The 57,259-nt window shown below is 68.1% G+C and carries 47 protein-coding genes and 1 pseudogene (1 of these 48 cut by a window edge); 19 read left to right on the top strand and 29 right to left on the bottom strand.

Annotation, left to right across the window (positions count from 1 at the left end; all coding sequences use genetic code 11):
• A protein-coding gene (gene trpE / locus BN2503_RS08270) for an anthranilate synthase component I (protein WP_054256179.1) crosses the window boundary here: on the bottom strand, positions 1-569 show its 5' portion. The gene continues 931 nt to the left of window position 1, outside the view; only the first 569 of its 1,500 coding nucleotides appear in the window; the start codon lies at positions 567-569; its stop codon lies off the left edge, out of view.
• A gap of 356 nt (positions 570-925) precedes the next feature.
• On the opposite strand from trpE, the gene BN2503_RS08265 reads away from it, so the two are divergent.
• The 4 genes from BN2503_RS08265 to BN2503_RS08250 all read left to right on the top strand — a co-directional run bounded on the left by BN2503_RS08265 (position 926) and on the right by BN2503_RS08250 (position 8,105).
• Positions 926-1,513, top strand: a complete 588-nt coding sequence (locus BN2503_RS08265; protein ID WP_054256178.1) for a chalcone isomerase family protein — start codon at positions 926-928, stop codon at positions 1,511-1,513.
• 42 nt (positions 1,514-1,555) lie between these two features.
• Positions 1,556-3,193, top strand: a complete 1,638-nt coding sequence (locus BN2503_RS08260; protein WP_054256177.1) for a methyl-accepting chemotaxis protein — start codon at positions 1,556-1,558, stop codon at positions 3,191-3,193.
• Between the two features lie 177 nt (positions 3,194-3,370).
• The gene (locus BN2503_RS08255) at positions 3,371-5,086 is read left to right on the top strand and encodes a methyl-accepting chemotaxis protein (protein ID WP_158447346.1); all 1,716 of its coding nucleotides are present in this window, start codon (positions 3,371-3,373) and stop codon (positions 5,084-5,086) included.
• A 166-nt stretch (positions 5,087-5,252) separates the two neighbouring features.
• Complete coding sequence (locus BN2503_RS08250; protein ID WP_082366530.1) at positions 5,253-8,105, top strand: EAL domain-containing protein; 2,853 nt, start codon at positions 5,253-5,255, stop codon at positions 8,103-8,105.
• A 63-nt stretch (positions 8,106-8,168) separates the two neighbouring features.
• On the opposite strand, the gene BN2503_RS08245 is transcribed toward BN2503_RS08250, so the two are convergent.
• Positions 8,169-8,888: a phosphoglycolate phosphatase gene (locus tag BN2503_RS08245; RefSeq protein ID WP_054256175.1), complete on the bottom strand. Its 720-nt coding sequence runs from the start codon at positions 8,886-8,888 to the stop codon at positions 8,169-8,171.
• Between the two features lie 139 nt (positions 8,889-9,027).
• Here BN2503_RS08245 and BN2503_RS08240 point away from each other — a divergent pair, with 139 nt between their 5' ends.
• On the top strand, positions 9,028-9,405 hold the full coding sequence (locus BN2503_RS08240) for a hypothetical protein (protein WP_054256174.1): 378 nt from the start codon (positions 9,028-9,030) through the stop codon (positions 9,403-9,405).
• Between the two features lie 29 nt (positions 9,406-9,434).
• Here the strand turns inward: BN2503_RS08240 and rpe are convergent, their stop codons facing one another.
• Positions 9,435-10,115 (bottom strand): ribulose-phosphate 3-epimerase, encoded by a 681-nt coding sequence (rpe, locus tag BN2503_RS08235; protein WP_054256173.1) that lies wholly within the window; start codon positions 10,113-10,115, stop codon positions 9,435-9,437.
• A 30-nt stretch (positions 10,116-10,145) separates the two neighbouring features.
• On the opposite strand from rpe, the gene apaG reads away from it, so the two are divergent.
• The 6 genes from apaG (at position 10,146) to BN2503_RS08205 (ending at position 16,518) form a co-directional block, all read left to right on the top strand.
• Entirely contained in the window at positions 10,146-10,556 is a 411-nt protein-coding gene (gene apaG, locus BN2503_RS08230; RefSeq protein WP_054256172.1) for a Co2+/Mg2+ efflux protein ApaG, read from the top strand.
• Entirely contained in the window at positions 10,556-12,538 is a 1,983-nt protein-coding gene (locus BN2503_RS08225) for a site-specific recombinase (protein ID WP_054256171.1), read from the top strand. The genes apaG and BN2503_RS08225 overlap by 1 nt, the downstream gene beginning before the upstream one ends.
• 69 nt (positions 12,539-12,607) lie before the next feature.
• The gene (locus BN2503_RS08220; RefSeq protein ID WP_054256170.1) at positions 12,608-13,861 is read left to right on the top strand and encodes a cation:proton antiporter; all 1,254 of its coding nucleotides are present in this window, start codon (positions 12,608-12,610) and stop codon (positions 13,859-13,861) included.
• The gene (locus tag BN2503_RS08215; RefSeq protein ID WP_054256169.1) at positions 13,858-14,985 is read left to right on the top strand and encodes a YbdK family carboxylate-amine ligase; all 1,128 of its coding nucleotides are present in this window, start codon (positions 13,858-13,860) and stop codon (positions 14,983-14,985) included. The genes BN2503_RS08220 and BN2503_RS08215 overlap by 4 nt, the downstream gene beginning before the upstream one ends.
• Before the next feature lie 5 nt (positions 14,986-14,990).
• Entirely contained in the window at positions 14,991-15,974 is a 984-nt protein-coding gene (gene thiL, locus BN2503_RS08210) for a thiamine-phosphate kinase (RefSeq protein ID WP_054256168.1), read from the top strand.
• A 4-nt stretch (positions 15,975-15,978) separates the two neighbouring features.
• The gene (locus BN2503_RS08205; RefSeq protein WP_459348722.1) at positions 15,979-16,518 is read left to right on the top strand and encodes a low molecular weight protein-tyrosine-phosphatase; all 540 of its coding nucleotides are present in this window, start codon (positions 15,979-15,981) and stop codon (positions 16,516-16,518) included.
• Positions 16,519-16,537: 19 nt separating this feature from the next.
• On the opposite strand, the gene BN2503_RS08200 is transcribed toward BN2503_RS08205, so the two are convergent.
• Positions 16,538-17,944: an esterase-like activity of phytase family protein gene (locus tag BN2503_RS08200; protein WP_054256167.1), complete on the bottom strand. Its 1,407-nt coding sequence runs from the start codon at positions 17,942-17,944 to the stop codon at positions 16,538-16,540.
• A gap of 195 nt (positions 17,945-18,139) precedes the next feature.
• Here BN2503_RS08200 and BN2503_RS08195 point away from each other — a divergent pair, with 195 nt between their 5' ends.
• The 3 genes from BN2503_RS08195 to BN2503_RS08185 are packed head-to-tail and all read left to right on the top strand — an operon-like array spanning position 18,140 to position 20,788.
• Entirely contained in the window at positions 18,140-19,741 is a 1,602-nt protein-coding gene (locus BN2503_RS08195) for a DUF4139 domain-containing protein (RefSeq protein WP_139235401.1), read from the top strand.
• Positions 19,742-19,745: 4 nt separating this feature from the next.
• On the top strand, positions 19,746-20,270 hold the full coding sequence (locus BN2503_RS08190; protein WP_054256165.1) for a phosphatidylglycerophosphatase A family protein: 525 nt from the start codon (positions 19,746-19,748) through the stop codon (positions 20,268-20,270).
• On the top strand, positions 20,267-20,788 hold the full coding sequence (locus BN2503_RS08185; RefSeq protein WP_054256164.1) for a CinA family protein: 522 nt from the start codon (positions 20,267-20,269) through the stop codon (positions 20,786-20,788). Before BN2503_RS08190 ends, BN2503_RS08185 begins: the two co-directional genes overlap by 4 nt.
• Before the next feature lie 10 nt (positions 20,789-20,798).
• Here BN2503_RS08185 and BN2503_RS08180 read toward each other — a convergent pair whose 3' ends face one another.
• The 7 genes from BN2503_RS08180 to BN2503_RS08150 all read right to left on the bottom strand — a co-directional run bounded on the left by BN2503_RS08180 (position 20,799) and on the right by BN2503_RS08150 (position 29,634).
• Positions 20,799-22,472, bottom strand: a complete 1,674-nt coding sequence (locus BN2503_RS08180; RefSeq protein WP_054256163.1) for a methyl-accepting chemotaxis protein — start codon at positions 22,470-22,472, stop codon at positions 20,799-20,801.
• Entirely contained in the window at positions 22,469-24,730 is a 2,262-nt protein-coding gene (locus tag BN2503_RS08175; RefSeq protein ID WP_082366529.1) for a putative bifunctional diguanylate cyclase/phosphodiesterase, read from the bottom strand. The genes BN2503_RS08180 and BN2503_RS08175 overlap by 4 nt, the downstream gene beginning before the upstream one ends.
• 200 nt (positions 24,731-24,930) lie before the next feature.
• Complete coding sequence (locus BN2503_RS08170; protein WP_054256162.1) at positions 24,931-25,542, bottom strand: ANTAR domain-containing response regulator; 612 nt, start codon at positions 25,540-25,542, stop codon at positions 24,931-24,933.
• Positions 25,529-26,926: a sensor histidine kinase gene (locus BN2503_RS08165; protein ID WP_054256161.1), complete on the bottom strand. Its 1,398-nt coding sequence runs from the start codon at positions 26,924-26,926 to the stop codon at positions 25,529-25,531. The genes BN2503_RS08170 and BN2503_RS08165 overlap by 14 nt, the downstream gene beginning before the upstream one ends.
• Positions 26,927-27,090: 164 nt before the next feature.
• Entirely contained in the window at positions 27,091-27,900 is an 810-nt protein-coding gene (locus tag BN2503_RS08160) for a YecA/YgfB family protein (protein WP_054256160.1), read from the bottom strand.
• The gene (locus BN2503_RS08155) at positions 27,897-28,376 is read right to left on the bottom strand and encodes a putative toxin-antitoxin system toxin component, PIN family (RefSeq protein WP_054256159.1); all 480 of its coding nucleotides are present in this window, start codon (positions 28,374-28,376) and stop codon (positions 27,897-27,899) included. The genes BN2503_RS08160 and BN2503_RS08155 overlap by 4 nt, the downstream gene beginning before the upstream one ends.
• Positions 28,366-29,634, bottom strand: coding sequence for a THUMP domain-containing class I SAM-dependent RNA methyltransferase (locus BN2503_RS08150; RefSeq protein WP_054256158.1), 1,269 nt, complete (start codon positions 29,632-29,634; stop codon positions 28,366-28,368). Before BN2503_RS08150 ends, BN2503_RS08155 begins: the two co-directional genes overlap by 11 nt.
• Before the next feature lie 118 nt (positions 29,635-29,752).
• On the opposite strand from BN2503_RS08150, the pseudogene BN2503_RS21295 reads away from it, so the two are divergent.
• Positions 29,753-31,574 (top strand): annotated as a pseudogene (locus BN2503_RS21295) (methyl-accepting chemotaxis protein).
• Between the two features lie 67 nt (positions 31,575-31,641).
• Here BN2503_RS21295 and BN2503_RS08140 read toward each other — a convergent pair.
• The 9 genes from BN2503_RS08140 to argS form a co-directional block, all read right to left on the bottom strand.
• Entirely contained in the window at positions 31,642-32,070 is a 429-nt protein-coding gene (locus tag BN2503_RS08140) for an acyl-CoA thioesterase (protein WP_054256157.1), read from the bottom strand.
• 2 nt (positions 32,071-32,072) lie between these two features.
• The gene (locus BN2503_RS08135; protein WP_054256156.1) at positions 32,073-33,605 is read right to left on the bottom strand and encodes an RNA polymerase factor sigma-54; all 1,533 of its coding nucleotides are present in this window, start codon (positions 33,603-33,605) and stop codon (positions 32,073-32,075) included.
• Positions 33,606-34,373 (bottom strand): LPS export ABC transporter ATP-binding protein, encoded by a 768-nt coding sequence (gene lptB, locus BN2503_RS08130; protein ID WP_054256155.1) that lies wholly within the window; start codon positions 34,371-34,373, stop codon positions 33,606-33,608.
• Positions 34,374-35,006 carry a lipopolysaccharide transport periplasmic protein LptA gene (gene lptA, locus BN2503_RS08125; RefSeq protein ID WP_054256154.1) on the bottom strand — a complete coding sequence of 211 codons (633 nt, stop codon included), beginning with the start codon at positions 35,004-35,006 and terminating at the stop codon, positions 34,374-34,376. It abuts the gene before it with no gap.
• A gap of 88 nt (positions 35,007-35,094) precedes the next feature.
• A complete protein-coding gene (locus tag BN2503_RS08120; RefSeq protein ID WP_199445247.1) occupies positions 35,095-36,771 on the bottom strand; it encodes a cation acetate symporter in 1,677 nt (558 codons plus the stop codon).
• A 5-nt stretch (positions 36,772-36,776) separates the two neighbouring features.
• Positions 36,777-37,094: a DUF485 domain-containing protein gene (locus BN2503_RS08115; RefSeq protein WP_054256152.1), complete on the bottom strand. Its 318-nt coding sequence runs from the start codon at positions 37,092-37,094 to the stop codon at positions 36,777-36,779.
• A gap of 180 nt (positions 37,095-37,274) precedes the next feature.
• The gene (locus BN2503_RS08110; RefSeq protein WP_054256151.1) at positions 37,275-37,913 is read right to left on the bottom strand and encodes a thiol:disulfide interchange protein DsbA/DsbL; all 639 of its coding nucleotides are present in this window, start codon (positions 37,911-37,913) and stop codon (positions 37,275-37,277) included.
• Between the two features lie 88 nt (positions 37,914-38,001).
• Complete coding sequence (locus tag BN2503_RS08105) at positions 38,002-38,664, bottom strand: SPOR domain-containing protein (RefSeq protein WP_054256150.1); 663 nt, start codon at positions 38,662-38,664, stop codon at positions 38,002-38,004.
• Positions 38,665-38,676: 12 nt separating this feature from the next.
• A complete protein-coding gene (gene argS / locus BN2503_RS08100; RefSeq protein ID WP_054256149.1) occupies positions 38,677-40,383 on the bottom strand; it encodes an arginine--tRNA ligase in 1,707 nt (568 codons plus the stop codon).
• 134 nt (positions 40,384-40,517) lie between these two features.
• Between argS and BN2503_RS08095 the strand changes: the two genes are divergently transcribed.
• Complete coding sequence (locus BN2503_RS08095) at positions 40,518-41,021, top strand: hypothetical protein (RefSeq protein ID WP_054256148.1); 504 nt, start codon at positions 40,518-40,520, stop codon at positions 41,019-41,021.
• A 151-nt stretch (positions 41,022-41,172) separates the two neighbouring features.
• Complete coding sequence (locus tag BN2503_RS08090; RefSeq protein WP_054256147.1) at positions 41,173-41,478, top strand: PsiF family protein; 306 nt, start codon at positions 41,173-41,175, stop codon at positions 41,476-41,478.
• Between the two features lie 47 nt (positions 41,479-41,525).
• Here the strand turns inward: BN2503_RS08090 and BN2503_RS08085 are convergent, their stop codons facing one another.
• Positions 41,526-41,981 carry a DUF2214 family protein gene (locus BN2503_RS08085; protein WP_054256146.1) on the bottom strand — a complete coding sequence of 152 codons (456 nt, stop codon included), beginning with the start codon at positions 41,979-41,981 and terminating at the stop codon, positions 41,526-41,528.
• A 270-nt stretch (positions 41,982-42,251) separates the two neighbouring features.
• Positions 42,252-43,613: a dicarboxylate/amino acid:cation symporter gene (locus tag BN2503_RS08080; protein ID WP_054256145.1), complete on the bottom strand. Its 1,362-nt coding sequence runs from the start codon at positions 43,611-43,613 to the stop codon at positions 42,252-42,254.
• A 158-nt stretch (positions 43,614-43,771) separates the two neighbouring features.
• Here BN2503_RS08080 and BN2503_RS08075 point away from each other — a divergent pair, with 158 nt between their 5' ends.
• Complete coding sequence (locus BN2503_RS08075) at positions 43,772-46,435, top strand: hybrid sensor histidine kinase/response regulator (RefSeq protein WP_054256144.1); 2,664 nt, start codon at positions 43,772-43,774, stop codon at positions 46,433-46,435.
• Between the two features lie 813 nt (positions 46,436-47,248).
• Here BN2503_RS08075 and dld read toward each other — a convergent pair.
• From dld to BN2503_RS08040, 7 genes are all read right to left on the bottom strand, one after another.
• A complete protein-coding gene (gene dld / locus BN2503_RS08070; RefSeq protein WP_054256143.1) occupies positions 47,249-49,003 on the bottom strand; it encodes a D-lactate dehydrogenase in 1,755 nt (584 codons plus the stop codon).
• Positions 49,000-50,139, bottom strand: a complete 1,140-nt coding sequence (gene lldD / locus BN2503_RS08065) for an FMN-dependent L-lactate dehydrogenase LldD (RefSeq protein ID WP_054256142.1) — start codon at positions 50,137-50,139, stop codon at positions 49,000-49,002. Before lldD ends, dld begins: the two co-directional genes overlap by 4 nt.
• Before the next feature lie 10 nt (positions 50,140-50,149).
• Complete coding sequence (gene lldR, locus BN2503_RS08060; protein ID WP_054256141.1) at positions 50,150-50,944, bottom strand: transcriptional regulator LldR; 795 nt, start codon at positions 50,942-50,944, stop codon at positions 50,150-50,152.
• Positions 50,945-50,968: 24 nt separating this feature from the next.
• A complete protein-coding gene (gene lldP / locus BN2503_RS08055; RefSeq protein ID WP_054256192.1) occupies positions 50,969-52,648 on the bottom strand; it encodes an L-lactate permease in 1,680 nt (559 codons plus the stop codon).
• A 478-nt stretch (positions 52,649-53,126) separates the two neighbouring features.
• Positions 53,127-54,539, bottom strand: a complete 1,413-nt coding sequence (locus BN2503_RS08050; protein ID WP_054256191.1) for an aminotransferase-like domain-containing protein — start codon at positions 54,537-54,539, stop codon at positions 53,127-53,129.
• A gap of 29 nt (positions 54,540-54,568) precedes the next feature.
• A complete protein-coding gene (locus tag BN2503_RS08045; RefSeq protein ID WP_054256140.1) occupies positions 54,569-55,330 on the bottom strand; it encodes a class II glutamine amidotransferase in 762 nt (253 codons plus the stop codon).
• Between the two features lie 16 nt (positions 55,331-55,346).
• Complete coding sequence (locus tag BN2503_RS08040) at positions 55,347-56,804, bottom strand: MFS transporter (protein ID WP_054256139.1); 1,458 nt, start codon at positions 56,802-56,804, stop codon at positions 55,347-55,349.
• Between the two features lie 268 nt (positions 56,805-57,072).
• Between BN2503_RS08040 and BN2503_RS19320 the strand changes: the two genes are divergently transcribed.
• Positions 57,073-57,259 (top strand): IS110 family transposase (locus tag BN2503_RS19320; RefSeq protein ID WP_148639739.1); only part of this gene is annotated, 187 nt, incomplete at its 3' end.

Raw genomic sequence — 57,259 nt, 5'->3', positions numbered from 1 at the left:
GCATAGGCCTCAGGCTCGGCTGGATTGGCGTAGACGATGAGGTACAGCTTGCCCGACAGGTTGTCGATGACGGCCAGCTCCTCGCATTGCAGCAGCAGGATGTCGGGGCAGCCCAGCGCATCCGGCGGGCAGGTGGCTTCCAGCTTCTTTTCGATGTAGCGCACCGCGTCGTAGCCGAAGTAGCCCGCCAGGCCGCCGCAAAAGCGCGGCAGGCCGGGGCGCAGTGCCACCTTGAAGCGCTTTTGGTAGGCGGCGATGAAGTCCAGCGGATTGCCGCTGGCCGTTTCCACCACCACACCGTCGGTGACGACCTCCGTCTTGGCGTCCGCGCCAAAGCCGCTGGCGCGCAGCAGCGTGCGCGCCGGCAGGCCGATGAAGCTGTAGCGACCGAAGCGCTCGCCACCCACCACGGATTCGAGCAGGAAGCTGTGCTTGCCGCCGCCCTGCGAATGGGCCAGCTTCAGATACAGGGACAGGGGTGTTTCAAGATCCGCGAAGGCCTCGGCCATCAGCGGAATGCGGTTATAGCCTTGGGCCGCCAGGCTCTTGAATTCGAGTTCGGTGATCACGACAGGGGGGCTCCCAACGGGGGCGGCGCGCGTGAGGAGGAGGGAGGGTGGCGCCGCAGTTCATGAGGTCGGCCCGCACAGGGGGCCACGGGTGCACGCTGGGAAGCGCCCAGGTGCCGTCAGGCGTTCAGGCAAGCAGGCTTGCGCCAGGGCCAGGCTCCCCGGTCTGCACAACCTGTAACGAACGCATGGTGGATGAACATGGGCGAAAGTGTAGCAAAGCCGCCCCACCCCTGAGGGCAGCGGGCGCGCCGTCACGCCAAAGCGACACCGACTGCTCGAAAACCCTGTTGCGGCTTGCGCCCGACGCAGCAACAATTAGAAACGCACGATCGTTCTATTTTAAGGAGTCGGGTATGAAATTCCTTCGGCATTGCATCGTCATCGCGGGGGCCGCGTTGCTGGCCAGTGGCAGTGCCGTGGCGCAGACCACCGTGGCCGACGTGAAGTACGAGGAGGCGGCAAGCGTGCAGGGCAAGCCCCTGCTGCTCAATGGCGCCGGCATCCGCTACAAGGCGGTGTTCAAGGTCTACACGGCAGGTCTGTACCTGGAGAAGAAGGCGCAGACGCCGCAGGACATCCAGGCCCTCAAGGGCCCCAAGCGCATGCGCATCGTGATGCTGCGCGAGATCGACTCGGCGGAACTGGGCAAGCTGTTCTCGCGCGGCATGGAAGACAACATGGACCGGGCCGCGTTCTCCAAGCTCGTGCCTGGCGTCGTGCGCATGAGCCAAATCTTCTCCGAGCACAAGAAGCTGCTGCCAGGGGAGGAATTCATGCTCGACTGGATTCCCGGCACCGGCACCGTACTCACCGTCAAGGGCCAGGTGCAGGGCGAACCGTTCAAGGAGCCCGAGTTTTTCAACGCCCTGATGGGCATCTGGTTGGGCCCGCAGCCCGCCGACTGGAAGCTCAAGGACGCCTTGCTCGGCAAGGCCTCCTGAGCGCGTTTACTGCATTCTTTACGGCCTCAGGCCCCGCAAGCAATGAAACTCGGCAACCTCAAAGTAGGCCTGCGCCTGGGCGTGGCGTTTGGCAGCATCCTGTGCATCACGGTCGCCATCGTGCTGTATGCGCAGTCACGTATCAGCGCGCTGCACCAGTCCGCCCAGCGGCTCGCCACCGTCGAGATGGAGCAGCAGGCCCTGGTGGAAGAGTGGGCCACCAGCATCCAGCTCAACTGGGTCCGCACCGAGGCGGCGCTCAAAGCCATCGACCGCGGCTACGTCGATCAACTCGAAGCCGCCATGGCCGCCACCGACAAAGCGGCGGCGCAGACACAGCAGCGCATCAAAGCACTGCTTGCCCAGGCGCCCCAGGCCCAGGCACTGCTTGACGCGATTGCCAAGTCTGGCCAGGCCTACCAGGAGCAGCGCGACACGGTCCGGCACGCCTCCAGCGGCGGCGAGCCCGACATTGCCGGCATGGTCGATCGCGACCTGCGCCCGCGTGCCGACGCCTACCTGCAGGCGCTGGACAAACTGCGCGCGCACATGGGCACGCAGGTACAGGCGGCGCAGGCCGACAACGCCGCGCTGGCCAGCCAGAGCCTGTGGCTGCTGGGCCTGGCCACGCTGGCGGCACTGGCCCTGGGCACGCTGGTGGCGTGGCAGACCACGCGCTCCATCACGCTGCCGCTACGCCAGGGCATCCAGGCGGCAGAGAACATCGCCCGGGGTGACCTGAGCATGCGCATTGCCGTTGCCCAGCAGCGCGACGAGGCGGGCCAGCTGCTGCAGGCCCTGGCACACATGCAGGCGCGCTTGGCCGACACCGTGGCCCACGTGCGCCAGAACGCCGAGGGCGTGGCGACCGCCAGCAGCGAGATCGCCCATGGCAACCACGACCTGTCGGCACGCACCGAGAGCCAGGCCAGCGCCCTGCAGCAAACCGCCGCCTCGATGGAGCAGCTCGGCTCCACCGTGCGCCAGAACGCCGACAACGCTCAGCAGGCCAACCAGCTCGCGCGCAATGCCTCCAACGTGGCGACGCAGGGTGGCGAGGTGGTGGCCCAGGTGGTGGAGACGATGCGCGGCATCCACGACGCCAGCCGCCGCATCGCCGACATCATCGGCGTGATCGACGGCATTGCCTTCCAGACCAACATCCTGGCCTTGAACGCCGCCGTCGAGGCTGCGCGGGCCGGGGAGCAGGGCCGCGGCTTCGCCGTCGTGGCCGGCGAGGTGCGCAACCTGGCGCAGCGCAGCGCTGATGCGGCAAAAGAAATCAAGGGCCTGATCGGTGCCAGCGTGGAGCGCGTGGAACAGGGCTCGCAGCTCGTGGACAAGGCTGGCGGCACGATGGAGGAAGTGGTGACCGCGATCCGCCGCGTCACCGACATCATGGGCGAGATCAGCGCCGCCAGCAAAGAACAGGCGAGCGGCGTGGCCCAGGTGGGCGAAGCCATCACGCAAATGGACCAGACCACCCAGCAGAACGCGGCCCTGGTGGAGCAAAGCGCCGCCGCCGCCGCCAGCCTGCAGACCCAGGCGGGGGAACTGGTACGCGCCGTCGCTGTGTTCACGCTGGAAGCGCAGTCCACGGGCGGCATGCAGGTCCGTGGCAGCGCGTCCACACCCGCCGTGCTGCCGCCGACACACCACCTGCAGCTGTCATCCGCCTGAAACACTGCCCTGGGCAAAAAAGGGCCTTGGGCAGTTCCTCATGGTGCATTCCAGGGGAAGTGGTCTATATTCGTCTCCAATTGTTTCAAAGAACAAAGGAGACATACCAAGCAATGGCTTTACCAACTCAGCGTGACGCGCCGCTTGGCCGCGCTGGTCACGCTGACCCTGCTGTCCATGCTGGCGCTGCTGGCCAGCATGATGGTCTCGGAACGCAGTCTCCTGCTCGATGAACGTGCCGCCAACGTCCGCCAGGTGGTGGAGACAGCGCACGGCATCGCCGTGCACTACCACGCCCTGGCAGCCAAGGGCCAGATGAGCGATGCCGAGGCGCAGCAGCGTGCCATGGAGACCCTGCGACCGCTGCGCTACAGCGGCAACGAATACTTCTGGGTCAACGACATGGTGCCGCGCATGCTCATGCACCCGATCCGTCCCGAGCTGCAGGGGCAGGATTTGAGCAACAACAAGGACCCCTCGGGCAAGCTGCTGTTCGTCGAGTTCGTGAACATCGTCAAGCGACAGGGCGAAGGCTTCATCACCTACCTGTGGCCCAAGCCCGGCAGCGACAAACCGGTGGAGAAGGTCTCCTACGTCAAGGGTTTCGCGCCCTGGGGCTGGGTCATCGGCTCGGGCGTGTACACCGATACGGTGCAAAGCACGTTCCTGAAGCGGCTGGCGCAGGCTGGCGGCATCACCGCCCTGCTGGCGCTGCTGCTGCTGGCCGTGAGCTGGATCATTGCGCACAGCATCTTCCGCCAGCTCGGCGCCGAGCCCGCGCAGCTCAACGCCATCACGCACAGCATCGCCAACGGCGACCTCACCGTCGAGATTCCGCCGACGCGCGACAACAACAGCGTGACGCACGGCATCCGCGCCATGCGCGACAGCATTGCGCACATCGTGCACGACGTACGCCAGGGTGCCGAAAGCGTAGCCACCGCCAGCAGCGAAATTGCCCAGGGCAACCACGACCTGTCGGGGCGTACCGAGAGCCAGGCCAGCGCGCTGGAGCAGACCGCAGCCTCCATGGAGCAGCTTGGCTCCACCGTGCGCCAGAACGCCGATAGCGCCCAGCAGGCCAACCAGCTCGCCCTCAGCGCCACGCAGGTGGCCGAGCAGGCAGGGGGCGTGGTCGGGCAGGTGGTGCACACCATGCGCGACATCGACGCCAGCAGCCACAAGATCGCCGACATCATTGGCGTGATTGACGGCATCGCCTTCCAGACCAACATCCTGGCACTGAATGCCGCCGTGGAAGCCGCGCGGGCTGGCGAGCAGGGCCGGGGCTTCGCCGTGGTGGCCGGCGAGGTGCGCCAGCTCGCGGGCCGCAGCGCCGAGGCGGCGAAGGAGATCAAGACCCTCATCTCTGACAGCGTGGCACGCGTCGAGCAGGGCAGCGCCCTGGCCGACAAGGCCGGTACGACCATGACCGAGGTGGTCAGCGCCATCCGCCGCGTGACCGACATCATGGGCGAGATCAGCGCCGCCAGCCGCGAGCAAAGCGCAGGCGTGGCCCAGGTGGGCGAGGCCATCACGCAGATGGACCAGGCCACGCAGCAAAACGCCGCACTGGTCGAGGAAATGGCCGCCGCCGCCAGCGGTCTCAACACGCAGGCCCTGCAGCTGGTGAACACCGTGGCCACGTTCCGCACCGGCGCGCAGGGTGCCGCCGCACCCGCACCGCACGCCGCGTCTGCCGTTTCATCCGCCGCCATGTCCACCGCGCGACCGCCGGTGCGGCCCGCACCCCGCCCTGCTGCACCAGCACCGGCCGTGCGCACCCACGCCAAACCACCTGCAGCGCCCAAGGCCGCCCTGGCACCGCCACCCGCCCGGCCCGCCCCGCCCGCCCCGCCCGCCGCCACGAGCGATGAATGGGAGAGCTTCTAAAAAGTGAGCTGCCAGCGCTTGCTACGCTTGGTTTTCAGATACATATTGATCTGAATACAAGGCCTAGCAAGCGCTAGCAGCTATGATTTTTGCAATCATTGACCGTGCAACCCGACGCTAGCGCCACGCCGCTCGTTTAGCTTGCCCGAGCGCGCCCGCCCCCACCATGAGCCTTTCCTCCCTACACCATTTGCTGCCCTGGCCGCGCACGCTCCGGCGCAAGGCGCTATGGGCGGCGCTCCTGGTGGCCCTGCTGGCCGTGGGCAACGTCGTCACCATCCAGGTGCTGCTGCGCCGCTCCGACAACCTGGCGGCCACCGTCAACATGGCGGGGAAGATGCGCATGCTGAGCCAGCGCATCGGACTGGAGGCCCTGGCCGCGCGCGAGCACCCCGAGGGCCAGTGGCCCGCTGCCGAGGAACACTACGCCGCGTTCGAGGCCACCTACGCCACGTTGCGCGACGGCGGCAGCGCCCACGGCATGCAGGTCCAGCCGCTCGACGCGCAACTGCGCCCCATGCTGCAAACCCTGCACGCCAGCTGGCAGCGCTACCGCCAGGCCATCGACGCGCTGCGCCAGGCCCCGCTGGCGGCGGGCGGCGCCCAGATCGAGCAGGCCGTCGCCACGGGCAACGCGCTGCTTGAACAAACCGAATCGCTGCTCGACCAGCTCGTACGCTTCGCCGAAACCACGCACCAGCGCGCGCTGTACAGCAGCATGGCGCTGTTCGCGCTCGACGTGCTGCTGCTCGCGCTGGGCTACGCGCTGCTGGCGCGGCGCGTGCTACGGCCCATCCACATCCTCACGCGCCAATGCCGTGAGATGGCCCAGGGCAACTACGGCACGCGTGTACCGTTCTCCAGCAGCGACGAGCTGGGCGAGCTGGCACGGGCGCTGGACAACTCGGCCGCGCACATCCACCAGCTGCTGCACGACGTGGCCCAGGAGCGCACCGCGCTGGCGCAGATGCAGGCCATGTTCAACGGCCTGGCCGAGAACGAGGTGGCGGGCATCTACATGCTCGACGAGAAACTGGACATCCTCTACGCCAACGAACAGCTGGCACGCATGACCGGCTACCCACGCGAGACGCTGGCCGGCGGCTTCGCGCTGGCGCGCCTGTTCCCGCCCGAGGCCTATGTGGAGGTGCGCCGGCGCGTGCTGGAGCGTCTGCACGGCCTGGTGCACAGCGCGCGCTACGAGCGCACCTTGCTGCGCGCCGACGGCACGACGTTCGAGGTCGAGATCTTCGGCTCCGTCATGACGTTCCAGGGCCGCCCGGCCATCATCGGCATGATGATGGACATCACCGAGCGCAAGCGCGCCGAGGCCTCGGCGCGCCGTGCGGCGCTGGTCTACCAGCACACCACCGAGGCCATGGTGGTGACCGACGCCCAGGGCGTGGTGCAGGATCTGAACCCGGCGTTCACCGCCGTCACCGGCTACGCAGCGCACGAAATCATTGGTCGGCGCCTGAACGTTCTCAGCTCGGGCCGCCAGGACCGCGCCTTCTACCAGGCCCTGTGGACCAGCCTGCGCGAGAGTGGGACGTGGAGCGGCGATATCTGCAACCGGCGCAAGAACGGCGAGGAGTACATCGAGCGGCTGACCATCAACACCTCGTACAACGAGGACGGCAGCGTGAACTGCCACATCGGCCTGTTTTCCGATGTGACAGAGCAGCGCCGGGCCGAGGCCTCGATCTGGCACCAGGCGCACTACGACCACCTAACCCAGCTGCCCAACCGGCAGATGTTCCAGCAGAACCTGCTGCACAGCATGGAGCGGGCACGCCAGAGCGGCAAGCCGTTCGCACTGGTGTTCCTGGACCTGGATTTCTTCAAGGAAGTGAACGACACCTTCGGCCACGATGAGGGCGACGAGCTGCTGCGCCAGGTGGCACGCCGCCTGCAGTCCTGCGTGCGCAGCACCGACTTGGTGGCGCGCCTGGGCGGCGATGAGTTCACGCTCATCCTGCAGGATCTGAGCCATGCGGTGGACGCGCACCCCATCTGCCGCAAGGTGCTGCACGCCGTGGCCCAACCCTACGAACTGGGCAGCAACACCGTGCACATCTCGGTCAGCGCCGGGCTGACCTTCTACCCGCGCGACGGCCACGACGGCGTGGACCTGCTCAAGCACGCCGACCTGGCGATGTATGCAGCCAAGGAAAAGGGGCGCAACCAGTTTTGCGAGTTCACGCCGCCCATGGAGCAGGAAGCGCAGAACCGACGCCTGCTGCTGCGCGACCTGCAGCAGGGGCTGGACGGGCAGGAATTCGAGCTGCACTACCAGCCCATCGTGGAAATCGCCAGCGGCCGCATCGTCAAGGCCGAAGCACTCATCCGCTGGAACCAGCCGCTGCGCGGCGTGGTCAGCCCGGGCGAATTCATCGCGCTGGCCGAGGAGTCGGGCCTGATCGTGCCGCTGGGCGACTGGGTGTTCCAGCAGGCCGCGCAGCAGGTGGCGCAGTGGCGCACCATGCTCGCGCCCGCCTTCGAGCTGAGCGTCAACGTCTCGCCCGTGCAACTGCACGCGAGCGAGCAAAGCGTGCAGGACTGGATTGCACGCCTGGACGCACTGCAGCTGCCCGGCTCCGCCCTGGTCGTCGAGATCACCGAACGCGTGTTGCTAGAGGCGGGCAAGGAAGCCGACGCCAAGCTGCAGGCACTGCAAAAAGCCAACATCCAGCTGGCGCTGGACGACTTCGGCACCGGCTACTCCTCGCTTTCCTACCTCAAGCGCTTCGACATCGACTACATCAAGATCGACCGCAGCTTCGTCAGCCACCTCACGCGCGGCTCGGACGACACCGTGCTGTGCCAGGCCATCATCGTCATGGCGCACCAGCTCGGCATCCACGTCGTGGCCGAGGGCGTGGAGACGCAGGAGCAGCACGAAATCCTGCACGAAGCGGGCTGCGACTACGGACAGGGCTACTGGTATTGCCGGCCCGTGCCCGCCAGCGAATTCACCGAAAGGCTGCGCGAGAGCCTGGCGGGGCAGAAGAACGTGTAACCCCGTAGAGCCTGTCCACGATCTTTGACGCCTTTGCGGTGCAACGCCCCCCTGCAAAGGCCGTCAACAGGCGCAAGGCAGCAGCTCGGTCAGCGCGTCAACGAAGCCGTCGGCATCCACCTGCCGCACCGGCTCGCCGTGGTTGTAGCCATAGCCCACCAGCACCACCGGGCAGCCCGCGGCACGCGCGGCCTGTGCATCGTTGCGCGAGTCGCCCACCATGAGCGTGCGCGCGGGCGCCGTGCCCAAGGCCTCGCAGGTTTTGAGCAGCGGCAACGGATCGGGCTTCTTGCGCGCAAAGGCATCACCGCCAAAAACATGCTGGAAAAAGCCGTCCAGCCCCTTGGCGCGCAGCAGCTGCTCGGCAAAGGCCTGGGGCTTGTTGGTCAGGCAGGCCAGCTGCAGGCCCGCCGCACGCAGCGCCTGCAGCCCCTCGCGCGCACCGGGATAAACCTGCGCATGGTGGCCGTTGATGGCCTGGTAATGGTGCTGGTAGCGCGCCCACGCCTGGGGGTAGAGTGCTTCCACTTTCGTAGCTGCTGGCGCTTGCTGGTCCTGGCCTAGAACGTGATTCAGCACCGAACGCAGCAAGTGCTCTGAGCCCTTGCCCACCATGGTCTCGACCTGCGCCGCACCGATGGCGGGCAGGCCCAGGTCGGCCAGCATGCGGCCCAGCGCCTCGGTGAAATCGCCCAGGGTATCGACCAGGGTGCCGTCGAGGTCGATCATCGCCGCGTCCACACCCGCCACCAGGGCGCCCGCTGCGTTGCTGCCATCCGTCATTTCGCTCACCTTTCGCAATGCCCGCGCCCGGGATCGGCATGCCCGGACTGAGGCGGTAAAAAATAGTGGCATCGGCCCCATTCCGCGCGGGCCGGCCTATGCTTGTAGCGTCTTTCCGTCACTTCAAGGAGTTCATGCCATGACCTTGTCACGCCTCCCGGCGCTCATGGGCGCCGCCATGCTGCTGTGCAGCAGCGCAGCCTTCGCTGCCAACCAGGCCCCGAGCGCATTGCAGCAGGAGCGCGCCGCGTGCGCCCGCCTGCCCGAGGAAAGCCGCAGCGCCTGCGAGCGCGAAGCTGGCGCAGCCGCCCAGGCGGCACGCAGCGGCGACCTGAGCAGCATGGACGCCAGCACCTACGAGCGCAACGCACTGGCGCGCTGCGATGCGTTCAAGACCCCGCAGGACAAGGCGGAATGCCAGGCCCGCATGGGCAGCCGCGCCACGGTGGGCGGCTCCGTCGAAGGGGGCGGGCTGCTGCGCGAACTCACGACCACCACCACCAGAACCGTGCCGTAAACGGTGGTGCGCCGCCGCCCAGATGGCGGTCAGGCCAGTTGCGCGCGCATGGCGTCGATCACCGCCTTGTAGTCGGGCTTGCCGAAAATGGCGCTGCCCGCCACGAACGTGTCTGCGCCGGCGTCGGCCACGCGGCGGATGTTGTCCACCTTGATGCCGCCGTCCACCTCCAGGCGGATGTCCTTGCCCGAGGCGTCGATGCGCTTGCGCGCAGCCTCGATTTTGCGCAGCGTGCTGTCGATAAAGCTCTGCCCGCCAAAGCCGGGGTTGACGCTCATCAGCAGGATCAGGTCGATGTCCTCGATCACCCAGTCCAGCACGTCCAGCGGCGCGGCCGGGTTGAACGTCAGCCCAGCCTTGCAGCCCTGCGCCCTGATGGCCTGAATGCTGCGGTGCACGTGCAGCGAGGCGTCAGGATGGAAACTGATCAGGTCCGCCCCCGCCTCGGCGAAGGCCGCTGCCAGCGCATCCACCGGCTGCACCATCAGGTGCACGTCGATGGGCGCAGGGCGGCCGTCGGGCAATACGGCATGGGGCTTGAGTGCCTGGCAAACCATGGGGCCGAAGGTCAGGTTGGGCACGTAGTGGTTGTCCATCACGTCGAAATGAATCCAGTCGGCGCCGGCGGCTACGACGTTTTTCACTTCTTCGCCCAGGCGGGCGAAATCGGCTGAGAGGATCGAAGGGGCGATGCGGAAGGTGCGGCTCATGCTTCAGATTGTCGCAGTTACCATTGGGCGATGTCGAAATACGACTTTCAGATCACGGTACAAACCCAGTACCTGCCTAGCGAATCCCTGCCACACGCGGGGGTGTACAGCTTCGCCTACACCATCACCATCACGAACCGGGGACAGACCGGTGCGCAGTTGATCGCGCGCTACTGGACCATCCGCGACGCCAACGGCCAGACCGAGGAAGTCAAGGGCCTGGGCGTGGTGGGAGAGCAGCCCCTGCTGCAGCCCGGCGAATCGTTCCGCTACACCAGCGGCTGCCGCCTGCGCGCTGCCAGCGGCACCATGCACGGGCGCTACCTTTGCGTGGCCGAGGACGGCACCGCGTTCGACAGCGCCATTCCCATGTTCATGCTGGAATCCACCGAAGACCACGGTCCGCCGGGCCACACCCTACAGAACCGGACGCTGCACTGATGTTTCAAAGCCCCCGCCTCGACCTGCCCCAGCTGCTCGACCTGCTGCAGCCTGACGCCCCGATGGCCGAGCGGCACCTGTGGCTGATCCATCTGTGCGAGTGGATTCGCGGCGACGCCCGCTCCACCGAAGCGGCCATGGGCCGTGTGCGCCTGCTGCTGGACACGCTGGATGCCGACGCCGATGCGCGCCAGCGCCTGCAGGCCTGGTGGGCGCAGCTGGTGGACGCCGTGGACATTACGGCGCTGCTGGCCGACTTCGGTTTCGCGCCGCGCACGGCGTTCTTCAGCGAGTTTTCGGCGCGCCTGCGCACCAAGCTGCTGCCGCGCAGCCCGGAGACCATCGACGCCTCCGAGCTGTTCGAGCTGGCCCTGCCCAGCAGCTTTGATGCGCAGTGGCTGGCGCAACTCGACGAGGCCACGTTGCAGCGCCTGGTGGCCCTGCTCACCGGCGGTAGCGAGCGCAGCCACACCAGCTGGCAGCGCGTGCTGCTTGACGCACTGAGCTACTGCGCCGGCCAGATGCTGGCGACCGGTTTCGCACCCGAGCTGCGCCTGCGCATGAGCCGGGAAGCGCGCGAGGCCCAACCCTTCCACGCCCTGCTGCGCGAAGTGGAGAGCCTGCGCGTGGAAATACTGCACCCGCTGCGCACCACCGACCGGCTCGACGCCGCCGTGCAGGGCTTGCGCGACCGGCTCGACGCCTGCCGCGCGGCCGTGGGCTCGGTCTATACGCATTTCGACGACAACGGCATCTCGGTCGGCCTGGTGTTCCGCATGCGCCAGATGCGCGCACGTATTCTGCGCATGCGCGTGCTGCTGGATTGCCTGCTCTCGCCCCAACCCGCCGCTGACGCGGCACGCCTGTTTGCACAACTGGTGCAGGTGGGGCGCGACCGGCACAACCTGGGCGCACTGATCGCCTCGAATTCCTCCCTCGTCGCCGCCAAGGTGGCCGAGCGCAGCGCCGAGACCGGCGAGCACTACATCACCCACGACCGCACCGAGTACCTGGCCATGGTGCGCAAGGCTGCGGGTGGCGGGCTGGTGCTGGCCTTTACCACGCTGGCCAAGTTCGGCCTGTACGCGCTGGCGCTGTCGGCCTTCTGGAGCGGCTTCTGGGCGGGCATGAACTACGCCGTGAGCTTCGTGCTGATCCAACTGCTGCACTTCACCGTGGCCACCAAGCAGCCGGCCATGACCGCACCAGCCATGGCGGCCAAGCTCAAGGACCTGGACAGCGGCAACGCCGTGGAAGACTTCGTCACCGAGGTCACCGACTTGGTACGCACCCAGGTGGCCGCCGTGCTGGGCAACGTGCTGCTGGTATTCCCGGCAGCCATGGCGCTGTCGCTGGCGATTGCCTACGCCACCGGCGCACCCGTGTTCGACCACGACAAGGCGCTGCACGTGCTGGAGACGCAGCACCTGCTCGGCCCCTCGATGCTGTTCGCCGCCTTCACTGGCGTGCTGCTGTTCGCCAGCAGCATCGTCGCGGGCTGGACGGAGAACTGGTTCGTGCTGCACCGGCTCGACTCGGCACTGCGCTACAACCCGCGCATCACGCGCTGGCTGGGGCGTGCACGTGCCGCGCGCTGGGCCCACTTCGCGCGCGAGAACATCTCGGGCCTGACGGCCAACATCTCGCTGGGCTTCATGCTGGGACTCGTGCCGGTGTTCGCGGCCTTCTTCGGCCTGGGGCTGGACGTACGCCATGTCACCCTCTCCACCGGCCAGGTCGGCGTGGCAGCCAGTATCCTCGGGCCCCAGGTGCTGCACCTGCCGCTGTTCTGGTGGGCCATGGCCTGCCTGCCGCTGCTGGGCGCGCTGAACGTGTCGGTAAGCTTCTACCTGGCGTTCCGCCTGGCGCTGCGCGCGCAGAACGTGAGCGTGAAGGACCGCGCACGCATCTACGCCGCCATCCGCGCACGCCTGCGCAGTGCGCCACTGAGCTTTTTCCTGCCCGCCCGGCAGACGGCCTGACCGGCCGGCCCTGCCGCCCTCCACCACGGCCCGCCCCTGCGGCGGACCGCCTGATGAGAAGGAGAACCCATGAACGAACTGCTCGGTTTCTGGGCCCAATGGCTGCGCCCCTCGGCGGGGCTGCCTACCGTGCAATGGTCGCTGCTGCTGGCAGTGGCCGCCATCGCTGGCCACCTGCTGCAGCGCCACACGGGCCTGCCCAAGGTGGTCGGCTACTCCATCGTCGGCACCCTGGCCGGGCTGGCCGGATTCAGCGGCGCCGTCTGGCCGCTGCAGGGCATCGGCCTGTTCCTGCTGGAATTCAGCGTAGCCATTGTGCTGTTCGAAACCGGCGGACGTATTTCGCTGCGCTGGTTCCGCCACAACCCCATGGTGCTGGTGCAAAGCCTGGCCGAATCGGCACTGGCCTACTTCGCCGTGTACCAGGTGCTGCTGTGGCTCGACACGCCCACCGCCGTGGCCGGTGCGCTGGCGCTGGTGGCCATGGCCGCCTCGCCCACCGTGCTGACGCGCGTGGTGGCCGATACGCGCGCCGCCGGCCCGGTGACGGAACGCGCCATCGTGCTCACCACGCTCTCCACGCTGTACGTCCTGACGCTGGGCAGCGCACGCGCCGAGCTGATGAACCGGCCCGCGCAAAGCCTGCTGGAGACCATCTCCCCGGTCATGGTGGTGCTGGGCATCTCCATTCTCAGCGCGGCCCTGCTGGCACTGCTGATGCGCTGGGCGCTGCGCTTCATGAGCCCGGCCAGCGAGAACACCACCATCGTGCTGCTGGCGCTGATCGCGGCCGCCTCGGCCATGGCCTCGCACCTGGGCGGCTCAGCGCCGCTGGCAGCGCTGCTGGGCGGCATGCTGCTCAAACACTGGTACCCGCGCCCCTGGGCCTGGCCGCGCCAGCTCGGGCCGGTGTCGTCGCTGCTGAACATGCTGCTGTTCGTGCTCGTTTCCACGGTGGCGGCACAGGCCGACTGGAGCGCGCCCGTGACCGGCGTGGTGCTGGCCCTGATCGCCGTGCGCCTGCTGGCCAAGGCCGTGGGCGTGGGCCTGGGCAACGTGGGCAGCGGCGCGAGCTGGCGCCAGGCGCTGTGGCTGGGCTGCGCGATGACGCCGATGTCGGCCATCGCGCTGCTGATCGCCTCGCAGTTCGTCGTGGCCTCACCCGCCACGGGCTACCTGATCGCGCGTGTGGCGCTGCCCGCCATCTTGCTGATGGAGATCGCTGGCGCCGTGCTGGCCACGGTGGCCATCTACCGCGCCGGGGAAAGCTCCCGGCCCTGGGCGCCGCTGGCGGCCCGCGCAGGCAAAGGAGACACACCATGAGCCTTGAAGCCTTCCACCAATCGGAACCCCTGACGCTGGGCGTGGAGCTGGAGCTGCAGCTGCTCAATACGCACGACTACGACCTGGCGCCCTACGCCGCAGACATGCTGCGGCTGATGCACAAGATCCCCCTGCCCGGCAGCGTGGTGCCGGAGATGACGAACAGCATGATCGAAGTCTCCACCGGCATCTGCCACTCCAGCAGCGAGGTGCTGGGGCAGCTCACGCTGATTCGCGACGCGCTGGTCAAGTGCGCCGACAAGCTGAACATCGCCATCGCCGGCGGCGGCACGCACCCGTTCCAGATGTGGCACGAGCGCCGCATCTACGACAAGCCGCGCTTCCAGGAGCTGTCGCAGCTGTACGGCTACCTCTCCAAGCAGTTCACCATCTTCGGCCAGCACGTGCACATCGGCTGTCCCAGCGCGGACGCCGCGCTGGTCATGCTGCACCGCATGAGCCGCTACATCCCGCACTGCATCGCGCTGTCGGCGTCCAGCCCCTACGTGCAGGGGCAGGACACGCAGTTCGACTCGGCGCGCCTGAACTCGGTGTTTGCCTTCCCGCTCTCGGGCCGCGCGCCCTGCGTACTCACCTGGGACGAATTCGGCCAGTACTTCGACAAGATGACACGCACCGGCGTCGTCAAGAGCATGAAGGACTTTTACTGGGACATCCGCCCCAAACCCGAATTCGGCACCATCGAAATCCGCGTCTTCGACACCCCCTTGAGCGTCGAGCGCGCCGCCGCCCTGGCGGGCTTCGTGCAATCGCTCGCTGCCTGGTTCCTGGCCGAGCAGCCCTTCGTGCCCGCCGAGGACGACTATCTCGTCTACACCTACAACCGCTTCCAGGCCTGCCGCTTCGGGCTGGACGCGGTCTACGTCGACCCGGCAACGGGCGAACACATGCCGCTGCGCGACCACCTGCTGCACACGCTCGACCGCATCGCCCCGCATGGCGAGCACCACGGCGCCGCTGGCGCGCTGCACCTGCTGCGCGGCGAGATCGAGGCCAACTGCAACGACGCGCGCTGGCTGCGCGAGCGCCAGCGCGAAGAGCAGCTGCTGGCCGAGGTCAGCCGCCAGGCGGCGCTGCGCTTTCGCGGGCAGGCAACACCGTGAGCGATATGGGCGAATTCGACCTCATTGCACGCTACTTCACGCGCCCCGTGCGCAGCGGCGGCGCCGTGGCGCTCGGTGTGGGCGACGACTGCGCACTGCTGGCGCCGCGCCCGGGCATGCACCTGGCCGTCTCCAGCGACATGCTGGTCGAGGGGCGCCACTTCTTCGCGGACGTGGATCCGCGCACCCTCGGCCACAAAGCCCTGGCCGTGAATCTTTCCGACCTCGCCGCCTGCGGCGCGCGGCCGCTGGCCTTCACGCTGGCGCTGGCATTGCCGCAGGCCGATGCGTCCTGGCTGCAGGCCTTCGCCGACGGACTGTTCGCCCTGGCCGACGCGCACGACTGCGTGCTCATCGGCGGCGACACCACGCGCGGCCCCCTCAACCTGTGCATCACCGTCTTCGGCGAAGTCCCGGCAGGCCAGGCACTGCTGCGCAGCGGCGCGCAGGTGGGCGACGACATCTGGGTCAGCGGCACGCTGGGCGACGCACGGCTGGCACTGGAGGCGCTAAGGGGCCGCATCCAGCTGCCCGCCAGTGCGCTGGCGCGCGCACGCCAGCGGCTGGAGCAGCCCACGCCACGCGTGCAACTCGGCCAGCGGCTGCGTGGCATCGCCAGCAGCGCGCTCGACGTGAGCGACGGGCTGCTCGGCGACCTGGGCCACATCCTCGCCGCCAGCGGCGCGGGGGCCGAGATCGAACTCGCAAAAACTACCGAATTGATAGCTGCTAGCGCTTTATTCACGGGCCCTGAAGCCATTTTTGACATGGAACTCATGCACCAGTGCACCCTGGCTGGCGGCGACGATTACGAGCTCGCTTTCACGGCCGCCCCCGCCCAGCGCGAAGCGGTGCAGAGCGCCGCACGCCAGGCTGACGTCGCCGTCACGCGCATCGGCCGCATCACCGCCACGCCGGGGCTGCGCCTGCTCGATGCGCAGGGCCAGCCCCAACCCGCGGCCTACGCCTCCTTTGACCATTTCGCCTGACCCCATGCCTGCCAAGCCCCCACTGCTGCCCGCACGCCCCCAGGCACCAGGCAGCCCCAGCATGCGCGTGCTCATGGTCTGCATGGGCAACATCTGCCGCAGCCCCACGGCCCATGGCGTGCTGGAAAAGCTGGTGGCGGACGCCGGCTGGGCCGATTACATCGCGGTGGACTCTGCCGGCACACATGGCTACCACGTCGGCGAACCACCCGACGAACGCGCGCAGCAGCATGCAGCGCGGCGCGGCTACGACCTGTCGGCGCAGCGCGCCCGGGAGCTGCGGCGCGATGACTTCACAGATTTCGACCTGGTGCTGGTGATGGACGCCGCGAACGAGCGCGCGGCCCGTGCCCTGTGCCCCAGCGACCGCACCAGCCGGCTGCGCCGCCTGACCGATTTCTGCCGCACCCACAGCGCCAGCGAAGTGCCCGACCCGTACTACGGCGGCGCGCAAGGCTTCGAGGATGTGCTCGACCTGGTCGAAGATGCCTGCCACGGGCTGCTGGCGGCCCTGCAGGCGCAGGGCAACGGCGCGCTCCCGTGAAGGGCGCCGCCCGGCCCGCTCAGAACAGTGGCGCGATCGGCTTCACCACATAGAGCATGTTGCTCTCGACCTTGCCGTCGTACAGGTATTTCTGCTTGACGCCACCAACACCGTCCGGGGCGATCATGAAGTCAGCATCGTTGATGATGCCCAGGCGGTTGGCGTCGATCACCCACAGGCCTTCCATCTTGTCGTGCGGGTACTTCTGCGCAGCGATGCCGTCATAGGCCAGCGTTTTGGTCACCGGCTGGATGCCCAAAGCGGCCAGTTGGCTCCAGCCCGCCGCGAAGTTGTTGGCCGTGCCCGCGTCCTTGATGACCAGCTCCAGCGTCTTGCCATTGACCAGGAGGCCATTGGCAGCGCTCACCGTCAGCTCCGCTTTGCCGGTGCGCAGGGAGGCATTGGAGCGATCGACGTTCGTCGCGTTGCTCAGATCAATCTTGTAGACATTCTTGCGGATCGTGCCGGTATCGATGCCGTAGAACTTGGTATCACGCTCGATCACCAGAAAGCTGGTGGTACTCAGGGCCACGATTTCCGAATTGGCCAGGCCCGCCGCGTCCTGTTTGTAAAGATACTGTGCCACGGCGCCGCTCTCGATATTGACCGTGACGATGCGCGTGAGGTTGATGCTGCCCACCTCCTTGGTGGGGTTGTACAGGTTCGATTGCATGATGCCCACCAGCGTCTTGCCGTCGGGCGTGATGGTTAGCCCCTCCATGCCCCGATTGGGCCAGCGCGTGGACAGCTCCGCAGGCAACACGCGGCCCGCCTTGTTGCGGGGGTCTGCGGCGAACGGGTTGATACGCTCGATTTCCTTGCCTGTGGCGTCAAAGTGCACGATGTGCGGACCGTATTCATCGCTGACCCAGAACGTCCCGTCCTTCAACGCCACCAGCCCCTCCGAATCGAGTCCGCTTTCATCGAACCCCTTGATGCCATCGCCATCCGGGTCCAGCGAGACGACGCTGCCATCGAGGTTGTAAGGTGTTTCGCCCGTGCTGCCAAAGCTCTTGTTGGGCAAGCCGGTGATCGGGCGGCCCTTGGGGTCCTTGAGCAAAATGGTGTCCACCAGTTCAGCCTTGCCCTCGCTGGTCAGCCGGAACAGGCCAATGCGCGGCGTGTAGCTGGGCGTGAGGAAAATGATGCCGGAAGGCGTTCTGCCGGCTTCGGTGGCCGCGTTCGGCCCACGGTCGCTCAAGCCATAGAAATAGCCCTCGCGGGTCGGGTGCGGTGCCATGGAGGAGCCGTAGCTACCATTGCGAATTTCCGTTTTCTCGGCGTTGTCCACCTTGCTCATCAACTCATAAGGCAGGGCCGTGCCTGTCGCACCAGGCAACTGAAAGCCATCGCCAGAGCCGCCGCAAGCGGTCAGACCCAAACTCAGGGCAAGCAGCGTAGAAACAAAGGGGATGGCAGATTTCATGGTGATTGGATGAATAGCTAAAGTAAGACGCCAACAAGGCTATGAAAAATTTGTGACATACCCATGACCCGCCGTCATACGCCCCATCCTCCGCGCGATCCGCGATAAAACCCGCGGTGCAACCAACCAAAGCGGCTCAGCGCACCCATCCACCCGCTCCCAAAGGCTCCCTTGAAACACACAACCCTTGCTGCTTTGAAGCTCCCGTTCGGCGCACTCGCCTGCGCGGGCCTGCTATCCACGCCCTGCGGGGCTGGCGCACAGAACGCACCGTCGCGCATTGCCAGCGTCAAGGTTTACCCTGGCAGCGCCACGGTGGAGCGCGTGGCGCGCGTCCTTGCAGGCAGCCGCAGCTATACCTTCCAGTGCCTGCCGCAGGGGCTCGACGCCGCCAGCCTGCAGGTCAGCGCCGACGCGGCCGTGCGCATCGGCGAAAGCAGCGTGCAGGTGCAGGACCGCGACATTGCCGGCGGCGCGGGCGGCTGCGCCAGCCCGCTTGACGAGCGCTGGCGCCAAGCCCAGGACGAGGTGGCCAACGCCCGCGCCGAGGTGCAGGCGCTGGAGCTGGCGCAGAGCTACCTGAAGGCCACGGCCAGCGGCGCGCCCGAAGGCAAGGCGCCAGCACCCGCGCTCATCGCCAGCACCACCGACGCCCTGCGGCGTGGCGCGCAAGACAACCTGCAGCGCCAGCACCAGGCGCAGCGCCGCCTGGAGGCAGCGGAACTTGCGCTCAAGGCGGTAGGCGCCGAGCGCGACCGTCTGGCCGGCCCACGCGCGCGTGTGAGCACCGTGACGGTGACGCTGGCCACCGAGCGCGACGCCGATCTGCGCCTGTCCTACCAGGTGCGCGGCCCGGGCTGGGCGCCGAGCTACCGCGCCACGCTCGACAGCGCCACGGCCACGGTGCGCCTGGAGCGCCTGGCCCTGGTGGCGCAGGCCACGGGTGAAGACTGGAGCGGCGTGGCGCTGACCCTCTCCACCGGCCAGCCCACGCGCGCCACGGCGGGCGGCCTGCCGCGCCCCTGGCGGCTGGACGTTGCGCCGCCGCCCCCGCCCGCCGCCCCGGCACCGGCCTATGCTGCCGCCGCTGCGGCCCCGGCCGCCCTCGCGCGCAGCCAGCCCCTGGCCGAAGCAGCGCCGGAGCCGCTGCCCAGCTTTGACGTGGGCGTGCTCGACACCGCCTACGCCACCGAGTTCAGCGTGCCGCAGCGCATCACCGTGCCCTCGGGCGGGCCGCGCGTCACGCTGGCGCTGGGGCAACAGGACGTGCGCGCACAACTGCTCACGCGCGCTGTGCCGGCCGTGGAAGAAGCCGCCTACCTGGTGGCGCAGTTCGCCGTCCCGGCTGGCGTGTGGCCTGCCGCCGCCGTGGCGCTGTACCGCGACGGCGCCTTCGTGGGCAACGGCCGGCTGGACGGCGCCGAGCTGGCGCGCACCGGCCTGTCCTTTGGCCGCGATGAACGCGTGCTGGTACGCGCCGAAGCGCCGCGCGAGCACAGCGCCAGCGCCGGCCTGACGGGCGCCACCACCGAGCGCCAGATCCAGCGCGCCTACACGGTGGAGAACCGCCACGACAAAGCCATCGCGCTGCAGGTGCTGGACGCAGCGCCTCTCTCGCAGAACGAGCAGATCAGCGTGCAGTCGCGCTACGATCCGCCGCCTGCCGACAGCGCCTGGAACCAGCAGCCCGGCACCATCGCCTGGAGCCAGCCCCTGGCCGCAGGCGCCACCGCGCGCTTCGGCGCGAGCCACACCATCCGCTACGCCAAGGACCTGCGCCTGCAAGAGCGGCGCTGACTGCATGACCGCCTCCGCCCCCTTCCCCCGCCCCGCGCGCGCCACACGCGCCTTCCTGCTGGCCCACCCGGCCCACCTCATCGCCCTGGGCTTTGGCAGCGGCCTCTCGCCCCAGGCCCCCGGCACGGTGGGCACGCTGTGGGCCTGGCTGGCGTACCTTCTGCTACAGCACCTGCTGCTGCCTGCGGGCATCGGCGTGGTGATCGCCGTGTCCATCCCGCTGGGCTGGTGGGCCTGCACGCTGACGGCGCGCCACCTGGGCGTGGCCGACCCGGGCTGCGTGGTCTGGGATGAAATCGTCGCCTTCTGGATCGTGCTGTGGCTGGCCATGCCCATGGGGTTCTGGGGGCAGGCGGCGGCGTTTGCGCTGTTTCGCTTCTTCGACGCCGCCAAGCCCGGGCCGGTGGGCTGGGCCGACGCGTACTTCAAAGGCATGGGCTGGCGCGGCGGCTGGGGCATCCTGTTCGACGACTTCGTCGCCGCGTTCTGTACGCTGTTCGTGCTTGCGGTGTGGAGGTTCTACGCATGACGCTCTCATTTCAGGAGCTGGTAGCGCTTGACGAGCAAGGGCTAGAGGCCGTTTTGACCCAAATTTCAGAAAGCCTGCTGGCGCGCGGCTGGATGCTCGCCACAGCCGAGAGCTGCACCGGCGGGCTGATCGCGGGCGCCTGCACGGCGCTGGCGGGCTCGAGCCAGTGGTTCGAGCGCGGCTTTGTCAGCTACTCCAACGCCGCCAAGAGCGAACTGCTGGGCGTGCCCGCCGCACTGATCGCGGCGCACGGCGCGGTCAGCGAGCCAGTGGCGCGCGCCATGGCCGAGGGCGCCGTGGCCCGCTCGCACGCCCAAGTGGCACTGGCCGTCACGGGCGTGGCCGGCCCTTCGGGCGGCACCCCCGCCAAGCCCGTGGGCACGGTCTGGTTCGGCTGGCGCGTGGGCGCGCAGACGTTCAGCGAATGCCGCCACTTCGACGGCGGCCGCGCCGCCGTGCGCGCGCAGACGGTGCAGCACGCGCTGCAGCGGCTGCACGGCCTGCTGGCCGCCGCGTAGTTCCCCGGGCTCAAGCCGCTTTCAACGCCCGCCGCGCGGCGGGCTGGGGCAGGCGCGGCGGCTGCGGCGGCCGTGGCCCGGGGCCTGCCGCCGCCTGGGGCCGGGGCTGCGGCTCCAGCGCGGCCATGGGGGTGGCGGGCATGTCGGCCAGGCGGAACACGCCAATCGCCGTCACCTGGGCCTGGGCTTGCTGGCGCAGGCCCTCGGCAGCGTGGGCGATCTCCTCAACCAGCGCAGCATTGCGCTGCGTGCCCTGGTCCATGTGCTGCACGGCGGCGCCAATTTGCGCCATGCCTGCGCTCTGCTCGGCGCTGGCGCTGCTGATTTCCTGCATCAGCGGCGCGGCGCGGCGGATGGCGTCCACCGCGTCGGCGATGGTGCGGCCCACGCTGTCCACCTGGGCCGCGCCCTCGGTGGCGCGCGCCACGCTGGTGTCGATGAGCTGGCGGATCTCCTTGGCTGAATCGGCCGCGCGCTGCGCCAGACTGCGCACCTCGGTCGCCACCACGGCAAAGCCGCGGCCCTGCGTGCCCGCACGCGCAGCCTCGACGGCAGCATTCAGCGCGAGGATATTGGTCTGAAAGGCGATGCCGTCAATCAGCCCGATGATGTCCGCCATGCGCGCTGACTGCGCCTGGATCTCGCCCATGGTGCGCACCACGCGCGCCATGGTCTCGCCGCCCTGGGTGGCGGCGTCGCTGGCGCGCAGCACGATCTGCTGGGCCTCGCGCGCGTTGGCGGCACTGTGCTCCATGGTGGCCCCCAGTTGCTCCAGCGCGGCCGCCTGCTGCTCCAGCGCACTGGCCTGCTCGGTGGTGCGTTGGGCCAGGTCCTGGTTGCCAGCCGCGATCTGCACGGCGGCGTTGGCCACGCTCTCGCTGCCACCGCGGATGCCGTGCACCACCATGGCCAGCTGCTCGCGCATGGCAGCCAGCGCCTGCAGCACCTGCGCAGCTTCGTCGCGCCCGTGCACCTCGATAGGCCGCGCCAGGTCTCCGCCGGCCACGCGCTGCGCCGCCTGAACGGCCTGCCCCAGCGACGCCCCGATGCCGCGCACCAGCGCCACGCCGAACAGCAACGCGAACAGCAGCCCGCTAGCGATGGCCCCGATGGCGAAGGCACGCAAGGCACCATAGCGCGTCTGTGCCGCCGCGTGCGCCTGCCCCGCTGCGGTGTGCTGGAATTCCACCAGTGCGGCAATGTCCTCGCCTACCGGTTGGTACAGAGGGCGCACGGCCTCCAGCACCAGGGTGCGCAGCCGCTCCAGGTCCTGCGCGCGCAGTGCTGCCACGGAGGGCACCAGCCCCTCCTGCACGAAACGCTGGCGGTGCTTGGCGAAACGCTCGGCCAGCGCGCGCTCCTGCGCGTCCATGGTGCTGCGCTGGTAGGCGGTCCAAATGCCGGTGATGGCGGCAATATTGGCCTCTACCTCGTCGGCGCTGGCGCGCATCTGCTCGGGCACCGGTGTTACCAGGGCCACGGCCAGCGCCAGCCGGTTGCGCAGCAGCAGCCCCTGGATCTGGCCGATTTGTTGCGTGGCCGTGAGGCGCTCCTCGTACAACACGCGCAGTGCCGCATTGGCCTGGGCGGTGCCCCACAGGCCCATGAGCCCCATGACCAAAACCAGCAAAGACAAGGCGCCGGCCATCAGGGCCACGCGGGTGGAAATCTTGAAGCGGTTCATGCCGTCTTCTCCTGCTTGCTGTCGGACAAGGGATAGGCCACGGAAAGGGTGCGCCGCGGGGCCACGCCAGGCCCGCCCAGCACGGCATGCAGGGCTTGCGCCGTCTGCGGCGCACCGAACAGGTAGCCCTGGAAACCGGGGCACTGGAGCTGCACCAGCGCCTGGCGCTGCGCTTCGGTTTCCACGCCCTCGGCCACCACGTCGAGGCCGAGGTTGCGCGCCATGCCGACGATGGTCTGCACGATCACGGTGTCGTTGGCCTGCACGCCCATGTCCTGGATGAAGCTGCGGTCGATTTTGAGCTGGTACAGCGGCAGGCGCTGCAGCTGCGACAGGCTGGAATAGCCGGTACCAAAGTCGTCGAGCGCAAAACGCACGCCCAGGCAGCGCAACGCCTGCATCTTGCGCACCGTGTCGGCCACGTCCTGCAGCACCATGGTTTCGGTCAGCTCCAGGATCAGCAGATCGGCCCGCGCGCCCGAGCGCGCCAGCGCCGCCTGCACCTGTTCGACGAAGTGCGGGTGCGCGAACTGGCGCGCGCTCACGTTCACTGACACCGTCAGCGCGCTCATGTGCGGGGTGTCGGACCAAGCGCGCAACTGGGTGCAGGCGGCGTCAAGCACCCAGTCGCCCAGCTCCAGGATCAGCTCCGAATCCTCGGCAATGGGGATGAACTGCGCCGGCGACACCGGCCCATGGTGCGGGTGGTGCCAGCGCAGCAGCGCTTCCACGCCGATCGGCTGGCGCTGCGCGTCCACCTGCACCTGGTAGTGCAGCGCCAGTTGCTGCGCGGCAATGGCGCCACGCAGCGCGGCCTCCAGCGCCGTGCGCGCCTCCAGTTGGGCCTGCAGCACGGGGTCGTAAAAGCGGTAGGCGTTGCGCCCGGCCGCCTTGGCCTGGTACATGGCAGTGTCGGCACGCTTGAGCAAATCCTTGGCAGAACCCATGCCGGGGCGGAACAGGCACACGCCCAGGCTGGCGCTGGTCAGCAGCATGCGCCCAGCCAGGTGCACCGGCCGCGCCACCGCCGTCAGCACTTGCTGCGCCAGGGCACGGGCCTGCTCATGTGCCTGGATCTCGTCGGCGTGCAGGGCATCGGCCAGCACCACGAATTCATCACCACCCAGGCGCGCCACCAGCGCCTGGCCGCCCACCGCTTCACGCAGGTGGCGCGCCACGTGCTGCAAGTGCTGGTCGCCTACCTCGTGGCCCAGGGTGTCGTTGATGGCCTTGAAGTTATCCAGATCCACCAGCAACAGCGCGCCATGGCAGGGTGAACCCCCGCCCTCCAGCGCACGCTGCATGCACTGGCGCAACTGGCTGCGGTTAGGCAGCTCGGTCAGCGGGTCGAAGTAGGCCAGTTGGTGGATGGCGCGTGCGCTGTCACCGAGCTGCTTTTGCATGGTGCGCAGCGCACGGAACACCTCGCTGATCTCATCGCGGCCACGCACGGCGATGGGATTGTCCAGGCGCCCGGCGGCAATGCGCTGGCACAGCGCAATGACCTGTTGCAACGGCTGGGCGATGGAACGAATCAGCAGTTGCCCGAGCCGCCCCAGCACCGCCATGGCCGCCAGCAGCGACACCAGGGCCAGCCAACCCGTGCGCTCGTAGCGCTGCACGCCCGCACGGTAGGCTGCCTGCGCCTGGTCGAACTGCAGGCTCACCAGCGTCTGAATGTCGGGGTAAGCCTGCTCGTACAGCTTGTGCGCGTTCGCCGCCAGGCGCTGGGTACCGAGGTAGTCGAGCCCGCGCAGCGCGGCCAGCGCCGGTGCCACGGCCTCGCGCAGGTAGCGCCCCCAGCGCTCGCCAAACTGCTGCGCCAGGGCCTGCTCGGCGGTGCTGCGCGACGCCGCCAGATAGCCATGCCACAGCTCGTCGATGGCGGCGACGTTCTGTTCGATCTGCTCGGCCGCCTGCCAAGCCGAAATGTGCTCCAACCGCACGATGCCGCCTTGCGGGTTGGCACGCGCCAGCGCCAGTTGCATCTGCAACTGGTTGGCCAGCATCAGGTGGGAGATCTGCGACAGGCTGCGCACCGGCTCCATGCGGTCTTCGTAAACCACGCGCAGGCTCTCCTTCGAGGCCGCCAGCCCACGGATGCCCATGGCCGCCAGCAGCGCGGCAACGAGCGCGGCCAGTAGCATCAGCGCCCCAATGCGCGTGCGGATGCGCAGGTGCGCGAGCAAATCAGCGATCCGGCCCAGCGGCTCTGTAGCCGCAGCCGCTGCATGGAGATCGTTGGAGGAGCCCTGCATCGGCACACCCTGCTTTCTGCATGGAATACAAACCCGGCACGATGCCGGACGAGAACGAAGGCAGGATCAGGGCCCCGGGAACGCCACGGCGCGGCGGTGCAAGGCCGCGCGGGCGAAGGGCATTCTTCAACAGGCTTGTGTCAGCCGTATACGGTGCAACCCGGAGATCAGGGCCGCACAGTGCATTTGTCTGATGTAACTCAAAGGAACAGTTGCTCGCAGGCCTGCACCGTTTCGCTGGCCACGGCGGCGAGCTTGCGCCGCTGGGTGCGCGCGGCGCCACGCAGCGTCTCGAAGGCGCGCTGGCGCGTCAGGCGGTACTGCACCATGGTGATGCCCGTGGCCACGTTGATGGCGCGGTCGGCATCCAGCGCGGCCTGCAGCTGCGCGCGCGTGCAGCGCAGCGCGTCCAGTTCGCGCGCACGCTGCAGTGCGGTTTCAATGGCCGGCTGAATCTGCGCCAGTGCCAGCGGCTTGACCAGGTAGCCCAGTGCGCCGCAGCGCGTGGCCTGCTCGACGGTGGCGGCGTCGCCGTAGGCACTGAACATGATGAACGGCACGTGCTCCAGCTGCGCCAGGCGCCGCGCCAGCCACAGGCCGCCAGCGCCCGGCATCTGCACGTCGATCAGCGCCAGGTCGGGGCGCAGGCCGCCCGTGAGCTGTGCCTCGGCTTCCTCGGCACATTCCGCCGTATCCACCGCATAGCCCATGTGGCGCAGCCCCTGGGCCAACGTGCCCAGCACCAGGCGGTCGTCGTCCACCAAGAGTAAACGCGCCGCAACGCGGGGTTCTTGGACTTCAGTGCATTGCATGGTTGAGTTCTCCTTGTCCCGCCTGCAGCACCGGAGGCTGCAGGCACAGCCGCGCCAGCGCGCGCTCGCCTTGCTGCTCCAGGGCCAACGCGGCGCCGCTGCGGGGCATGAGTGCGGCCACCAGCTCCAGGCCGACCTGGGCGGCATCGGGGCCTTGGGCGGGCCAGCGCCCGGGGTTGGAAATGGCGATGCAGGCCTCGCCCTGGTGCGCGCCAGGGCTCAGGGCCACGCGCACGTCCTGGTGGCGCAGGCCGCCGTGCTTGACGGCGTTGACGATAAGTTCGTGCACGATCAGTGCCAGGGGCACCGCCTCGGCGCCCTGCAAGGTACACGCCAGCGGCCGTGGCGGCAGCTCCACGGCCACGTTCAGGCCCCAGAGCGCCCCCACCCCTTGCGCCACCTCGCGCACCAGCTCGCACAGCCGTACCTGCTCGGCCTGGCTGCGCCCCTGCAGGCCGTGCAGCACGGCGATGCTTTGCACCTGCCCGGTAACCTCGGCCAGCGGTGCCTGCAACTGCGGGTGGCGCAAGGCCAGTGCCTGCAGCATGCCCGAGATGCCCTGCAGGTTGTTCTTGATGCGGTGGTGTACCTCGCGCACCAGCGCCGTGCGGTGCTGCAGCTCACGCTGGCGGCGCTGGGCACGCTGGGTGCGCCAGTCGCTCAGGTCGGTCATGGTGAGCACGTAGTGCGTGACCCGGCCGCCCTCGCCGGTGACGGGTGTGCGCGTGAACCACACGGGGTAGCGCTCGCCCGACTTGCGTCGGTGCCACTCCTGGCGCTGCTGCGCGGCCCACGGCAAGGGCTCGGGCGGCGTGCCGCTGTGCGCCAACAGAAAGGTCGGAACCCGCCCCAGCACCTCTTGCGCGCCGTAGCCGCTCAGATGCTGGAACGAGCGGTTGGCGCGCAGGATGCGCCCCTGGGCGTCCGTAATGAGCATGCCCTCCTGGCATTCAAAGGCGATGGCGGCGATGCGCGCGTCGGCCTTGCGGCGCTCCAGCGCCGCAAGGTAGCCGGCGAGCGACCAGCCCACCAAGGCCAGGATGGCCATGTACGAGGCATAGCCCAGACCGGCACTGTGCAAGTCCTGCGCAAAAAAACCGCGCCCCCGCAGCGTGCCCCAGCCGGCCTGCAGGGCCACCAAACCCAGCAGCACGGTCGTGCCGCCAAACCCCAGGCGCACGCCCGCCCAGGCAACGAAGAGGAACATCCAGTAGGCATTGTTCAGCGGCCACAGCAGCGCGCCAAACCCGTCCATGAAGGCCACCTGCCCCACGGCCAGCGCCAGTGCGTAGACCAGGAGCGCCTCTGCCAGACGTGGCGCGGTCTGGCCCAGGCGGTCGAGCGCGGGCCGCCAGGCGGGAGGAATGGCAAGAGAAGCGAACATGGGTCAAACCAGGGGAACCCACGATTGAAACCGCTTGCATCCAACATGGATTGATGCAGCTCAAACACGCGGTACCGCAGGCACAACCAATGCCACTTCACCACCCCTCAGGGCACCACCAGCGACTTACGCACGCACGCGGCGGTGCCCCCTTCTTGCCTCAATCAGGCACCGTGGCACTTCTTGAACTTCTTGCCACTACCGCACCAGCACGGGTCGTTGCGGCCGGGCTGCTGCGCACGGACCACGGGCTCAATGCGCGGGCCGAGGCTTTTCCAGACCTGGCGCAGGTCGTACACGGCCCAGATGGCCTCGCCCAGCAGCTCGATACGGTCCTGGCTCACGCTGGGCGGGCCCTCCTCGTCGTACAGGTTGGTGCTGGGTGCGGCAAGATCGTCCTCGGTCAGCGCGACGATGCTCTCCAATGCCGCATCGATCCACTGCGCCGCCTCCTTGTCGCGCGGAGCCGCCCACTCCTCGGGCCAATTCTCCACGGCGAACATAAAGCCCAAGGCCCAGATTTGCCCCAGTGAAGGCAGCTCCTGCCCTTCAAGTTCAGCGCGTTCGGCCTCCGACAGCATGGCCACGGCACCACGCATATCGAGCGCGTGGGGCTGGTAGGTCTGCTCATCGTCCAGTGCCTGCACATCGGCGGCGAGCTGGTGCGCTACCTCGTCCCAGCGGCGTTGCCACAACTCCAGGAACCGCGCTTGCTGGGCCGCGTCCTGGAAGGCAGGCAGCAGCGGCAGCGGTGCGTCGGCCGCTACCTCCAGCACGGCGCCATCGTCCAGCAGCATGGGCAGGTATTCGGCCGGCTCGACACGCCGGCGCATGCACACCAGCGCGGTGAGGAAGCCGTCACAGAACTCCCATTGCGGGATCTCCTCGACGCGCTGGCCCAGATCGGTCAGGATCTGGTCGAGTTCGTCGAGTTCGTCGTTGCTCAGGCCGGGTGGCAGTGGGGTATCGGTCATGGGGAAAGTCCTTCCGTTGCTTCAATAACGATCGCTGTGGCTACCTGTGCGCCATGGGCCAGCAACCTTTTGCGCAGGCTCAGAACGGCGCGGTCCTTGGACAGCAGGATGGCAGCGTGCGCCACGGCCAGGTCGATGAATTTCTGGTCGTCGGCATCCTTGCAGACGCAGGGCGCGCGCGGCGCCACGTCCACCAGGCGCGCCTGGGCGGCGAACGCGGCGAGCAGCGCCTCAGGCGCCAGGCCTGCAGCGGCCATGCGTGGCTGCAGGTGCGGATAGCGCAACACGCAAGCCAACTCGTCACGCATGGGCGCGGTGGCGATCCAGTCCAGGCGCTGCTGCGCCAGCAGGCCGCGCAAGGGCGCAACGGCGGGGTCGGCGAAGAGCAGCAGGTCGAGCACGATGTTGGTGTCCACGACCACGGCGCGCGCAGGCACCGCACTGCCCTGCGCGGGCAGGTGCAGCTCAGGCCGCATCGGCGGGCCCGGCCGGGGCGCGCTGGCGCACTGCGCCCTGCACCATGTCGAAGCGGAACAGGCGGCATTCGATAGGCCCGTTCCACATCGGCACGCGGCGCGACTCTTTCAAGCGCATCTTGCCGGGCAACTGCAGGTCGGGCGTGAGCATCCAGGCCTGCCAACCGGCGTAGTGCTTCTTCCAGTGGCTGGCGAGCTGGGCGAAGAAATCCACGCCGTCACCAGCCTGCGCGGTTTCGCGGCCCGCGCGCGTGGCCACGGCCATGCGCTCGCGCGCGCTGCGCCCGGCCGTCCCTGCGGCGGCAATGCGCTCGCCATAGGGCGGGTTGAGCAGCATCACGCCGGGCTGCTCGCACGGCGGCATGCGCTGCAGGGCATCGCCGCCGCGCAACTGCACGCTGGCGGCCACGCCGGCGCGCTCGGCGTTGCGCTGCGCGAAGTCCACCATGCGGTGCGCAACATCACTGCCAAAAATCGGCACAGAGGCCGTGGTAACTGCGCCAGCAGCTTCATCTTTGATAGCGTGCCAGACATGGGCCTGGTACGGCAGGAGCTGCTCGAAGGCAAAGCGACGCAGCAGCCCGGGCGCAATGCGGCAAGCCATCTGCGCCGCCTCGATGACCACCGTGCCGCTGCCACAGCAGGGGTCGTACAGCGGCAGGGGCGCATCGCCATGCGGATTCCAGCCCGTGGCGGCGATCATGGCGGCAGCCAGGGTTTCCTTGAGCGGCGCATCGCCCTTGTCCACGCGCCAGCCGCGCTTGAACAGCGGCTCGCCCGAGGTGTCGATATACAGGGTGGCGTCCTGCGCCGTCAGGTGCAGATGCACGCGCACGTCGGGGCGCTGCGTGTCCACATCGGGGCGCGCGCCGCGCTTGGCGCGGAAACGGTCGGCCACGGCATCCTTCACACGCAGGGCAGCAAAGTTCAGGCTCTTGAGCGGACTGTGCTGCGCCGTGACCTCGACCTTGAAGCTCTGCTGGGGCGCGAACCAGAGCTCCCAGGCCACGTCGCTGGCCAGGGCGTACAGGTCGGCTTCGCTGCGGTAGGGGCGCTGCTGCAGTTGCACCAGCACGCGCTGGGCCAGACGGCTGTGCAGGTTCAGGCGCAAGGCCTCGCGCCAGGAGGCGGACAGCAGCACGCCACCACGGCCCACGAGCAGGTCGTGCCCGGTCAGCCCGGTGAGCGCGTGGACCTCGTCGGCCAAGAAACCCTCGACGCCGGCGGCGCAGGGCAGGAAAAGTTGCAAGGTGTTCATAAAACAGGTGGAGCATACGCTTTGGCAACCACTGGTTTGCCCGTGTTGCGCCAAAAACACCGTGGTGGCAAGGTCACGCGAGGTCGCACACAATGTTGCAGTTAGAGGAGAAGCCACCATGTTCCAAACCTTGCGCGCCCGCCTGACTGGTGTCAGCGTCGCGATTGCCACCCTGTCCCTGATCGTTTTGTCGCTGGTCGCTTTCCTGGTCGTCCGCACCAACATGCTGCAGGCACTGGACGAGCGCATCGGCGGGGTCACGCAGTTGCACGCGGCCGACCTGGCGCAGTGGGTCAAGGACAACCAGCGCGTCACCGGCTCGCTCAAGGCGGCCATCGCGCTGCCCGACCCGATTCCGGCCCTGCTCGCGGCCAAGCAGGCCTGAGGCTTTGACGACGCCTATTTCGTCCATGCCGACAAGCGCAACGTGTTCGCGCACCCCATGCCCGAGGGCTATGACGGTACGGTGCGCCCCTGGTACAAGCAGGCCGAACAGGAGGGCAAGGCCACGCTCACGCCGGCCTACGTTGATGCCAGCACCGGCAAGCTCACCATCAGCTTCGTAGAGCCGGTGCTGTCAGGCGGTAAAACCGTGGCCGTGGTGGGCTCCGACGTGCACCTGGACACGGTGGTGAGCAAGGTCAAAAGCATCCACCCCACGGGCAAGAGCTTCGCTTTCCTGGTGGACGGCCAATCCAACATCCTCGCGCACGCCAACCCGGCGCTGCTGCTCAAGCCCGTGAAAGAGCTGGATCCGGCGCTGGATGCTGGCCTGCTCACGGGGCTGGCCGGCACCGCAGGCCACGCCTTGGTGCGCCTGGCGGGCCAAGACCACCTGCTCTACGCCGCCAAGGTGCCCGGTACCCCCTGGATTCTGGCCGTGGCCGCCGAACGGTCTGACGCGCTGTCGGCCCTGGATCGCCTGGGCCAGGTGGCCATGACCAGCACCGTGCTGTGCGTGATCGCCGCCGCCCTGGTGATGGCAGCGGTGGTGCGGCGCATGCTGGGCCGCCTGGTGGCCGTGCGCGATGCGCTGCAGGACATCGCCTCGGGCGAAGGCGACCTGACGCGCCGCATGAACGCCGAAGGGCACGACGAGCTGGCACAGATCGGCCAGTCGTTCAACGCCTTCACCGACAAGATCGCCTCGGTGCTGCAGCGCATCCGCGACGCATCGGAATCGGTGCGCTTGGCAACCTCCGAGATCGCCTCGGGCAACAACGACCTCTCGTCGCGCACCGAGCAGCAGGCCAGCTCGCTGGAGGAAACCGCTTCGGCCATGGAGCAACTCACCGCCACGGTGCAACAAAACGCCGCGAACGCGCGCCAGGCCAACGAGCTGGCAGCCAGCGCCTCGCAAGTGGCTGGCCAGGGCGGCCGTGTGATGGAGCAGGTGGTGCAGACCATGGGCGGCATTGACGCGGCCTCACGCAAGATCGTGGACATCATCCAGGTGATCGACGGCATTGCCTTCCAAACCAACATCCTGGCGCTGAACGCTGCTGTGGAAGCCGCGCGCGCCGGCGAACAGGGCCGGGGCTTTGCCGTGGTGGCGGGCGAGGTGCGCTCGCTGGCGCAGCGCGCCGCGTCGGCGGCCAAGGAGATCAAGGGGCTGATCGACGACTCGGTGACCCAGGTTGACGCCGGCAGCCGCCTGGTAAAGGACGCTGGCGCCACCATGGAGCATGGTGGAGCAGAGCATCCGCCGCGTGACGTCCATCGTCAACGAAATCAGCAACGCCAGCCAGGAGCAGAGCACGGGCATCGCCGAGGTCGGCGGCGCCGTATCGCAGATGGACCAGGCCACGCAGCAAAACGCCGCGCTGGTCGAGCAGGCCGCTGCGGCGGCGCATGCGCTGCAGCAGCAGGCGCACGACCTGGCCGAGGTGGTGGCAGGCTTCAAGCTGCCACCCACCGGGACGCAAAGACTCCTGAACTGATAGCTGCCAGCGCTTGACAGTCAAGCGCTGGGGCCGGATTTCTTATAAATTTTCGGCCATCGGCGCGCTACAGCGCCTGCAGCTGGGCGCGTACCGCCTCGGGCATGGTGGCAGCGCGGCGCGTGGCGCCATTGACGAAGACAATGCCGCTCTTACCGCGCGCCACCTCGCGGCCCTGGGCCACCTCGGTGATGCGCCACACCAGGTCGAAGGCGCAGCGGCTCAGGTCCATGGGCATCATCTCCACGCGCAGGGTTTCGCCGTGGTAGGCCTCGGAACGGTACTGCGCCTGCATGTCGCCCACGACGATGGGCAAGCCGCCCACGTTGGCCTCGGAATGCCCGAGCGCACGGAAGAAGCGCACGCGCGCCTCGGACACCAGCGTGAGCAGCAGTGCGTTGTCCAGATGGCCGCCCTGGTTGACGTGGTTGATATAGACCTGCACTTCGGTGGCAAAGCCAAAGCGCGGCGGAAGGTCACAGACGATGCGGGCCATGTTCAGAGGGTCTTGCGCAGGTTGGCGGGCGCGATCTTCAGCGCCTCGCGGTATTTGGCCACCGTGCGGCGCGCGCACTCGATGCCCTGCTCCTTGAGCATCTCGGCGATCTGGCTGTCCGACAGCGGTTTGGCAGGGTTCTCGGCGGCCACGAACTGCTTGATGAGCGCGCGCACCGCCGTGCTGGAGGCGTTGCCGCCGGTGTCGGTGCCCAGGCCCGAGCCGAAGAAGTACTTCAGCTCATAGGTGCCTTGCGGCGTGGCCATGTACTTGGCCGTGGTCACACGCGAGATGGTCGACTCATGCAGGCCCAGCTCGTCGGCAATCTCGCGCAGCACCAGCGGGCGCATGGCGATTTCGCCATGCACGAAGAAGTTTTTCTGCCGCTCCACAATGGCCTGCGATACGCGCAGGATGGTGTCAAAGCGCTGCTGGATGTTTTTGATGAACCAGCGCGCTTCCTGCAGGCGCGCCTGCAGCGCCTGGTGGCCGTCCTGGCCACGTTGCCCACGCAAGGCACTGGCGTAGACCTCGTGCACGCGCAGGCGCGGCATCACGTCGGGGTTGAGCTGCACACTGAAACCATGGCCCGCCTTCTTCACGATCACGTCAGGCACGACCACGTTGCGCTGCACGTCGGCAAAGCGCCGGCCCGGGCGCGGCTCCAGGCGCGCGATCAGCGCCATGGCGGCGCGCGTGCCCTCCTCGCCCGCACCGCTGGCCTGGGCCAGACGGCGCACATCGCGCCGGGCCAGGAGCTCCAGCGGCTGGGCACACAGGGCCAGCGCGGTCTGCAGCACCGCCGGGTCAGCCTCTTTGGCGTCCTGCCGCGCGCGCAGCTGCAGCACCAGGCATTCGGTCAGGTCGCGCGCGCCCACGCCGGTGGGCTCCAGGCTCTGCAGCAGGCGCAGCGCCACGGTGAAGTGGTGCAGCAGTTCCTCGCGCTGCTCCAGATCCTCGCTGCCCGCCAGGCTCTCGGCCAAGTCCTCCAGTGTGTCTTCGAGGTAGCCATCGTCATTGAGCGACTCGATCAGGAAGTACAGCGCTGCGCGGTCCGCCTCCTGCAGGCGCAGGCCCAGGGCCTGGCGGTGCAGGTGCGCGGTGAGCGATTCGTGGCCGCGGGCGCGCTCGAATACGTCGGGCCCGTCGTCGTCCTGGCTGCGCGTGCGCGGCGCCGACTCGCCCCCCCACTCGCCATCGCTGTGCGCGGCGTCAACGGCGCCATCACCTTCCCAATCGCTGGGAACGTAGTCGTCATTTTGGCCTTCAGCGCTTACTGGGAGAGCGTCAGCAGCTCCTGAAACAGGAGCATCATCCGCCTCGTTGGCGGCAGTGCTGGCCCGCGGTGGCTCTGGCGGTGCCTCGGGCAGTGGACCATCGTCGTCCTCGCGCTCCAGGAACGGGTTGTCGCCCAGCATCTGTTCGACTTCCTGGGCCATTTCCAGGGTGGACAGCTGCAGCAGGCGAATCGACTGCTGCAGCTGTGGCGTGAGGGCGAGATGCTGCGAGACGCGCAGCGACAGGCTGGGCTGCATCTACATGCGGAAGTGTTCGCCCAGGTACACCCGGCGCACTTCGGCGTTGTCCACGATTTCCGAGGGGGTGCCCCGGGCCAGCACCTCGCCGTCGCTGATGATGAAGGCGTGGTCGCAGATGCCCAGCGTCTCGCGCACGTTGTGGTCGGTGATCAGCACACCGATACCACGCTCCTTCAGGAAGCCGATGATGCGCTGGATCTCGATCACGGCGATGGGGTCGATGCCGGCGAACGGCTCGTCCAACAGGATGAAGCGCGGCTGCGTGGCCAGGGCGCGGGCGATTTCCACGCGGCGGCGCTCGCCGCCCGACAGTGCCAGCGCAGGCGATTCGCGCAGGTGCTGCACGCGCAGCTCCTCCAGCAGGGCCGTGAGGCGCTCCTCGATCACGGCCCGTGGCAGGGGCTGGCCACGCTCGTCGGTCTGCAGTTCCAGCACGGCGCGCACGTTGTCCTGCACGCTGAGCTTGCGGAAGATCGACGCTTCTTGCGGCAGGTACGACAGCCCCAGACGCGAGCGCCGGTGGATCGGCATGTTGGCCACCGATTGGCCGTCGATGCGAATATCGCCGCCGTCACTGCGCACCAGGCCAACGATCATGTAGAACGAGGTGGTCTTGCCCGCGCCGTTGGGCCCGAGCAGGCCGACGACCTCCCCCTTGCGCACCGATAGCGACACGTCCTTGACGACCTTGCGGCTGCCGTAGGACTTGGCCAAGTGCAGTACTTCGAGGCAGCTGCCGTCGCAGCCGTTGTCAGCGGTACTCACTCACTGGCCTCCATCAATCGCCGTGCTGGGGCGCAGCGCAGGCACCGTGCCCGGCGCCGGTCCGGGGCTGGAGGTCTCCTTGGGCGCCAGCATGGCGCGCACACGGCCATCCTTGCCCTTGCCGCCCTCGGCGCTGGTGGCGCTCTTCTGTCCATCCACGGAGAACTGGTCAGTGAGGTTGTTGTAGACGATGACGGCGCCGGTGATCTCGTCGTCCAGCACCGCACCGCGGTAGCGGCGCAGCTCGGCACGGCGGATGAATTTCACCGTATCGGCGCGGCCGTCGTATTCGATGGTTTCGCCCTCGCCCTCGACAAACTCCTCAGGCTGGCCTGGTGCGGCATCGCGCCTTTGACGAAAAAAGGCGCGCTGCCCGGGCGCAGCAGCCACGGTGCCCGACTGGTAGCCCTGCGGATCCTGGCGCACCTCAAGGCGCTCGCCGCGCAGCACGATGGACCCCTTGGTCATGACCACGCGGCCGGTAAACACGCTGGTCTGCCGCAGCTCGTCGTGGTGCAGCGCATCGGCTTCGATGTTCATGGGCTTGCTGCGGTCGGCGCGCTCGGCATGCGCGCCGCCACCCAAGGCGATCAGGGCCGAAGCCAGGAGGAAGGGGAGGAGGCGTTTAATCATGAGGGGCACGAATCTTGCGTTGATTGTAGCCAGACCACCGCCTCCCGGCGTGGCTGCCGTGCCTGCACAGCCCGGCAGCGTTGCGCACTCAGTGCGCGGCGGCGCTGGCAGCGCCCACACCCGTCTGCGCGCGCACGTACTGGTCGTCAAACGCTGCACGCTCGGCCTGTGCCTCGGCACTGGTGTCGAGCTTGGAGAACACGTAGATGGCCAGGAACGCCAGCGGCATCGCGAACAGCGCCGGCTGCGTGTAGGGGAACAGCGGCGCAGGATTGCCCAGCACGTCCACCCACACCGACTTGGAGAAGAGCACGAACAGCACCGAGCTGATCAGCCCGGTGTAGCCGCCCACCAGGGCGCCACGCGTGGTCAGGCCCTTCCAGTACATGGACATGAGCAGCACCGGGAAGTTGGCGCAGGAGGCCACGCCGAAGGCCAGTGCCACCATGAAGGCCACGTTCATCTTCTCGAACGCCATGCCCAGCAGCACGGCCACCACACCCAGGCACAGGGTCGCGATCTTGGATACACGGATCTCCTTCTCCTCGCTGGCCTGGCCCTTCATGATGACGCGGGCATACAGGTCGTGCGAGATGGCGGAGGCACCGGCCAGCGCCAGGCCGGCCACCACGGCCAGGATGGTGGCAAACGCCACCGCCGAGAGGAAGCCCAACAGCAGGTTGCCGCCCGCAGCCTTGGCCAGGTGCAGCGCCACCATGTTGCCGCCACCCACCAGCTTGCCGCCAACTTGGCCGCCCTCGAAGAACTCGGGGTTGGTGCCCACCAGCACGATGGCGCACAGGCCCATGATGGCGATGACGTTGAAGAAGAAGGCGATGATGCCCGAGGCGTAGAACACCGACTTGCGCGCCTCCTGCGCATTGGTCACTGTGAAGAAGCGCATCAGGATGTGCGGCAGCCCAGCGATGCCGAACATCAGCCCCAGGCCCATGGAAATGGCGGTCACGGGATCCGCCAGCAGCTTGCCCGGCGAGAGCATGTTCTGCCCCAGCTTATGCACTTCCATGGCCTTGGTGGTCAGGGTCTGGAAGCTGAAGCCAAACTGCGAGAACGCCAGCAGCATGATGGCCGTGCCCCCCGCCAGCAGCATGCAGGCCTTGATGATCTGCACCCAGGTGGTGGCCACCATGCCGCCGAAGATCACGTACACCAGCATCAGCGCACCCACGACAACCAGGGCCACGTTGTAGTCCAGGCCGAACAGCAGCTTGATGAGCTGGCCGGCGCCAACCATCTGCGCCACCAGGTAGAAGCACACCACGGTCAGGGAACTGACGGCGGCCATGGTGCGCACCGGGCCTTGGCGCAGGCGGTAGGCGGTAATGTCGGCAAAGGTGAATTTGCCCAGATTGCGCAGGCGCTCGGCCATCAGGAACAGGATGATGGGCCAGCCAACGAAGAAGGCCACCATGTAGATGTAGCCATCGACGCCGTCGCCGTAGATCATGGCCGTGAGGCCCAGCAGCGTGGCTGCCGACATGAAGTCGCCAGCGATCGCCAGGCCATTTTGCTTGCCGGTGATGCCACCGCCGGCGGTGTAGAAGTCCGACGCCGACTTGGAGCGGCCTGCAGCCCAGTACGTGATGCCCAGCGTCATCAGCACGAAGACGAAGAACATGCCGATGGCATGCCAGTTGAGCGGCTGCTTCTGGGCCACGCCCAGGTCAGGGCCCGCCCAGGCCAGGGCCGGCAGCAGCAGAGACAGCGCCAGCAGCGCGCGCGAAGAAGAGGAGAAGGAGGACATGCGCATCACGACTTCCTCAGGGCGTCTTGCACGATCTGTGCGTTGCGGGGATCGAAGTCGCTGTTGGCGCGGCGCACATACACCCAGGTGAGCGCGCAAAAGAACACAAACTGCGCAAACCCCAGGGCCACGCCCACGGTCAGGTTGCTGCCCTCGGACAGACGCTGGGCAATGACGCCAGGCACGAAGGCCACAAGCAGCACGAAAGCGAAGAAGACGCCGATGACCAGCAGCGCCAGCGTCGTCGCAAACCGCACCCGCTCGCGCACGAGCTGCGCGTAGCGCGGGTCGCGCTTGATGTTGTCATAGAGTGGATTGGACATTTTTCTCCCTGGATTGTTGGCAGCGATAGCCCCATGCTGCAGTGCAACATGGGCGGCGCATTCTAGGAAGGCAAGCCTTTGCCATCCTTACAACCCCGTGGTCGGGAGAAAGAAAAACAGCCCGCAGGGGCGGGCTGTTGGTCCAGAGGGGAGAAAAGGGCTCGAAGCGTGTGGACGCCCTCAGGCGCCCTTGCGCGCCTGGGCCGCCAGCTGGTCCACCACCTGCAGCACGTTCTGCATGCTGCCGGCCATGGTGCCGTCGGTGTAGTAGCGGCCAGCCACGCCCATCGAGGGCACGCCCTCGACGCCGTAGGCGTCCTGGATCTGCGTGGCCTTGCGCACCTGGTTGGACACGGTGAAGGAGTTGTACATCTCCTTGAACTTGGCCACGTCTACGCCTTGCTTGCCCATCCAGTCAAAGATTTCGTCGTCCTTGGTGAGCTTCAGGCGATCCACATGGATGGCGCGGAACACCTTGGCATGAATTTCCTCAGTCTTGCCCAGGCCTTCAAGGGCGTAATAAATCTTTTGCTGCGGCACGAAGCTGCCGTTGAACGCCACGGGCACGCGATGCACCACGAGGTCCTTGGGTGCGTTCTTCAGCCAGGCGGCAAAGGTCGGCTCAAAGGCGTTGCAGTGACCGCAGCTGTACCAGAAGAACTCGATCACTTCCACCTTGCCGGCGGGCGCGTCCGTGGCCACAGGCTTGGCCAGCTTGCGGTAGTCCTTGCCCTCGCGGGGCTGTGCCACGGCGGGCAGGGAAAGGGCACCCATGGCCAGGGCCGAGGCGGCGGTGAGAGAAAACTCGCGGCGTTTCATGTTTCGTCAATCTCCTTGATCGGAATAGCGATGGGAGCAGCGCCCCCGTGAAAAGTTCACTCTCGGGTGCCTGGCACCTGGCCGGGCATCACCGCTGCACGCGCACCAGGGTCGATTCGACACCCGCGCCCTTGAGCTTGTCTTTGAGCTGCTCGGCGTCATCGCGCTTGGCAAACGGCCCTACGCGCACGCGGAAGTAGGCGCGACCATTCTGCTCGCGTTCGCTCACGCGCGCCTCCCAACCCAGCATGGCCAGCTTGGCGCGCTGCGCATCGGCATCTTGCTGGGTGTTGAACGCGCCAGCCTGCACAAAGTATTCGAACGGCTCTGCCGTGGCCGTCGAGGCCTTGGCCTTGGCGAAATCTCCCAGCGGATCGGCCGAGGCCGCGGGCTTGTTCGCGTCCTTGTCCTTGGCGTTCTTCGCCACGGCGTCCTTCGCAGCATCCTTGGCGTCCGGCTTGGGCTCCGCCACCTTGGACGGCGTGGGTGCCACGGCCTCGGAGGCTGCCGGGGCGGCCGGCTCGGCAGGCCGCGCAGGCGCGGGCTTGCCCGCCAGCATGTGGTTGGGGTTCCAGTTGCGGTTCTTCTCGGCCTCGGCGGCGTCCTGCTCGGGGCCGCGCAACCCGCCCTTGGTGATGAAAGGCACGGGCACTTTCATCACGTAAACCACGACGGCGAGCGCCACCCCCAGCCCGACGATCAAACCGAAAATGAAGCCGACGATGGTGCCGCCGCGTTGTCGTGTTGTCATAGCAGTAGAGGCTTACATTCGTTCAGGAGCCGACACGCCCAGCACCGCCAGGCCGTTGGCCAGCACCTGTGCAGTGGCGGCAACCAGGGCCAGGCGCGCGCGTTTGACGGCCTCGTCGTCCACGAGGATGCGCTCGGCATCGTAGTAGCTGTGGTAGCTCGCGGCCAGGTCGCGCAGGTAGAAGGTCACGTCATGCGGTGCCTCGCCCTCGGTGGCGGCAGTGAGCATCTCGGGGTACTTGGCCAGTTGCAGCATCAGCGCCTGGGCCTGCGGGCCTTCGAGGGCCGACAGATCCGCGCCCTGCAGCGAAGCCACGTCGCCGCCCTGCTCCTGCCACGCCCGCAGCACCGAGCGGATGCGCGCATGGGCGTACTGCACGTAGTACACCGGGTTGTCGTTGTTCTGCGCCACGGCCAAGTCCACGTCGAAGGTGTACTCGGTGTCGGGCTTGCGGCTCAAAAGGAAGAAGCGCACCGCATCCTTGCTGGTCCACTCGATCAGGTCGCGCAACGTGACGTAGCTGCCCGCGCGCTTGCTGATCTTCACTTCCTGGCCGCCACGCACCACGCGCACCATGGTGTGCAGCACGTAGTCGGGATAGCCCTGGGGAATGCCCACGTCGGCCGCCTGCAGGCCAGCGCGCACGCGGGCGATGGTGCCATGGTGGTCCGTGCCCTGGATATTGACGACCTTGGCGAAGCCACGCTCCCACTTGGCGATGTGGTAGGCCACATCGGGCACGAAGTAGGTGTAGGTGCCGTCCTGCTTGCGCATGACGCGATCCTTGTCGTCGCCGTACTCGGTGCTCTTGAGCCACAGCGCGCCGTCCTGCTCGTAGGTCTTGCCATTGGCGATGAGCTTGTTCACCGTGGCCTCCACGCGGCCGCTGGTGTACAGGCTGGACTCCAGGTAGTACTCGTCGAACTTCAGGTTGAACGCCTGCAAGTCCTTGTCCTGCTCGTTGCGCAGGTAGGCCACGGCAAACTGGCGGATGTTGTCGTAGTCCTCGACGTCGCCGTTGGCGGTGAATTCGCGGTCGTCGGCTTTGACGGTTTCCTTGTTCAGGAACGCCTGGGCGATGTCGGCGATGTAGTCGCCGTTGTAGAAGTTCTTGGCCAACGGGTTGTCGGCATCGGTGGGCCAGCAGTCGTCGCCCGGCTTGAAGCCCTTGGCGCGCAGCTGCGTGCTTTTGGTGAGCGTGTCGATCTGCACGCCCGCGTCGTTGTAATAGAACTCGCGGTGCACGTTCCAGCCCTGGGTGCTGAACAGGTTGCAGATCGCATCGCCCAGCGCCGCCTGGCGGCCGTGGCCCACGTGCAGCGGGCCCGTGGGGTTGGCCGAGACGAACTCGACCAGCACGCGCTGGCCGTTGTCCGGCTGGTAACCAAAGCGCTCGCCCGCGGCCAGCACCTCGTGCACCACGGCCTGCTTGGCGGCGGGCTTCAAGCGGATGTTGAGAAAGCCCGGGCCTGCGATCTCGATCGCATCGACCCAGCGGCCAAAGGCCGACGTGGACTCCAGCGCAGCCTTGAGCTGCTCGCCTAGTGCACGCGGGTTGAGCTTGAGCGGCTTGGCCAGCTGCATGGCAGCAGTGCAGGCGAAGTCGCCATGGGCCGCCACCTTGGGCGATTCGAATGCGGCCTTGGCGCCAGCGCCTTCGGACAGTTTTTCCAGCTCGGCTGCCAGCGCAGCGAGCAATTCATTTTTGGCGGTGAGCATCGGCGGATTTTACGGGGCCGCCAATGACGCTGGCAGGACACACACCGCCCGACCCGGTGGCACGCCCCGTTTGCGCCCCAGGCGGAGCCGCGGGCACAATCGTTTCACACCCACCACCCGGAGCCCCGCCGCACATGCAGCCCCCCGCCATCCATCTGTACCGACGCCGTTGGACGCTGTACTTCCAGGTGCCGTTCACCGTGCTGATGGCCTTGACCACGGCGTACTCCGTCTTTCTGGCAGTGGCATCCAACGACCGGCTGCTCACCCTCATCGGTGCAATCGGGGCCTTCGGGTCGTTCTGCATCACCTGGACCCTGGCCCGATGGGCCTGGGATGCCCACCAGGACCGGGAGCCCGCACTCATCATTGACGCCCAGGGCATTCTCGACCTGCGGCAAGACGATCCGCAGACTGTGCGCTGGAATGCCATGGAGAGTGTCCACATCAACTTCCGCACCGACGCCATCGTGGCAAGGCTGCGCCATGGCGCCCAAGGCCCGATCACCCAGGCGCTGCAGCGCGCCTTCCGTGGCGGTGGCGATGTGGCTTTTTCGCTCCACGGCCTGGCCCATGACACCTCGGTGATCCAGAGCAGGCTCAAGGCCTTCCATGAAGCCGCCGTGCCGCCGGCGTAGCGACCTGCCTAGGACCTCCTGACCATCGAGAACACCGCACGCATGCTACGGGGGCGCCCCGTCATCCTGGAGCCCCTGGGCGGCGTTATGCTGGGTGACCCGCGTGCCGCATGCGCACCGGGTCATCCATCCACTTTCGCAGGAGCACTACATGAAGAAACTGCTTTCCCTGTTGGCCGTCGCCAGCCTCGCCCTCTCGTTCACCGCCCACGCAGCCGATGGCGACGCCAAGAAGGCCCCCACCGCCCAGCAAAGCAAGATGAAGACCTGCAACACCGAGGCGGGCGACAAGAAGGGCGACGAGCGCAAGGCCTTCATGAAGACCTGCCTGTCGGCCAAGAAGGAAACCCAGCAGGACAAGATGAAGTCGTGCAACGCCGACGCCAAGACCAAGGATCTGAAGGGCGACGAGCGCAAGGCCTTCATGAAGGGCTGCCTGTCCGGCGCCCCGGCCTGACGCATCCCCGCGCCCCAACTCCAGGCCCCGCCGCGCGCGGGGCTTTTTTATTTCGTGCCCACGCCCCGCGCTAGGAACACCCCCAGCAGCGGGATCAGCACCATCAGGTGCGCCTCGATCATCACCAGGCGGCGCACGCCGCGCACCTCGGCCTCGGCGGGCAGCGCCCCCGTGGCGCGCAGTTGGCGGCGCCAGCGCAGGAAGCGCATGGTCGGCCCCAGCGACATCAGCCCGATCACCACGAACAGCGTGACCTTGGCATGCAGCAGCGGCTGGGACCAGTACCAGCCCGCGCCCTTCATGCCCCACCAGGTGCGCGCCAGGCCCGTGGCCAGCAGCGCCAGCGCGCTGATGCCGTAGAGCAGGTCCAGCCGCACCAGCCGCTCAACCACGGCGGCGTTCATCCACTCGCGGCGGCACAGCGCCGCCTCGCTGGCGAGAAAGGTGGCAGTCATCAGAATGGCGAGGATGTGGGCGTAGGCCAGCAGGGCTTCGGTGGTCATGGCGGCGCGTTTCTCGGTGACTATCGATGCGCCCGATCGTAGCCCGACTGCGCGCTGGCGCCGCAGCCCGTTGCAACGCACAGGGCCCCGGCCCGTACGGCTGACGGTTGACGGCCGCATGGCGGCGCCCTGGCATTTCAAGCCAAATGCACTCCAGGCCAATAGCAGCAAGCGCCAAACGCTATCAAAAAAGGGGCACACGACGCACCCGGGGTTCGGCGGCAAAAAGCAAAGGGCCCTTGCGGGCCCTTGGGGGGAATGCAGCGCGGCTTAGCCCGCAGCCTGGACGGTGGCGGTAGCGCCCACCGGCAGCCCGGCCGGTGCCGCGTGCGGCACCGCCTGGCCATCGAGGGCCGCGTGCAGGCGCTGGTAGTCGAGCGCATTTTCCCAGCGCGAGACGACCACCGTGGCCACGGCATTGCCCACGAAGTTGGTCAGCGAACGGCACTCGCTCATGAAGCGGTCCACCCCCAGGATCAGCGCCATGCCCGCCACCGGCACCTCGGGCACCACGGCCAGCGTGGCGGCCAGGGTGATGAAGCCGGCGCCGGTCACACCCGCTGCGCCCTTGGAGCTGAGCATGGCCACCAGCAGCAGCATGACCTGGTGGCCCAGCGACAGCTCGGTGTTCGTGGCCTGCGCGATGAACAGCGCTGCCAGCGTCATGTAGATGTTGGTGCCATCCAGGTTGAAGGAGTAGCCCGTGGGCACAACCAGGCCGACCACTGACTTGCTGCAGCCCGCCTTCTCCATCTTTTCCATCAGCGACGGCAGGGCCGATTCGGACGACGAGGTGCCCAGCACCAGCAGCAGCTCGGCCTTCAGGTAGCGGCACAGCTTGAGCACCGAGAAGCCGCACAGGCGCCCCACCGTGCCCAGCACCACCACCACGAACAGCAGCGACGTGACGTAGAACGACCCCACCAGCCAGGCCAGGTTCACCAGCGACCCCAGGCCGAACTTGCCGATGGTGAAAGCGATGGCACCGAAGGCGCCGATGGGCGCGGCCTTCATGACGATGGCCACGAGCTTGAACACGGGCGCCGTCAGCGCTTCAAGGAAGTCCAGCACCGGCGTGCCACGCTCACCGGCCAGGGCCAGCGCGATGCCGAACAGCACGGCCACCAGCAGCACCTGCAGGATGTTGTCGCCCACGAACGGGCTGATCAGCGTCTTCGGGATGATGTCCATGACGAAGCCCGTCAGCGTCATCTCGTGCGACTTTGCCACGTAGGACTTGACGGCCGTCTGGTCCAGGTCGGCGGGGTTGATGTTCATGCCCGCGCCGGGTTGCACCACGTTGGCCACGATCATGCCAACCACCAGGGCCAGCGTGGAGAAGAACAGGAAGTACGCCATGGCCTTGCCGAACACACGGCCCACGGCGCTGAGCTGCGACATGCCGGCGATGCCGGTAACGATGGTCAGGAAGATCACCGGCGCGATGATCATCTTCACCAGCTTGATGAAGCCGTCGCCCAGCGGCTTGAGCGCCTCGCCATAGGCGGGCTCGAAGTGGCCGAGCAGCACCCCCAGGACGATGGCGATCACCACCTGAAAATACAGTTGCCGGTAAAACGGCAGACGCAGCGTCGAAGGCAAAGGGGCTGCGTGGGCGGGAATGGCGTGCATGCAAGGTCTCCAGAAATCGCGGGGAACCACCCCTGTGGGGTGTTCGAGGGAGCCGTTTGTACCGCCGGGAACTTTTTGCGCCGATAACCTATTGGTATTAGTCGGCGGGCGGCTCCCTGAGAATGCCCGCCCAAACCTAGGGAAAACACCTACCCACCATGACCCCACCCTCGCGCCGCAAACTCTGGACCCTGCTGGTCGTCCTCGGGGGTATGGCGGGCTGCATGCTCCTGGCCGGACACTGGACCTGGCAGCGTTCGCTGAGCGAGGAGAGCGCCAGCGTGGAGCGCCAGCTGGCGCTGTACGGGCAGGCCCTGGCCCAGCGCATCGACCGCTACCGTACGCTGCCCGAGGTGCTGGCGCTGGATGCACAGCTGCGCGATGCACTGACGCACCCGCTGTCGCCCGCCGAGGTCGAGGCGCTCAACCGCAAGCTGGAGCAGGCCAACGGCGCCAGCCAGTCCTCCACGCTGACCCTGCTCAACCGCGACGGCCAGGCCGTGGCGGCCAGCAACTGGCGCACCGCCACCAGCAACGTGGGCGTGGACTACAGCTTCCGCCCCTACGTGCAGCAGGCGCTGGCGCAGGGGCGCGGCAGCTTCTACGGCATCGGCGTGACCACGGGCGAGCCGGGCTACTTTCTGTCGCAGGCCATCCGCGACGGCAGCGGCCACACCCTGGGGCTGGTGGCCATCAAGATCGCACTGCAGGAGTTGGAGCGCGAGTGGCTGCAGACACCCGACATCGTGCTTGCATCCGACGCGCACGGCGTGGTCTTCCTGGCCAGCCAGGACGCATGGCGCTACCGTCTGCTCAACCCGCTGGACGAGGCCGGGCGCCGCGAACTCCAGGCCACGCGGCAGTACGCCAACCAGCCGCTGCGCCCGCTGGCGTACCGTGTGGACAGCCGCCTGGACAACGGCGGGCGCCTGGTGCGCGTGCAATCCGCCGACCTGCCCGCCCTGCCGGGCCGCGTGCTGTGGCAGACCCAGCCCCTGGCCGGCACCCCCTGGCAACTGCACCTGGTGCACGAGACGCACAACAGCCTGGCGGAAAGCCGCTGGGCCGCCGCCGCGGGCGCCGGTGGCTGGCTGGCGCTGGCCCTGCTGGTGCTGTTCGCGCGCCAGCGCCAGCGCCTGTCACTGTTGCGCCAGCGCAGCCGCGAGGAACTGGAGGCGGTGCTACACCAGCATGCCCAGGAGCTGCGCACCGCGCAGGACGGCATCGTGCAGGCGGCCAAGCAGGCCGACACCGGCCTGTCGCGTAGCCTGGAGCACCTGCCACAGGGCGTGGTGATCATCGATGCGCAGCTCAACCTGGTGGCCTGGAACTCGCGCTACGTGGAGCTGTTCCGCTACCCGCCCGAGCTCATGCGCGTGGGCCAGCCCATCGAAGACCTGCTGCGCCACAACGCGCGGCGCGGCCTGCTCGGGCACGGGCCGCTGGAGGAGTCGATCGAGCGGCGCCTGGCGCACCTGCGCAGTGGCACGCCGCACCTGCACGAAAGCGCCAAGGAAGACGGCACCGTGCTGGAAATCCGCGGCAACCCGCTGCCCGAGGGCGGCTTCGTGACCAGCTACGCCGACATCACCAGCTACAAGAATGCCGCGCGCGAGCTGCGCTCGCTGGCCGACGCGCTGGAGCGCCGCGTGGCCGAACGCACACGCGACCTGGACGCCGCCCGGCGCGAGGCCGAGCGCGCCAACCGCACCAAGAGCCGCTTCGTCGCCGCTGCCGTGCACGACCTGCTGCAGCCGCTGAACGCAGCGCGCATGTTCACCTCGCTGCTGCGCAGCCACCTGCACGACGACGCCGGGCGCCACGTGGCCGACAGCATCGACAGCGCCCTGGCGGCGCAAGACGCCATTCTCAGCAGCCTGCTGGACCTCGCCCGCATGGAGTCCGGCCAGCTCGAAGTGCACGTGCGCGACGTGCCCCTGGGCCCGCTGCTGCAGGTGCTGGCGCACAACTTCGGCGTGCTCGCCAGCAAGCGCGGGCTGAAGCTGTCGTGCATGCCCACGCGGCACGTGGTGCGCACCGACGAGAACCTGCTGCGGCGCATCGTGCAGAACTATGTCTCCAACGCCATCCGCTACAGCCGCCAGGGGCGCATCGTGGTCGGCTGCCGGCGCGACGGCGCGCACGTGCGCATCGAGGTGCACGACCAGGGCCCGGGCATTCCCGAGGCACTGCAGCGCGAGATCTTCGAGGAGTTTCGCCGCCTCGACGAAGGCGGCGACGGCGACCGGGGCGCCGGCCTGGGCCTGGCCATCGTCGAGCGTCTGGGCCGCCTGCTGGGCCATGAGATCGGCCTGCGCTCGCAGCTCGGGCGCGGCAGCGTGTTCTGGGTGCGCGTGCCGCTGGGCGACCCGGCCGCCGTGCAGGCCCACGCCGCCCTGCCGGCCGCGCCAGAGCTGGCGGACGACGCCCCGCTGCACGGCAGCAGCGCCTGGGTCATCGAGGACGACCCGCAGACCCGCGCCGCCACCCAGGCGCTGCTGCAACGCTGGGGCTGCGCGGTGCCGCTGGCCGGGGGCGCGCCCGAGGCGCTGGCCCAGGCCGCGCCGGGCCAGGCACCGCAGCTGGTGCTGCTCGACGTGCACCTGGGCAGCCACCACGGCCCCGACGTGTACGCCGCGCTGTGCCAGCGCTGGGGCCAGGCACCGGCCGTGATCCTGGTCACGGCCGAGCGCGACGCCACGCTGCGCAGCCAGGCCGCCGAGCGTGGCTGGGGCTTCCTCGCCAAGCCAGTGCGCGCCCCGGCGCTGCGGGCGTTGGTCAGCCAGACTTTGCTGCGCCTGCAGGAACGGGCGCCGTCCTGATGCGCGGACCTGGGGCTGCTTTCAAATTTGATAGCTGATTGCGCTTGCTGGTATTGGGTTTGGTGCCGTTTTGATGCGTGTAGCGGTTTTGCTTCCCGGGGCCGGGACTCGCCCCGGCGGGCGACCTCCTTTCTTGCCGCGCGGCAAGAAAGGAGGCAAAGAAACGCGCCCCGCAGTCTGCGACCCCCAAGCTGCGCGTGGGGGCACACCTGGGGCGAGACGCTGGCGGGGTGCGCTGCGGAACTCGCTGCGCGCTACGCGCTGCGCTCAAACAACCGCAGCGAGTCAGTTCACGACGCATGCGCGACTGCGCGCATGCCACCCCACCAGCGCCTCGCCCCAGGCGCAGCCTGAAAGGGGGTGGAGACGACACGGGCCATCGCTGCGCTCGGCCTCGCGGGCGCAGGCGCTACGCGCCGCGAAGTCCAGGCCGAGCGCAGCGATGGCCCGTATGGGGCTTCAAACCCCTTCTGGCCGTACCGAGGAGCGCAGGGCGTGGGGGGGGCGCGTGTGCCGAAGGACACACGCGCTTCGTGATCTGACTTGCCGCGTCTGTTTGAGCGCAGCGCCGCAGGCGCGCAGCGAGTTACGCGGCACCGTCCCGCGCCCAAGCACCGCAGGCTGCCCCGGAGCGAAGCGCAGGGGATACGGACAGCAGGGGCGTGCTTCTTTTGCTTCCTTTTCTTGCACGCGCAAGAAAAGGGTGTCGCCCGCCGGGGCGAGTCCCGGCCCCGGGAAACAAACCCCAAAAAGCGCAAAAACAGCCCCTAACCCAATAGCAGCAAGCGCTAGCAGCTCCAAAAAAAGAAGCAATCAAGCCTTTTCGGAATACCCCTTCGGCCAGCCACCCGGGCGGTCACAACACTCCTCCCAGCCACGCAGCCGCGCGGTGTGGCCAATGCCCGGGTTGAAGGTGTTGGTCGGGTCCAGCGCGCGGTAGAAGCCCGCCAGCGCGGGCTTGGCCACGTACAGGTGGCCCACGTTATGCTCGGCCGGGTACTCGGCGCGGCGCGCGTCCAGCAGCGCCCACATGCGGTGCTCCATGGCCAGCGGGTCGACGCCCTTCTTCACGATGTAGTCCTGGTGGAACACATGGCAGAAGAAATGGCCGTAGTACAGCTTGTGCACGGTGTCGCGCTCCACGTCGGCAGGCAGCTCCTCCACCCAGTCGCGGTCGTTGCGGCGCAGCGCCACGTCCAGCGCCACGATGTCTTGGACCTCTGCACGGTGCACCGCGCGGTAGCGGATGGCGGCGCCGGCGATGGCAAAACGGTGCAGGAAAGCCTTGCGCCCTTCCTCCGCGTCGCACTCGAACCAGCCGCCCGTGGGACTGTTGCCGAAGTGCTGGGCGAGGAAGGCGCGCGTGGCCTCCGCTGTGTCGTTGGACACGCGCACCAGCAGGTGGTGTTCGTAGCGCTGGCGCCATTCGCCCATGCGCGCGGGCAGGTGGCGGGGCAGCAGGTTGGTGAAGGCTTGCAGCAGGTGGTCGGTCACGCCGCGCAGGCCCAGGCGTTCAAAGAAACCGTCCACCCGGCTCTTGAGCGCGAAGGCCGCGGGCACCCGTGCGGTGCCAAAGCGGTCAATGAGCAGGAACGTGTCCTTGCCGTACTTTTCGCCAATGTCGTAGGCCGTGCGGTGGATGTATTCGCCCGCAATCGGAAGGCGCGGCAGCGCCGTGAGCAGGTGGCGGCGCACGGCCGTGAGGTCGTCGGGCGCGTTGCTGCCGATGTAGAACACCGTGCTGGGCTCCTTGGGAAAGGTGTCCAGCCGCACGGCAAACAGGCACAGCTTGCCGGCTGAGCCCGAGGCCTCGAACAGGCGCGAGGGGTCGGCGTTGAAGCGCGCGGGCGTGTCCGCGTCCACGGCGCGCACATCGTCGGCGTAGCGCGTGTCCGAGGCCGCGCGCTGCGGGTTGCTGTCCACGTCGGCTTCGGTGTAGCGGCCGTCCTGCAGCCGGGTCAGGATTTCTTCCGGCGTGCGGCCCAGGGCAATGCCCAGGTGGTTCACCAGCTCCAGCGTGCCGTCGCCGCACACGCGGGCGTACAGCGCCAGCTCGGTGTAGGCCGGCCCCCGGCGCACCAGCGCGCCGCCCGAGTTGTTGCAGATGCCGCCCAGCACCGAGGCGCCAATGCACGACGAGCCGATGACCGAGTGCGGCTCGCGCCCCAGCGGCGCCAGCGTCTGCTCCAGGCGGTCCAGCGTGGCGCCGGGCAGGCAGACCACCTGGGCGCCGCCCTGGATGACTTGCACGCCGGTGATGCGCAGGGTGTTGATGAGCACGATCTCGCGGTCGTAGTCGGCACCGTCGGGGGTGGAGCCGCCGGTCAGCCCGGTGTTGGCCGCCTGCATGATGACGATGCGCCCGGCCGCCACGGCGGCCTGCAGCACTTTCCACTGCTCCAGCAGCGTACCGGGACGCACCACGGCCAGCACCGGCCCTTCGCCGGTGCGGTGGCCTTTGCGAAAGCGCCGCGTGGCCTGGTCGCCGGTCAGCACATGGGCGGCGCCCACGGCGCTGCGCAGCTGCGCGAGCAGGGCTTCTCGCGGAACCTCGGGCACGCTGCTCATGCTTCGCGCACCAGCAGGTCGCCCGTGATGTCCGCCACGCGGGCCACGCTGGTCAGGGTCATGGCCACGCGCATTTCTTTTTCCAGCAGCTCCAGCAGGTGTTTGACGCCCGCCTCACCGGCGGCTGCCAGCGCATAGATGTAGGCGCGGCCGATCATGGCGCAGTCGGCGCCCAGGGCGATGGCGCGCACCACATCCAGGCCGTTGCGGATGCCGGAGTCGGCCAGGATCTTGATCTGGCCCTTCACCGCATCGGCAATGGCGGGCAGCGCGCGCGCCGACGACAGCACGCCGTCGAGCTGGCGCCCGCCGTGGTTGGAGACGATGATGCCGTCCGCGCCAAAGCGCACGGCGTCTTTGGCGTCCTCGGGGTCCAGGATGCCCTTGATGACCATCGGCCCCTTCCAGAAGGCGCGGATCCACTCCAGGTCTTTCCACGAAATCGACGGATCAAAGTTGGCCCCCAGGTAGCCCATGTAGTCCGCCAGGCCTGTGGGGCTGCCTCGGTAGGCCGAGATGTTGCCCAGGTCATGCGGGCGGCCCAGCAGGCCCACGTCCACCGCCCAGCGCGGGTGCGTCACGGCCTGCCAGTAGCGGCGCAGCGGGGCGTTGGGGCCGCTCATGCCCGAATGCGCGTCGCGGTAGCGCGCGCCGGGCACGGGCATGTCCACGGTGAACACCAGGGTGGTGCAGCCGGCGGCCTGCGCGCGCTCCAGCGCGTTCTGCATGAAGCCCCGGTCCTTCAGCACATACAGCTGGAACCACATCGGGCGCTGGATCTTGGGCGCCACTTCTTCAATGGGGCAGACCGACACGCTGGACATGGTGAACGGAATGCCGTGCGCATCGGCCGCGCGGGCCGCCTGCACCTCGCCGCGGCGGCGGTACATGCCCGTCAGGCCCACGGGCGAGAGGGCGACGGGGATGCTGAGCTTTTCGCCAAACAGCTCGATGCGGGTGTCGAGCTGGCTCATGTCCTTGAGCACGCGCTGGCGCAGCGCCACGGCGGCGAAGTCGTCCACATTGCGGCGTAGCGTTTGTTCGGCATAGGCGCCGCCGTCGATGTAGTGGAACAGGAAGGGGGGAAGAAACTGTTGCGCTGCTGCGCGGTAGTCGGCGCTGGAAGAAATGATCATGATGGTTTTCTCATGGCGGGGTCGGCGGCTCGGCTGCGGGGAGCAGCGTCGGTGCCAGGTCAAGCGGCAGGCGCATGGAACGCTCGCGCCGCGCGCGGTCTTCGTCCAGGCGCTGGATGGTGGTGCGCACATGCTCCAGGTGCTCGCCGATGCATTCGCGCGCACGCTGCGGGTCGCCGTCCAGGATGGCCTGCATCAGCGCCTGGTGCTGCGCGGTCAGGGCCTGCAGCGTGACGGGCGCGCTCAGGCGGAACATGTCGTGGCGGTTGCGCTCCACGGTGGACAGCACCACGGTGAACAGGCTGTGCATCACCTGCACCAGCACCAGGTTGTGCGAGGCTTCGGCGATGGCCAGGTGGAACTGCGCGTCGGCGCGCGCGGCCAGCTCGGCATGGCCGCTGCGCTGGTGCTGCAGCATCACTTCAAAGCAGCGCTGGATGTGCGCCTTGTCCTGCGCGGTGGCGCGCTGTGCGGCCAGCCAGGCGGTGCTGGTCTCCAGCGCGTGGCGCGTCTCCAGCACGTCGTAGCGGTAATGCGGGTCGGCATCCATCAGGCCCGCCAGGGGCTGCATGGCTTCCTGCAGCCAGTGGGCGGTGGGGCGGGATTGCACGTAGGTGCCGTCGCCGCGCCGCGCCGAGAGCACGCCCTGGCTGACCAGCTTCTGGATGGCCTCGCGCACCGAGGTGCGCGACACCCCCAGCACCTCGGCCAGTTGCCGCTCGGCGGGCAGCTTCTGTCCGGGCTGCAGACCGCGTTCCTGCACCAGGGCGAGGAGTTTTTCGACAACGTGATCGGCTAGGCGCATGGGGAGCTCTCAGATTCCGGGGTTTCAATGGCCCGGAATCATCCACGTAAACACGTAGGCCTGCAGCGTCGTGATGACGCCAATGATCACGGCGAAGATCAGGCTGTGCTTGACGGTGAAGCGGAACAGGTCCGACTCCTTGCCGGCCAGGCCCACGGCCGCGCAGGCAATGGCGATGGACTGGGGCGAGATCATCTTGCCCGTGACGCCGCCCGTGGTGTTGGCCGCCACGGTGAGCACCTGGGGCAGGCCCAGCTGCTGCGCGGTGGTGGCCTGCAGCGCGGCGAACAGCGCGTTGGCCGAGGTGTCCGAGCCCGTCAGGAACACGCCGATCCAGCCCAGGAAGGGCGAAAAGAACGTGAACGCCTGGCCGGTGTGCGCCAGCGCCAGGGCCAGCGTGGCCGACAGGCCCGAGTAGTTGGCCACGAAGGCGAACGCCAGCACCATGCCGATGGAATAGATCGGGATGGCCAGTTCCTTGAACGTCTCGCCCAGCGTGGCCGCGGCCTTGGCGGGCGACAGGCGCGTGAAGGCGATGGTGATGATGGCCGCGATCAGGATGGCCGTGCCAGTGGCCAGCAGCCAGTTGAAGGTGTACACCGCACCATAGGGCGTGACCTTGGCGACCACGGGCGGCGCCTTCTCCACCAGGTTGTGCAGGAACGGCACCGGGATGTTGATGATGGTCGAGGCAAGCGGGCCGCCAGCGGCGAACAGCGCCTTGAAGGGCTTGATGCTCCACACCGTCACCATGGCGGTGAGGATGATGAAGGGCGACCACGCCTTGACGATGGCACCCGCCGTCAGCGGCTGGCCCGTGGCGGCCGGCGCAGCAGGCTGTGCCACGGCCTTGGCGCCGTCCTCGGTCTCGAAGCGGAAGATGCGCTTGGGCTGCCAAACCTTGAGGAAGGCCGTCAGCGCCACCAGCGACACGATGGCCGAGGTGATGTCCGGCAGCTCGGGGCCGATGTAGTTGGCCGTGAGGAACTGCACCAGTGCGAACGAGCCACCGCCCACCAGCACGGCGGGCCAGGTTTCCTTGACGCCGCGCCAGCCATCCATGATGGCCATGAGCCAGAACAGCACGATCACGGTCATGAACGGCAACTGGCGCCCGGCCATCTGGCCGATGGCGAACGCATCCACGCCCGAAACCTGCCCCGCCACGATGATCGGAATGCCCATGGCGCCAAAGGCCACCGGCGCCGTGTTGGCGATCAGGCACAGGCCAGCCGCATACAGCGGCTTGAAGCCCAGGCCCACCAGCAAGGCAGCCGTAATGGCCACGGGCGCACCGAAGCCCGCCGCGCCCTCCAGGAACGCGCCGAAGCAAAAGCCCACCAGAATGAGCTGCAGCCGCTGGTCGGGCGTCACCGACAGGATGGACGAGCGGATGACGTCGAACTGCCCCGTCTTGACCGAGATTTTGTAGAGGAACACCGCGGCCACGATGATCCAGGCGATGGGCCACAGACCGTAGAAGAAGCCGTACACGGCCGAGGCCAGCGCCGCGCTCACGGGCATCTTGTAGAACAGCAGCGCCACGCCCAAGGCCAGCAGCACCGTGATGGTGCCGGCCTGGTAGCCCTTGAGACGCAGCCGGGTCAGCGCAAGGAAGAAGAAGACGATGGGAATGAGCGCGACCAGGGCCGAGATCCAGATGTTCCCGGCGGGGTCGTAGTTCTGTTGCCAGAGGGTTTGCATGGCCGTTGTGCGAAGTGCGTTGTGCGGGCCGGTGGGCCTGCGGGGGTCGGTCTCCTCCAGTCGCGCACCGCGGGCGGCGCGGCCTCCAGTGGCTTGCAGCACGGGTCGTACGGACCCGGGCAACGGCTGGCGCAAGAGGCAGACTGGCACGTCTCGTGCAGCGGCCCGCATAAACCAAATTGGTATTACCAACAGACCAAACCACACAAAGTGGGGCGATTCTCTGGCTTTATCTTCACGTCAATTACAGGGTTAACACTTATTTTCCACGCAACGTCGCAATTAAATTCTTATTGGTCATACCAATAATGCTAAAGACCAAGGGGCATCGCTGCGCGCGGCGGTGTGCGGCACAGCCGACGAGAATGCGCTGCCCGGCGCCGGCGCACAGGCCGGTTGAGTCACTTTTTCATAGCACCTTGCGCTTGCTGAGTAAGCGCTGGAGGCCGTTTTGGCACCAAAGTGCGCCCACGCTGCTTCAGAGTGCGTGCGCCAGCTGCCCCAGCGTGGCCAGCGCGGCTTCGCTGCGCGCGTTCCATTCCTGGCCGTAGTTCAGCCGCAGGCAATGCGCGAAGCCGCGCGAGGCCGAGAAGATGGGCCCCGGCGCGATGCTGATGCCGTGCTGCAACGCCTGGCGATGCAACCGCAGCGTGTCAGCGCCTTCCGGCAGTTCCACCCACAGGAAGTAGCCACCCGCCGGCTGCGTGGCGCGCGTGCCGGGCGGAAAGTGCGCGGCCACAGCCTCGGCCACGCGCGCCTGGCGCGCGGCCAGCGTCTGGCGCAGGCGGCGCAGATGCTTGTCGAAGCCGCCGCGCTGCAGGTAGTCGGCCAGCGCTGCCTGCACCGGGGCCGAGGCGCCAAGCGTGGTGGTCAGCTTCTGGCGCGCCACGGCCTGGGCAAAGCGCCCCGGCGCCGCCCAGCCGAGCCGGTAGCCCGGCGCCAGGCACTTGGAGAACGAGCCGCAATGCAGCACCAGGCCCTCGCGGTCGAAGGCCTTGGCGGGCAGCGGGCGCCGGTCGCCAAAGTACAGCTCGGCGTACACGTCGTCCTCGATCAGCGGCACGCCGTGGCGTGCCAGCAGCGCCACCAGCGCCTGCTTCTTGTCCTCGGGCATCAGGCTGCCCAGCGGGTTCTGGAACGTGGTCATGAGCCAGCAGGCCTGCGGGCGGTGGCGCTCCAGGGCGTGTGCCAGCGCCGCGAGGTCGATGCCCTCGCGCGGGTGCGTGGGCACCTCGATGGCCTGCAGGCCCAGGCGCTCCAGCGCCTGCAACGCAGCGTAGAAGGTGGGCGACTCGACCACCACCGCGCCGCCCGGCCGGGTGACGGCGGCCAGGCACAGGTTCAGCGCCTCCAGCGCACCGTTGGTGACGACGATCTCATCGGTGTGCACGCGCAGCCCGTCGGCCAGGTAGCGCAGCGCGATCTGGCGGCGCAGCGCCGGGTTGCCGGGGGTCAGGTCGTCCACCGTGCTCCAGGGGTCGAGCGCGGGTGCCGTGGCCGCCAGCGACTGGCCCAGACGCGCCAACGGAAACAGCTGCGGGCTCGGGAAGGCCGAACCGAAGGCCACGGTGTCGCGCGTGCGGCTGGCCTCCAGCACCTCGAACACCAACTCGCTCACGTCCACGGCGATGGAGGCGTCCGCAGGCTGCGAGGCATGGTCGGGCGCAGGCGGGCGCTTGCGCGCGCCCTCGCTCACGTAGTAGCCCGAACGCTCGCGCGCACGCACCAGCCCGCGCGCCTCCAGCAGGTAGTAGGCCTGGAACACCGTCGAGGCGCTGATACCGCGGCTCTCGCAGGTGTGGCGCACCGAGGGCAGGCGGTCCCCCGGGCGCAGTACACCGGCGCGGATCGAGGCCTCGATGTCGGCCGCCAGGGCCTCGTAGCGCTTCATGGGAACGCCGGGCGGCGGCAGGGTTTGCGTCAGCGGCACACGCCGTCCACGAACACCTTGAGCTGGCCGCTCTCGAACGCGGTCCACTGCTCGTTGCAGGTCAGCGGCGCGGTGGCGATGAGCGCCACGCGGTCACTGGGCGTGGTACAGGTGGAGAAGTCCAGGCTCAGGTCTTCGTCGCTCAGGCGCGCACTGGCAAAGGGGTGGCGCCGCTCGATGTAGTGCAAGTGCGTCGAGGCATGCGCCCACAACGCCAGCCCGTTGGAGAGCAGGAAATTGAAAGTGCCGTGCGGCGCGATGCGCGCCGCCAGCTCGCGCAGCGTGAGCGTGAGTTCGTCGATGGTGGGCACACCCGCGTGGGATTTGGACAGCTCCTGCATGATCCAGCAGAAGGCGTGCTCGCTGTCGGTGCTGCCCACGGGCTGAAAGTGCGCGTGCAGGCGCGGGCGGAAGTCCTTCAGGTCGCCGTTGTGCGCAAACACCCAGTAGCGCCCCCACAGCTCGCGCACGAAGGGATGGCAGTTCTCCAGGCTCACGACGCCCTGCGTCGCCTTGCGGATGTGCGCGATGACGTTGCGGCTCTTGACCGGGTAGCGCCGGATCAGCTCGGCCACGGGCGAATCCACCGCACGCTCGTGATCGACGAAGTGGCGCAGGCCCTTGTCCTCGAAAAAGGCGATGCCCCAGCCATCGGTGTGGTCGCCCGTGACCCCGCCGCGCTGGGCGAAGCCTGTGAAGCTGAAGCGCACGTCGGTGGGCGTGTTGCAGTTCATTCCGAGCAGTTGGCACATGGCAGGCAGGTCAGGTTCAGGAGGGGCGAACAGATGCGGGTTCGCGCAGCTGCCAGGCCGCCGCGAGCGCGAGCAGGCACAGGCCGGTGAGCATCAAAAAAGTTTCGGCGAAAGCGGCCGTGCGACTGGCGCTCGCCGCTGTGCCGGCCAGCGTGGCGCCGTGCGCCGCCAGGCGCCATTCCAGCACGATACCGCACAGGCTCACGCCGGCCGCGCCGCCGAGCATGCGGATGAAGCTGATGGCGCTCGACCCCTGCGAGATCAGCGCCTTGTCCAGCGGACGCATGGCGCCCAGGTTGAGCGACGGCAGGATGAAGCCCAGGCCGACACGGCCAACGAGGGTCACCGCGACCAGCAGCCACAGCGCCGTGCCCGGGCGCACCAGCACCATGCACGCGAACGACACCGCCAGCAGCGCCAGCCCGGTGCCCACCAGCAGCGGCGTAGGCCGCCGGTCCGCCAGGCGCCCTACCAGCGCAATGGTGACGGCCAGCGCGATACCCGCCGGCAGCATGATGGTGCCCACATGCGAGGCCGACAGCTGCAGCCCCAGCTGCATGAAAACGGGCAGCAGATAGGTGGAGCCGAACAGCGCCGTGCCGTAGATGAAGGCCACCACGCAGCCCATGGCGAACTGGCGGTAGCCGAACAGGCGCAGATCCATCAGCGGCTTGCTTCCGCGTGCCAGCAGGCGTCGCTGCCACCAGACGAACAGCACCAGCGCGGCCAGCGCCGCACCCAGCAGCCCGGCCGACTCGCCGGCGGGCCCGCCATGCAACGCCACCAGGCCGTTGAGCAGGCACAGCGTGCCACCGGCGCCCAGCAGCAGGCCGCCCCAGTCCAGCCCCGCGCCGTCGCGCCCGGCATCAGCGCCCCCCGGTGCGGTGACCGGCACGAACCGGTACGCCAGCCACAGCGAGGCCAGGCACAGTGGAACGACCATGAAGAAGATGGAGCGCCAGCCAAACCAGTCCACCAGCAGCCCGCCGATGCTCGGTCCAATGGCGGGGCCCAACACCACGCCCATGCCAAAGATGCCGCTGGCGCGCCCCTGCTCGTGCGGCAGGAAGGCGTGCAGGATGATGACGGCGGGGATCGGCTGCACCACGCCGGCCGCCAGCCCCTCGGCCACGCGCGCGACCAGCACCAGCCAGTATTCGCTGGCCAGCCCGCCACCAATGCCGCCGACCATGAGCAGCAGCACCGCACCCACGTAGGTGGTGCGGTAACCGAAGCGCGCCAGCAGCCATGGCGTGGTGAGCATGGCCACGGTGGTGGCCACCATGAAGCCCGAGGTGACCCACTGCGCGCGCTCCTGTCCCAGCGCGAAGTGGTGGCTCATGTCGGGAATGGCCACGTTCACGATGGTCGAAGAGATGATGGAGGCCATGGTGCCCACCATCACGCTGAGCAGCAGCAGCCAGCGGTAGCGCTCGCCGTAGCGGGCCTTGAGCGCGGCGGCGGAATCGGTCATGGCGGTGCCTTACACAGCCCCTGGCCCTTGAAACCGGCACGGCCCAGGCCAGCGGCGCAGCCGCTTGTATCTTCCATCCAGACCGTCGCGGTAGAGTTTGACTGCCGTAAAGGTAGCCAGACCGGCCCGTGCAGTTTGGTAGCCGCTGGGGTGTTCGAGCCCGTCCCTGAGTACAGAACGCACGGCCACCGCGCAGGTCTTCATTGAGCCCGAACGGTTACGCGCGCCACCGTTGAGCGCGCATGTACAAGCATGGGAGTTGAAGATCATGTCTGCTTTATCAGTGACGGTAGGTATCGACGTGGCCAAGGCACACGTCGATGTCTGTGTACTGGGCACCCACAGCGATGTCCAGCGGTTTGCCAACGATGTTGATGGCCACTGTGCGCTGGCTGCTGCCTTGCAGTCCATGGATGTTGGCCTGGTGGTGATGGAGGCCACCGGAGGTTACGAGG

Origin of the sequence: Paenacidovorax caeni (genome assembly GCF_001298675.1) — a bacterium.
Classification (GTDB): domain Bacteria; phylum Pseudomonadota; class Gammaproteobacteria; order Burkholderiales; family Burkholderiaceae_C; genus Paenacidovorax; species Paenacidovorax caeni.
This window is presented reverse-complemented; position numbering and strand designations above follow the sequence as displayed.

Bases quoted from the DNA above. Each gene is read 5' to 3' on its own strand.
- BN2503_RS08265 (WP_054256178.1), top strand. From the start codon at position 926: ATGAAATTCCTTCGGCATTGCATCGTCATCGCGGGGGCCGCGTTGCTG.
- BN2503_RS08260 (WP_054256177.1), top strand. From the start codon at position 1,556: ATGAAACTCGGCAACCTCAAAGTAGGCCTGCGCCTGGGCGTGGCGTTT.
- BN2503_RS08255 (WP_158447346.1), top strand. From the start codon at position 3,371: ATGCTGGCGCTGCTGGCCAGCATGATGGTCTCGGAACGCAGTCTCCTG.
- BN2503_RS08250 (WP_082366530.1), top strand. From the start codon at position 5,253: ATGAGCCTTTCCTCCCTACACCATTTGCTGCCCTGGCCGCGCACGCTC.
- BN2503_RS08245 (WP_054256175.1), bottom strand. From the start codon at position 8,888: ATGACGGATGGCAGCAACGCAGCGGGCGCCCTGGTGGCGGGTGTGGAC.
- BN2503_RS08240 (WP_054256174.1), top strand. From the start codon at position 9,028: ATGACCTTGTCACGCCTCCCGGCGCTCATGGGCGCCGCCATGCTGCTG.
- rpe (WP_054256173.1), bottom strand. From the start codon at position 10,115: ATGAGCCGCACCTTCCGCATCGCCCCTTCGATCCTCTCAGCCGATTTC.
- apaG (WP_054256172.1), top strand. From the start codon at position 10,146: ATGTCGAAATACGACTTTCAGATCACGGTACAAACCCAGTACCTGCCT.
- BN2503_RS08225 (WP_054256171.1), top strand. From the start codon at position 10,556: ATGTTTCAAAGCCCCCGCCTCGACCTGCCCCAGCTGCTCGACCTGCTG.
- BN2503_RS08220 (WP_054256170.1), top strand. From the start codon at position 12,608: ATGAACGAACTGCTCGGTTTCTGGGCCCAATGGCTGCGCCCCTCGGCG.
- BN2503_RS08215 (WP_054256169.1), top strand. From the start codon at position 13,858: ATGAGCCTTGAAGCCTTCCACCAATCGGAACCCCTGACGCTGGGCGTG.
- thiL (WP_054256168.1), top strand. From the start codon at position 14,991: ATGGGCGAATTCGACCTCATTGCACGCTACTTCACGCGCCCCGTGCGC.
- BN2503_RS08205 (WP_459348722.1), top strand. From the start codon at position 15,979: ATGCCTGCCAAGCCCCCACTGCTGCCCGCACGCCCCCAGGCACCAGGC.
- BN2503_RS08200 (WP_054256167.1), bottom strand. From the start codon at position 17,944: ATGAAATCTGCCATCCCCTTTGTTTCTACGCTGCTTGCCCTGAGTTTG.
- BN2503_RS08190 (WP_054256165.1), top strand. From the start codon at position 19,746: ATGACCGCCTCCGCCCCCTTCCCCCGCCCCGCGCGCGCCACACGCGCC.
- BN2503_RS08185 (WP_054256164.1), top strand. From the start codon at position 20,267: ATGACGCTCTCATTTCAGGAGCTGGTAGCGCTTGACGAGCAAGGGCTA.
- BN2503_RS08180 (WP_054256163.1), bottom strand. From the start codon at position 22,472: ATGAACCGCTTCAAGATTTCCACCCGCGTGGCCCTGATGGCCGGCGCC.
- BN2503_RS08175 (WP_082366529.1), bottom strand. From the start codon at position 24,730: ATGCAGGGCTCCTCCAACGATCTCCATGCAGCGGCTGCGGCTACAGAG.
- BN2503_RS08170 (WP_054256162.1), bottom strand. From the start codon at position 25,542: ATGCAATGCACTGAAGTCCAAGAACCCCGCGTTGCGGCGCGTTTACTC.
- BN2503_RS08165 (WP_054256161.1), bottom strand. From the start codon at position 26,926: ATGTTCGCTTCTCTTGCCATTCCTCCCGCCTGGCGGCCCGCGCTCGAC.
- BN2503_RS08160 (WP_054256160.1), bottom strand. From the start codon at position 27,900: ATGACCGATACCCCACTGCCACCCGGCCTGAGCAACGACGAACTCGAC.
- BN2503_RS08155 (WP_054256159.1), bottom strand. From the start codon at position 28,376: ATGCGGCCTGAGCTGCACCTGCCCGCGCAGGGCAGTGCGGTGCCTGCG.
- BN2503_RS08150 (WP_054256158.1), bottom strand. From the start codon at position 29,634: ATGAACACCTTGCAACTTTTCCTGCCCTGCGCCGCCGGCGTCGAGGGT.
- BN2503_RS08140 (WP_054256157.1), bottom strand. From the start codon at position 32,070: ATGGCCCGCATCGTCTGTGACCTTCCGCCGCGCTTTGGCTTTGCCACC.
- BN2503_RS08135 (WP_054256156.1), bottom strand. From the start codon at position 33,605: ATGCAGCCCAGCCTGTCGCTGCGCGTCTCGCAGCATCTCGCCCTCACG.
- lptA (WP_054256154.1), bottom strand. From the start codon at position 35,006: ATGATTAAACGCCTCCTCCCCTTCCTCCTGGCTTCGGCCCTGATCGCC.
- BN2503_RS08120 (WP_199445247.1), bottom strand. From the start codon at position 36,771: ATGTCCTCCTTCTCCTCTTCTTCGCGCGCGCTGCTGGCGCTGTCTCTG.
- BN2503_RS08115 (WP_054256152.1), bottom strand. From the start codon at position 37,094: ATGTCCAATCCACTCTATGACAACATCAAGCGCGACCCGCGCTACGCG.
- BN2503_RS08110 (WP_054256151.1), bottom strand. From the start codon at position 37,913: ATGAAACGCCGCGAGTTTTCTCTCACCGCCGCCTCGGCCCTGGCCATG.
- BN2503_RS08105 (WP_054256150.1), bottom strand. From the start codon at position 38,664: ATGACAACACGACAACGCGGCGGCACCATCGTCGGCTTCATTTTCGGT.
- argS (WP_054256149.1), bottom strand. From the start codon at position 40,383: ATGCTCACCGCCAAAAATGAATTGCTCGCTGCGCTGGCAGCCGAGCTG.
- BN2503_RS08095 (WP_054256148.1), top strand. From the start codon at position 40,518: ATGCAGCCCCCCGCCATCCATCTGTACCGACGCCGTTGGACGCTGTAC.
- BN2503_RS08090 (WP_054256147.1), top strand. From the start codon at position 41,173: ATGAAGAAACTGCTTTCCCTGTTGGCCGTCGCCAGCCTCGCCCTCTCG.
- BN2503_RS08085 (WP_054256146.1), bottom strand. From the start codon at position 41,981: ATGACCACCGAAGCCCTGCTGGCCTACGCCCACATCCTCGCCATTCTG.
- BN2503_RS08080 (WP_054256145.1), bottom strand. From the start codon at position 43,613: ATGCACGCCATTCCCGCCCACGCAGCCCCTTTGCCTTCGACGCTGCGT.
- BN2503_RS08075 (WP_054256144.1), top strand. From the start codon at position 43,772: ATGACCCCACCCTCGCGCCGCAAACTCTGGACCCTGCTGGTCGTCCTC.
- dld (WP_054256143.1), bottom strand. From the start codon at position 49,003: ATGAGCAGCGTGCCCGAGGTTCCGCGAGAAGCCCTGCTCGCGCAGCTG.
- lldD (WP_054256142.1), bottom strand. From the start codon at position 50,139: ATGATCATTTCTTCCAGCGCCGACTACCGCGCAGCAGCGCAACAGTTT.
- lldR (WP_054256141.1), bottom strand. From the start codon at position 50,944: ATGCGCCTAGCCGATCACGTTGTCGAAAAACTCCTCGCCCTGGTGCAG.
- lldP (WP_054256192.1), bottom strand. From the start codon at position 52,648: ATGCAAACCCTCTGGCAACAGAACTACGACCCCGCCGGGAACATCTGG.
- BN2503_RS08050 (WP_054256191.1), bottom strand. From the start codon at position 54,539: ATGAAGCGCTACGAGGCCCTGGCGGCCGACATCGAGGCCTCGATCCGC.
- BN2503_RS08045 (WP_054256140.1), bottom strand. From the start codon at position 55,330: ATGTGCCAACTGCTCGGAATGAACTGCAACACGCCCACCGACGTGCGC.
- BN2503_RS08040 (WP_054256139.1), bottom strand. From the start codon at position 56,804: ATGACCGATTCCGCCGCCGCGCTCAAGGCCCGCTACGGCGAGCGCTAC.